The sequence below is a fragment of the Nocardia sp. NPDC003693 genome, assembly GCF_053981095.1.
On record NZ_JBSFNO010000001.1, the window covers coordinates 476251 to 531577 of the forward strand.

The following is a 55327-nucleotide window of genomic DNA, read 5'->3' on the forward strand; positions in this document are numbered from 1 at the left end:
TCGCGCCACCCCGCCGGACTCCGCGCGCTGATTCACCATTGCCTGTCCTCCGGATCGGTCGCGTCACCGGACGGCGGGGCCGATCGCACCGCGCGCTCGCAGTCCGGCCACGGCGTCGGCGTCGAAACCCAGGCCCGCCAGCACCGTATCGGTGTGCTCGCCCAGTGCCGGGATGGCGCCCATCGGCGGCTGCCAGCCGTCGATGATCGGGGGCGGCAGCAACGCGGTGACCGGACCGGCCGGGCTGTCGACCGACCGCCAGCGCTCGCGCGCGCTCAGGTGCGGGTGCGCGATCACCTCGCTGGGCCGGTTGTAGCGCGAGTTGCCGATACCCGCCGCGTCCGCGGCCGCCTGCACCCGGGAAATGTCGTGTTGCTCGGTCCAGTCCGCGATCGCGGCGTCGAGTTCGGCCCTATGTCGGACCCGGCCGGCGTTGCTCGCGTAGACGGGGTTCGCGGCCAGGTCCGGCCGGCCGATCAGGTCGCGGGCCAGGCGCTGCCATTCGCGATCGTTCGTGGTGCCCAGCACGACCGTGCACCCGTCGGCGGTGGGGTAGGCCCCGTACGGCGCGACAGCGGGGGAGCTCATCCCCAGCGGCTGCTGATCGGTTCCGGTGTAGCGGGTGTAGTTCAGCGCGTACCCCATCAGCTCGGCGGCGGTGTCGAACAGGCTGACCGCCGCCGAGCCGGAGGTGGCGACGGCGCCGGGCGTGCGCCTGCCACACAGCATCGCCATGATCGTCAGCGCCGCGTACAGGCCCGAGCACACGTCCGCGATCGGCGGTCCGGGTTTGGCGGGCGCGTCCGGCTGGCCGGTGACCGCGCATACGCCCGCCTCGGCCTGGATCAGCAGATCGTAGGCGCGTTTGTGGGACAGCGGACCCCCGGTGCCGTAGCCGTCGATCGCCATGGTGATCAACTCGGGGAACCGCGAATTCAGTTGCGCGGGAGCCAGGCCCAAGCCCTCGATCGCGCCCGGCGCGAGATTGGACACGAACACGTCGGCGTCGGCGAGCAGACGGTGCACGATCGCCAGGCCCTCGGGGTCCTTGAGGTCGACGGTGACCGACTCCTTGCCGCGATTGGCCCACACGAAATGCGCGGCGAGGCCGTTCACCACATCGTCGTAGCCGCGCGCGAAGTCGCCGCCGCGCGGGTTCTCGATCTTGATGACCCGGGCGCCGAAATCGGCGAGCGTGCGGGTGCACATCGGCGCCGACACCGCCTGCTCGAGCGTCACCACCGTGACCCCGGACAGCGGGCCGGTGCTCGGCGCGGGCGAATCGTACGCCACCATGGCGATCCCTTCGATTCCAGGAACAACCCTGGTCAGAGCTATACGGAATGCTTGACAGTAAGGCCAACTATAAATCAGTCTGGTGGCCGCACACAACGATCAGCGCGACGAACCAGGCACGCGCGCAAAGGAGTACACGTGAGCACCGCGCACCGCCCCGTGCCGTCACTGACGCCCGAGAACGAATTCTTCTGGACCTCGGGAGCGGACGGGCGGCTCCGGATCCAGGAGTGCCGGTCCTGCACGGCGCTCATCCATCCGCCGCAGCCGGTGTGCCGCTACTGCCACGGCCTGGACATGGGCGTGCGCGAGGTTTCGGGCCGGGCCACGCTCATCGGGTTCACGGAGAACCACCGCTTTTCGCTGCCCGGACTGCCCGCGCCCTACGTGGTCGCGCAGGTGGCGCTCGTGGAGGACGCGCGAGTTCGCCTGACCACCAACGTCATCGAGTGCGCGGCGGCTGATCTGGCCCTGGGCATGGCGATGGAGGTGGTCTTCGAACAGGTCGAGCAGGTGTGGCTGCCGCTGTTCCGGCCCGGCGCCGGCGAACCCGGCCCGCTCCCGGTCGACGAGATCGAACCCACCGCGATGCGGGATCACGTGCGGCCCATGGCAACCCGCGAGAAGTTCGAGGACAGGGTCGCGCTGACCGGGATCGGCATGTCACCGATCGGACGCCGCCTCATGGTGAGTCCGCTCGCGCTCACCGTGCAGGCGGCCGAGGCCGCGGTCGCCGACGCCGGACTCCGGCTCGAGGACATCGACGGCCTGTCCACCTACCCGGGTCCGGGCCTGCCCGGGCCCTTCGGCGAGGGCGGCGTCACCGCGCTGGAGACCGCCCTGGGCATCCGGCCCACCTGGTACAACGGCGGGCTGGACACCTTCGGGCCCGGCGGTTCGGTGATCGCGGCCATGCTCGCGGTGGCCTCCGGCCTCGCCCGGCACGTGCTGTGCTTCCGCACCGTCTGGGAGTCGACCTACGCGGAACTGATTCGCACCGGCCGGATGCCGGCGCCCGCCCCGCGCGCCGAGGGCTGGATCGCCCCGTTCGGAGCCACGTCGGCCGCGCACACCCTCGCCCAGAACGCCCAGCGGCACTTCCACCGCTACGGCACCGACCGCGAAACCCTGGGCTGGATCGCGCTCAACCAGCGCGCCAACGCCGCCCTGGACCCGACCGCGATCTACCGCGACCCGCTCACCATGGACGACTACCTGTCCGCCCGGCCGATCACCACGCCGTTCGGACTCTACGACTGCGACGTTCCCTGCGACGGCGCCGTCGCGGTCATCGTGTCGGCTCGCGAGACCGCGGCCGACCTGGCGCAGCCCCCGGTTCTGGTCGAGGCGGTCGGCACCCAGATCATCGAACGCCTCGCCTGGGATCAGAGCACGCTCACCCACGAGCCGCAGGTGCTGGGTCAGGCCGCGCACCTGTGGTCGCGTACCGACCTGCGCCCCGCGGATGTCGACGTGGCCGAGCTCTACGACGGGTTCACCTTCAACTGCCTGTCCTGGATCGAGGCCCTCGGCTTCTGCGGTATCGGCGAGGCGAAAGACTTTCTCGCGCAGGGTAAGAACATCGCTCGCGACGGGGTCCTGCCGCTGAACACCCACGGCGGTCAGCTCTCGCACGGCAGAACGCACGGCATGGGCCTGATCCACGAGGCCGTGGTCCAGCTGCGCGGCCAGGGCGGGCCGCGCCAGATTCCGGACGCCCGCGTCGCGGTCACCAGCAGTGGCGGCCTGACGCCGAGCGGGGTGTTGCTGCTGCGCGCCGATCGCTGATCAGCTCGCGAGCGCGCCCGCCATCGCCCCCAATTGCCCCAGGGTGCAATCCAATTGCGTGTGGCTGTGCTTCTCGACCAGCGGGGCGTCCTCACCCGTGAGGGTCGTCCCGGTCAGCACCACGCTCGCGGTGACCTCGGTGCCGTGCTCGGTCCCGGTCAGCCAGTAGGTCAGGTCGCAGTGCACGCCGGACCGCGCCGTGCCGTACAGCCGGACCTTGCGCGCCTCGTCCAGCCGCGCGACGACCCACTCGATCTCCTCGACCATCCCGTACAGCAGGATCTCGGCGGTGAAACGCGAGCCCTCGTCCAGCCGCTCGGGCGGGGTGGTGAGGAACTCCCGATGCGTCGCGACCCAGTGTTCCCACGTCGCCGGCGTGGTGATGGTGGCGAACAACGCCTCGGGCGTACCCGGGACTTCCCGCGATATGACGATGGTGCGCACAGCTGCTCCTCGGAGTAGTTCGATGCAGCGGTCGACCAGTCGCCGATGACTGTGTCCCGCAACGTATTCGGATCATCGACTGACTCCCCCGAGCCGATGCGGGTGATCTTGACACACCGGAAACGGGAGTTCAAGGCCGGGTTTTGCGTGCGCGAACAAATGAAATCTCATCGGCAAGAATGGCATTCGCAATAATGCGAAAGCCCCACGAAGAAGGGTGTTGCGGTCCCGATTCGGGGGCTCTCGGCCCCGTTTCGGAGGCCGTGAAATTCGTTCGGAGAGACGTGATTTCAGCCCCTGAAAAGCGCCGTCCGGAGGTTGCCGGCCGCCCCCGGCGCGACACCGGCGGCACCACGGGAGATTGCCGTCAAGAGCGGTTGCCGGAGGCGCCGTGCCGACGAACCGGTGCACCCGTCACCAGGGCACGGTTCCTGCGTCATCGAAGAATCCACCGCTCGGTCCGTCGCCGGGCAGGGTCGCGAGCCGAATCGCGATGGCAGCGCCCTGTTCCGGTGTCCGCACGCCGGTGAAACCGTTGAGATCGGTGGCGGTGAAGCCCGGGCAGGCGCAGTTGATCAGGATCCCGGTGTCGCCCAGTTCCCGGGCGTACTGGATCGTGAGGGCGTTGAGGAAGGTCTTCGAGGCCAGGTAGGCGACGGGAACCGGGCCCATGTCACCGCCCGGCGCGGTCTGCAGCGCGAGCGACCCGACACTGCTGGACACGTTGACGATTCGCGGCGCGGACGAGGCGCGCAGCATCGGCAGCATCGCGTTGGTGACCCGGACTACCCCGATCACGTTGGTCTCCAGGACGATTCGCACGGTCGCGGGATCGAGTGCGGCCGCGGTCTGCGGCAGCGCGCCGGTGATCGCGGCGTTGTTGACCAGAACGTCGAGTCCGCCGGCGCGCTCGGCGATCACCTCCGCCGCCGCGGCCACGCTGTCGTCGTCGGTCACGTCGAGCGGTACCCCGAACGCGTCGGCTCCGGCCGCGCGCAGTTTCTCCACCGCGACCTCCCGGCGGTGCGAATCGCGCGCGCCCACACCGATGCGCCAGCCGAGGGCTCCCAGCCCGGCGGCGATCTCGTATCCAATGCCCTTGTTCGCGCCGGTCACCAGCGCGGTCATCTGCTCACTCACGTCCCCGATCCTGCTGCGGTCCCGGCTCGTGCGTCCAAGACCGATCGGGTGACCGGCGATACCCCACGGGTATCGATCGTGTTCACGGCCGCGATAGCATCACCCGGTGGAGACGCGGGAGCTGCGCTATTTCGTCGCCGTCGCCGAAGAATTGCACTTCGGGCGGGCGGCCCGGCGGCTCGCGATCGCCCAGCCGCCCCTGTCCCGCGCCATCCAGCAGCTCGAACGACGACTCGGAGTCCCGCTGCTGCACCGCACGTCTCGCGCCATCGCCCTGACCGAGGCCGGTTCGGTACTCCTGCGCGAGGCCCGCACCGCCCTCGACGCGGTCGAAGCCGCCGAACGGCGAACCCGCCGCGCCGCCGCCGACCGCCCCGGGCTGGTGCTGGCCGTGAAGGCCGGCGCGTCCAGCGATCTGCTGTCGAACCTGTTGCACGCCTACGCATCCGAGCCCGACGCCGCTCCCGTCGAGGTGATGCTGTGCGGTCCCGGCCAGCCGGAGGGCCTGCTGCGCACCGGCCGAGCCGATGTCGCCCTGCTGCACCGCCCCTACGACACGACGGCCGGGTTCGACACCGAGGATCTGCACACCGAGTCCCAGGTGGTCGTCCTGCCCGCCCGCCACCCCCTCGCCGACCGAGAACACCTGCCACTGGCCGAGGTTCGCGCCCTGACGGACCCGCCCCTACCGCGCTGGCCCCGATCCGACGGCACCTATGCGGAGGGCCCCGGCCCCCAGGTGCGCGACCACACCCAACTCCTCCAACTGATAGCCCTCGGCCGCGCCTGCGCGGTGGTCCCCGAGTCCCTGCGCACCCAGCTCCGTGACGACCACGCCGCCGTCCCGGTCCCGGACGCCCCAACCGTCACGACGGTGATCGCGTGGCCGCCACACAGCAGGTCGAAGGCCGTCGCCGGCCTGGTCCGCATCGCGACCCGCCTCTGAACGCCGCGCTGCCCGCTCCCCACAGATCCGAGGTTCGGGTCAGCGGTCGTAGGACGTCGAGGCAACGGTATCGACGAGCGTCGCCGGCATAGCCGTCACAAGGCGACTGAGTCATCCCAGTCGACTCTCCAGTGCGGTGATGATCAGCGACAGCTCGAACTCGAACTGAGCGGCGGGTTGCGCAGCGTTGTTGCGTGCCGCCCGCGACAGCAGCGGAAGTCCCTCGGGCGAGGCGGTATTCAGCGCACGCAGGATGTCGCCGGCCTGCTGTGCGGCGGATTCTCCCGTCGCGCCCAGAGTTTCGTGCGCGGCGGACCGGGCCAGCCGGGACATCAGCGTGATCACGCGGCCGGCGTCATCGATATCGAGACCGGCCTCGACGAGCCCGTGCAGGGTCTGTTCGATGCTGCCGAGTGCGGTGGTGTCGGTCATCCCCTCGAACCGGGCGTGGGAGATCAGGACGCCCACGCTGATGAACGCCTCGCGCATCGCTTCGGCACACGAGCGAACCATGGTGCGCCAGTCCGGATCCCGGGGCGGATCCACGCGGCGGAACGCGGACTGGAACGCGTCGAGCGCGACCAGTTCCAACAGTCCGTCGCGGTCACTGACGTAGTAGTTGAGCGCCTTGCGGTCCACACCCAGCGCGGTGGCGACGGCCTGCATCGTGATGGCCTCGGGGGCCAATTGCCGTGCCGCCGCCAGAATTCGCTCACGGTCGATCTTTTTCGGGCGTCCCCGGCCGCGGGATTCGGTCACAGGCGGTCATTGTGCCCGTACGACCCCGCGCGGCACGGGCAGGGGCAGATCGACATAGGTGGCGATGCCCGGCGCGGCGCGCACGACCGCGGGGATGGCGTGGATGGGCGGCATGGCCGTCATGATGTGCCCGAGAACCATGAAGTCGGCGATGGTTTCGGCCTCGAAGTCCGCGGGCGGTGCGAATCCGACGGTCATGTTCACCGTGGGGCGGCCGTCGACGGTGATCTTCCAGCCGTCGCCGTCGAGCTTCCAGTCCGGGTCCAGGGTCTGTCCCTTGCGCCAGCGCACCGTGAGCTCGATGACGGTGGTGCCACCGACGCGCCCCTGCCAGCTGACGAACACCCCGGCGACGCAGCCCTTCTCGATGGTCCACGAGCCGAGGTCGAGATCGGCTGTGGTCTGCGCGTATTCGGCGACGCAGCGCACCTCGTCGAGCTCGGTGCCGAGTGCGGCGGCGACCAGCCGGACGGCCTCACCGAAGATCGCCGTCCCGTGCTCGGCGGCGCCGGCGAGGCTGGGATCGTCCATGCGACGGCCGAATCCGACGGGCCGCTCGGTGGCGGGGGAGTCGTAGAAGGTGGTGTCCGCCGACTCGGCGATGGTGATCTTGTCGATCCGGTCGCAGGCGGTGCCCGCGACGATAGCCAGCAGTTGGGCGAATCCGGGGCTGACCCCGGATCCGAACATCGTCGACCCGCCCTGTTCGCACGCGCGCTCGATGCGCTCGCGGTCGGCCGCGAGGTTGTGCCCGGTGATGAACGAGGCCGTCGAGACCACGTTCACGCCCGCCGACAGGATCGAGACGAGTTCCTCGGTGTCGGACCACATCGGGTTGTAGACAACGCAATCGGGCTTCAGCGCGAGCAGTGCCTCGACGTCATCGGTGACCACGACCCCGGCGGCCGGTCCGCCGACGAGCTCGCCCACGTCCCGGCCCACCTTGTCGGGGGACCACGCGAAGCAGCCGACGAGTTCGAGGTCGGGATGTGCGAGCAGCGCCCGCGCGGAACTGGTGCCGACGTTTCCGGTCGTCCACTGGACGACGCGACAGGGGGTCGATGACATGGGGAACCTCATTCGCTCGGTGGGCCTGGACGGCCCGGCCGAACTCCTGCCTACACCCGAATCAGACTCGCCCGCAGGGTTTTCAGTGATTATTTCCCTCAGGGGAAAAATGATTCGGCCCGACCGGACTACTCGCCCGCCCGGAGCGCAACCGCGGCGAGCCAACCCCGGGTGGGCAGTTCACTGATGTACGTGCGCGCGCTGCCCGTCACGGTCGAAGACCATGATCAATTCGGCCGGACCCCACGGGGCCGTGATCGCGTGCGGGACCATCGTCGCGAACTCCGCCGCCTCGCCCGCCTCGACGTCGATCTGCCGCTCGCCCAGCCACAGTCGCACCCGTCCCTCGATCACGAGGAACCAGTCGTGTCCCGGGTGCACCCGTTGGTCGGGCCGCTCGTCGGACTGCTCGAGACGCATCTTCAACGCGACCGTGCGCCCGTTCGGCCGACTCAGCGGCCACGTGGTCCGCGTGCCGCTGCTGTGCGCCACCGGACGGATGACGACGTCCTCGTCGGTAGGCACCTCGAAGAGCACATCGAGGCTCACCTGCAGGGCGTTGGCCAGCGGCACGAGCACGTCGATGCTCAGCGTGCGCTTGCCGGTCTCGACACGGCTGATGGTCGACGCGCTGAGGTTGGTGCGCTCGGCCAACTCGTCGAGGGAGTACCCCAGGGTGGTGCGAATGCTGCGCAGGCGCGATCGTGCCAGGGCCTCGATGTCGGCGACTTCGCTCATGCGCCCATCCTGGCACGTCTTGCGAATTGCGCAAGATCCTTTGCTGATAAGTACAGACGCCGTACCGTCGGATTCATGAGCGAACATCCCGAGCAGAGCGGACACACGGCCCACTCCGAGCACGGCGGGCACCCAACCATGGTGCGGCACTGCGATGTCGCCGTCATCGGCGGCTCGGCCGCCGGTCTCGCCGCCGCCCTGCAGCTCGCCCGCCAGCGGCGCAGCGTCGTCGTGGTCGACGACGGCACCCCGCGCAATGCCCCGGCCGCGCACATGCACGGTTTCCTGGGACACGACGGCATCGCCCCCGGCGAGCTGATGGCAACCGGGCGTGCGGAGGTGCGCGGCTACGGCGGCGAGGTGCTCGACGGCCGGGTCGTGGGCGTGCACCGTCGCGACGACGGCACATTCCGCCTCGACCTCACCGGCGGGCACGCGCTGGTGGCCCGGCGTGTCCTGGCCGCGACCGGCCTCTCCGACGAGCTCCCGGCGATCGACGGCCTCGCGGAACAGTGGGGACGGGGCGTGATCCACTGCCCGTTCTGCCACGGCTTCGAAGTGCGTGACCAACGCCTGGTGCAGATCGTGACCCATCCGATGGGCCTGCACCCGAGCACCCTCTTCCGGCATCTGACGGACCGGCTGACCATCGTGCTGCACGATCCGGCCGGGATCGACGAGGGAGTCCTCGACGGTCTCGCCGCCTCGGGCGTGAACATCGTGCGCGGCGCTGTCCGGCGGGTCGTCACCGCGCAGGACGGCGAGGTATCCGGGGTCGAGCTCGACGACGGCCGTGTGCTCGAGGCCGACGCCGTGGTGGTCGGATCACGGTTCCGCGCTCGCGCCGACGTGCTGGCCGGGGTCGGGCTCACCACCGCCCCGCACCCGAGCGGCGTCGGCGACGTCGTCGCGGTCGACCCGCGCGGCGAGACCTCGGTGCCCGGGCTGTACGCGGCCGGAAACCTCACCGATCCGAGCCTGCAGGTGCTGCCCTCGGCTGCGCAGGGCAGCCAGGTCGGCGCCATGATCGCCTTCAGTTTGGCCGAGGAGGACCTGCGGGCCGCTCGGCGCTCGGGCGAGGAGGCCGACTGGGACCACCGCTACACGGGTCCCGACCGAGCGTGGAGCGGCAACCCCAACGGAACACTGGTCCGCGAGGTCACCGAACTGACCCCCGGACGGGCGCTCGACGTCGGCACCGGCGAGGGCGCCGATGCCCTCTGGCTGGCCGAGCACGGCTGGAAGGTGACCGCCACGGATATCTCCGGCAACGCGCTCGCCCGGCTGCGGGCCGAGGCCGAGCGTCGTGGGCTCGACGTCGACCTGGTGCGCGGCGACGCCAACGATCCCGCGCCCTTCGGCACCGAGACATTCGATCTGGTCTCCCTGCAGTACGGCTCGTTCAAGCGCACGCCCGACCAGCGCGGTCTGCGCAGCCTGCTCGACGCCGTCGCCCCCGGTGGCACGCTCTTGGCCGTGCACCACGACCTCGGTCCCCTGCGTGAGCCGGTGGACGTGGCGACTCAGACCCGGATGTACGACCCGAAGGCGTTCGTCGGCATCGACGAGATCGCCGCCGCACTCACCGCCGATTCCGACACCTGGCACATCGAGATCAACGAGACCCGGCCGCGGCCACCCGGCGCGGTCAGCACACATCATGTCGACGACGTCGTGCTGCGCGCGACTCGACGAGCCGTCTGATCGCCCCGATACGACACCGCCCTGCCGGTGCGGCACGCGGCGAAGATCCCGATCCGGTACGCGTGCACTGAACGCGGCCGATCGGATCTCGCCCCGAACCAATCTCGCTCACGCGGAATGGGACCGCAGCGGCACCGCGGCAAGCCCACCCCAGCACAGGGTGACGACCCCGGCGACGGCGTCGGCTTTGGGCATCCCGCGACCGGTGTCGAGCCAGTAGCGGGCCGCGACCTGGCTCGCGCCGACCAGTCCCGCCGCCATCAGGTGCGCCCGGGCGGGGGAGAGGTCGGAATCCTGGGCGATCGCGGCGGTGACGGCGCCGATGCACGCGTCGGTGGCCCGTCCGATCCGCCACTGCACGGACGGTTCGTTCACCAGATCGGGGTCCAGGACCAGGCGGAACCCGGCGGGCTGCTGGTCGGCGAAGTCGAAATACGCCTGCACGGCGGCCTGTACGCGGTATCGGTTGGTCGTGTTCGAGCGCAGGGCCCGCTCGACCGACTGCGTCAGGTCGTCGATGTGCTCCTGCAGCACCGCCAGGTAGAGGTCGAGCTTCCCCGAAAACTGCCGGTACACAATCGGTTTGCTCCACCCGGCCAGCGCCGCGATCTCGGCCATGGTGGCGGCGTGATAGCCGGCCGAGTCGAAGAGGCTGCTCGCGGCGCTGATCACCTGCTGCCTGCGCTGCGCCCTACGCATTCGCGCCGCGGTGCCCCGAGAGGGCGAGGAGTCCGCGTCGTAATCCAGCAGTTCCGCTGTCATGGTCGACCTCCGTAGCGATGCCGGATTTGCGGGGGAGCGTTTCCCCGAGGCGTAAGGAGGAGCGACGTTGATCTCGATCGCCGTAACGTGCTTCTCATTGTAGAAACCGTTGCCCTTTCGGCAACGTGATCGAAATCGCTTGAACTACAACCGCGTGTGAGGTTTGGTAGCGCGAAGTGGCTGCATCACAGCGGGTTTGCCGACGACAGTCTCATCGTGCGCACGGCAGTCGTTGCGAGCGTGGTGTAGTCCATCACGAAGGACCCTCCGAGGGCGTCGATGGCCTCGCCGACCGCGTCCAGTATCTCGGCCAATTGGTCGGGACGGAGCCGGGTCAGGCTGCCCGTGGTGGGAAGCAGTTCGAGCCATTGCTCGCGCGAATAGGACTGCTGCCAGTCGAATCGCCACTGTTCGGGATCTTCGAATTGTCCGGTCTCGTGGATCTGTTCGGCGATTTGCGCGTATCCGGCTTGGTAGAGCTCGACGGGCCGCCGAGCCGGTTGGCCGCTGAACGGGGAGTCCGGGGCCACCCGGCGATAGGCCGCCGCGAGCGGTTCCGCCACCTCGGCGGGCGGCTCGTACACGTGGCCGAAGATCGCCAGCCGGCCACCCGGCCGCAGCACGTCGGCCGCCTTCGCGGGGCCGGCAACCGGGTCCACCCAGTGCCACGACTGGGCGGCGATGACCGTATCGAATACCCGGTCACCCGGGTGCCACGCCTCGAAGGTCGCCACGTCGACCTCCATGCCGCGAGCCCGTGCGAAGTCGGCCATCCGCGCATCGGGTTCGACGCCGAGCACCGTGCACCCCGCGGCTTGGAACTGGCGCCCCGCGATGCCGGTGCCACAGCCGACATCGAGCACGTCGAGCCCGGGGCTGCCGTTGACGATCCGTGCGATCAGGTCGCCGGGATAGGCGGGCCGCGCCCGGTCGTAGCGGTGCGCATCCGCACCGAACGATTCGGCCATGGGCCGGGCTCGATGGAGCTGTGCCGGAAAGGATTCGGGTTGCTCGCGCGGTAAAGTGGGCATGTGCCCACGGTAGTGGGCACATGCCCACTAGGCAATCGGTACGGGCCGGTTGACGCGTCGAGAGGATCCGTGAGTGCCGACCGGAGTACATCTGCGCGATGCGCGGCAGCAACTGTTCGATGCCGCCGAACGCGTATTGCTGCGAGATGGCCCCGGTGGTTTGTCCAGCCGGGCCGTCACCGACGAGGCGGGTTGCGCCAAAGGCGTTCTGCACCGGCACTTCACCGACTTCGATGCCTTCCTCACCGACCTGGTCCTCGATCGCGCCGCGCACCTCGAAGCTCAGGCGAGTGTGCTGCGCGCCGCCGTCGGCACCGGCACGATTGTCGCGAATCTGACCGGCGCCCTGACCATTCTGTTCGGACCGGTCCCGATATCGATCATTCCGCTCATCACCTTCCGCGACGAGCTCCGCACACGACTCCGTCAGGCCAGGCCCGGCGGCGGCATGGCGATCCTCGGCGAGGCGACGACCGTGATCTCCACCTACCTGACCGACGAGCGGGAACTGGGACGCATCGCGTCCGACGCCGATATCGACTCGCTCACCCTCTCCCTGGTCGGCGGCGGGCACTTGTTGTTCACGGACCGCGACCCCGGTCCGCCGAGTCCATCGGCAGTCGAGAAGTACGTGGCATCGGTTGTCTCCGATGCCGTACAACGCCGTCCGGCCTGAGCGTGGCCGTCTGGAACCGGGGTCGATAGGGTTGCAGCCCAGAGGGTTTCAACTGATCGGGTGTCACGATCAGCATTCGACAGGGTTTCCAGCACGTATTCCCCATGGGGAAGCCTCCGGCCTGCCCGGACTATGTACCGGCCCGGGGCAACGTCCGCCTTGTCGCCGCGAGTTGGTGCTTTATCCAGCGAGCCGGACCGGCATGAGTACGTAGGTGAGCCCGTGACCTGTCTCGGAGTCGGGGCGGGCCGCGCGGAAGTGTGCCGCCCGTGTCGGGCCGTTCAAGGCGATCTCCACCGTGCCCGCGCGCAGGGCGGTGAGCCCGTCGAGCAGGTAGCGCGGGTTGAACGCGACAGCCAGTGGCTCACCGTCGAATTCGCAGCCCAGGGTCTCCTCGGCCTCGCCCGCGTTGTCGCCGCCCGCCGCCAGCTTGGCCGCCGCCGCGGTGAGTGACAGCTGCACCTGTGCGCCGTGCGGCGAGAGCAGCGAGACGCGCTTGATCGCTTCGACCAGGGCTGCGGCGTCGAGCCGGGCGGTCGCGGTCCGCTTGTCCTCGAGGTAGCTCCGGTACGGGGCGTAGGGCAGGTCCAGGGTCCGCACCGTGTGACTGCGGCCCCCGGTTGCCAGGCCGAGAATGCTCCGTCCCGCGCCACCGGCGATGTCGATGCGCGATCCGGACAGGCTCCGGGCGGTGTCGACCAGGGCTCGGGCGGGCACGAGCAGACCGGCGTCCGCGTCGCCGTCGACGGGACCTGCGGGCTGCCAGTCGAGTTCGCGGATCGCGATCCGGAACCGGTCGGTGCTGATCAATCGAAGGACATCGGCGTGGAACTCGATCTTGATTCCGGTCAGCATCGGGAGCGTGTCGTCTTTCCCGGCGGCCACGCCCACCTGTGCGACCGCCTCCGAGAACTCCGCGTGGTCGGCGGTACCGATGACGGGCGGCGCGGCCGGCAGTTCCGGATAGTCCTCGACCGGCAACAGCGGCAGCGCGAATCGCGACTGGCCACAGACGATTTCGAGCCGCTCGTCGTTGGCGGACAGCTCGACCGGCCGCGCGGGCAGCGCCTTCGCGATCTCGGCGAGCAGTCTCCCCGAGACCAGCACGTCCCCCGGCTCCCGCACCTCCGCGCTCCCGATCCGCGCCTGAGAGGCAACTTCGTAGTCGAATCCGGCGACCGACACCGAATCCTCGTTCGCGCGGATCCGCATCCCCGCCAACACCGGGACCGCCGGTCGCCGCGGGATCGCGGGCGATACGACCGCGACGGCCTCGACCAGCCGGTCACGTTCGAGACGTAGTTTCATCGATCTTCTTCCTCGTCCGGGTTGCGATGTTCGAGCCTGCGGTGCAGCGCACTGGCGCGCGCGTGCGCGGCCTGCTTGGACCGGTGCCCGAACGCCTCGGCGATCCAGGTCCAGCTCCGCCCGTGGTCGCCGGCGGCCCGCATGAGTTCGAGCTCGAGCCGGTCCAGCTCGGTCCGCGCGGCCATCAACTGCACGACCGAGGCGTAGACGACAGCATCCTCCAGTTCTCCGGAATGGCCACTGACCAGGCGTTCCAGCACGGCCCGCACCATGGCGGCCGGATCGTCACGTGGCGGTTCGACCGGCGGTATCGGCGGCGACCGCAACCACTCTCGAAGGAGTTCGGCTTCGGGTTGCTCGGGATCGGGCATGAGGCGAGCGTAGCGCATCGTCAAAAGATTTTTGACGCAGCGGGCGGAAGGAGGCGGTTGCTCGCGGTCCGAGATGGGTGAATCGGCGGCCGCCATATCGTTTCGTTCTTTGCGTCATTTCAACACGAAACCAACGAAACGAAATAGCGAAATCGGCAAAATGATCGAGCCCGTTCTGACCGCCGATAACCAAACGTTATCGGCGGTCAGGACGCTGCCAAGTCCGGTCTCGGCGGTCCGACGAAATCCGCTCGGGCCGGAAGGTAGTCAGCAGGAGCGCGCCGCCGGGAACTGGGAACGCCAGAACCCCCAGATCAGGGCAGTGCCGTTCGCGGCGAGGTAGGTGATCACTTCTCCAGTTCCTTGCGGACGGAGTCCGTTGGGTTCCAAGGAATTTCACGGACGCTCGTGGGCTCGGCGTCGATGACGACCAGGCCCGGGGATTCGACGGTCGGGATGTCGGCTTCCCGATCTCGCAGCTGTTCCAGGTATTCGTCCGGCGGGACAGGCCACCCATCGGCACCGACCACGGACCACTCGCCGCCCGTGCTCTGGAGGTACCGGCCCTCCAAGCCGGGTTCCTTTGCGGGCCTCGGTGTTCGGGGATTCATGAGACGTACCGCCGGAACTTGGTGGACCAGGCGGCGCGCCCTCTCGGTGTGATCGACCAGCGTGATGTGCGCGGCGCCGCCATGACCAGGCCGCGCGACTCCAGTTGTCCGATCGCCCGGCGGGTGGACCATCCGGTGATCTGTGCTTGCTCGCTGATCTCTATGGCCGTGAGCATTCCGCCGGGTGCGAGCACTCCAAGCACGGCAGCCTCCGCCGTGGACCCGGTTGCCATCGGTACCCCCTTGGGTCGGGTGTTCATCAATGGCGGACGTCCATGACATCCGGTCGAAGATGGATATCCGCATTCCGACTGTGGCAGGCAAGCTCTCGCGGTCTGTCCCGCAGCGGGACACGGGCACGTAACCTGTGGTTTGTCGGGGCGCATCGGAGGGAGCGGCGCAGATGGACGACGCAGACCAGTACATAGGCCGGCAGGTCAAGGCCATCCGCAAGCGGCGCGGCATCACGCAACAGGTGCTGGCCGACCGGACCGGGTTCCTGTCCCGTGGTGCCATCGCGAAGTACGAGAACGGCGAGCGCCCGGTGGATTCGCGCCGCGTCATGGTGGCCTTGGCCCAGGCGCTGGGAGTGACCCTGGCCGACCTCACCGGACACGAGCAAGAGCGCATGGACCCATCCGCCGCCGGATTCCACACGGCTGTCCCGGATATCGAGGTGGCCATCTGGACCCGGGGCAACATGACCCACGCCGCCCCGCCCCGAACCGTGGACCAGTTGACCACCGACGCGCGCCGAGCAGCCGGGCTCCGGATCGCGTGTGACTACGCCGCGCTCGGGCCGATGCTCGCGCCGATGCTCACCGACTGCTATCGCCATATCGCGGAGGCGGAATCCGCGGAACGGGATCGGTCCTGGGACGTGCTGAGCATGGTCGCCCACACGACGGCGGCGGCGCTGAAAGCCCGAGGATATGGTGCCCTGTCCTGGTCGGCGGCGGCCGAGGCGGAGCGGGCGGCGAACAACATCGGCGGGACGGCGGCGCTCGCCGCGACCGCCTTCACCCGTAGTCAGGTGCTGCTGTCCCGGCCGGGCTCCCTGCCCGCTGCCCTGGACTATGCCGAAGGGACGGCGGCGTCCATCGCGGCCGACGTGCGAACAGTGGGAGAGGTTGAGGGACTGGGGATGCTCCACCTCCAGGCGTCCCTGGTAACCGCCGCGCTGGGCGGCGATCCCGAACCCCACCTGACCGAGGCGGCAGAAACAGCGGGCCGTCTGGCCGATGCCCCCGCCGGCACGTCGATCCTGCGCAACCCCACGTTCGGCGCGGCCAACGTCCAACTGTGGCGGATGTCGGCGGCCATGGAACGGCGGGAACCGGGCCAGGTGCTCGCGCTCGCGCCGACGCTCACCCCCGACGCTCTACCGGCCGAAGGGCGCAAGGCCCAGTACTTCGTGGAGATCGGCCGCGCGCACGCCATGAAGCGCGACTACCGGGATTCGCTGTACGCCCTGCTGCGGGCCGAACACGCTGCGCCGCAGCACGTCCGCAACATGGCCCACGTCCGCGAACTCGTGGGTCACATGATGCGCACGGCCAAACGGGACCTCACGACCGGCGACCTGGGCAAGCTCGCACAGCGCGTCGGAGTCGTGCCTGCCTGACAGCACGCACCCGAACCACCGTCCACCACAGTCACTTCGCGAATATTCACGCTCTGGACGGAGCCCTTATCGAGCAGCCTTCTCAACTGCGAAAGACCGCCCGACTGGCCAGCCAGCGACCGCCTTCGTCCTCCATGGTGAGGACCATGATCACCGGTGTCCGGCTGGCCTCCCGGCCGTCCGCATTGCCTACGCGCCCTAGGCCGTGTTTTGAAAGTCGTTCGGAGGGGCACCGCGTAGCGGTGCCCCTCCGAACGTGAGCTGGAAGGCGCTGTCCGCGTTGGCAAATGGGCGAGGTCTCCGGTAGATGGTTCAGCGACCAAGCAGAACTTCACACCGGAGACCTCGTGGCCAGCGTAGCGGTGTCGAGGCGGGCGGATCTGACCGATGCCCAGTGGGCGCGGTTGGAGCCGTTGCTGCCTCGGGGCAAGAAGGCGGGCCGCCCGCCGAAATGGAGCAGACGCCAACTCATCGACGGGATCAGATGGCGCACCCGGGCCGGGACGCCGTGGCGAGATGTGCCGGTCGAGTACGGGCCGTGGCAGACGATCTACGGCATGTTCCGGCGCTGGCAGCGGGCCGGGAACTGGGTTTTCATCCTGAAGTTGCTGCAAGCGTTGGCCGATGCCAGCGGCACGATCTGCTGGCAGGTGAGTGTGGATTCCACGATCGCCCGGACTCGGACCTGGGCAGACCCAGCCCTTGGGGGCGTGCCCAGGGTGGCAGCGGCAGACTCGACCGTGTGGCCGGCGGGGCGAACCCCAAGGAATCGGGGGCATGGAATCGCCAGTAAAACGACGTTACTTCACAAATAATGCTCGGCTATGACCACTAGTTTGACCGGCCGATTCGCGGCTGGAACGGCACTGCTGGCGGCCGCCGTCGCGCTGTCGACCGGAACCGCCGCGGCCGCACCGGGGCCCGTTGGTATTTGGGTGGGCGGTGGGCCCGACCTGCTGGCCTGCGAGGCCACCGGCCAGACCTGTCAGCTGACCGCCTATGTCCGGGATATGGCCGCCCCGGTGACGATTTCGGTCAACGGGCAGGCGCTCATTTCCGAGATGCCGGTGCCGAGCCCGGGCACCAGTTCGGCGGGCAAGCTCGTCGTGGTGTGGACGCCCAAGAAGGCGGGGAACTACGTCATCGACGCCAAACAGGGCGCAGCGAGCGAAACCGTCACCGTCCGCATCATCGACAATGCCTCGCCGGAGGCGCTCTGGCTGCGAGCCAAGAACTTCACCGGCAAAGCCCTCTGTGACGCGGGCTCCAGCGCCGTCGGCTCCGGCGTCATCTGCATGCCGGACTTCTGACAGGGATGAGAAAGACTATGCGACGCACCGCCTTCGGAACGGCCCTGCTGGCCGCCGCCATCCCACTGACCAGCGGCGCCGCCGACGCGGCGAGCTTCACCCTCAGCGTCGTGAGTTCGGGCAACTCACGCTACGGCTGCGCGTTCACCGGCGAATCCTGCAAGATCTCCGCCGGATCGCTGATCGACTACGCCACCCCGATCACCCTCACCGCCAATGGCGAAGCGCTCGGCACGGTCCTGCCCACCGGCGGCTGCTGCGACTCCTACAACCTGGTGTGGACCCCGACCCGGTCCGGCAAGTACGTCATCAAAGCCCAGCAGGGCGAGCACACGGCCTCCACCACGGTCGAGATCGTCGACACCCAATCCCTCCAGGGCATCATCAAGCGCTACATCGGCAGCTGATCCCGGTCCGCCGCGGGCCCCGACGGCGCCGAGCTCGCGGCGGCCCCGCGATGTATTCGGCCGTGAGACAACAGATCAGGCCCGGCAAGTACCTGCCGGGCCTGATCCGCGTCCTCGACCATGCGGGTCAGCCGAGCGCCGGCGACATTCCGAGCTGAGTCGCCAAGGCCGCGGCCGCGACCGGAAACCGATCCAGGAGATCGGGTATCGCCCGGTCCACCTCGGGCGCGGGCGCTTGCCAGCCGCCGTCTGCCAGCGGCACGATCTGCTGGCAGGTGAGTGTGGATTCCACGATCGCGCGGGCTCATCAGCACGCCGCCGGGGCCCGCCGCGAGGGTGCCCGGCAGGTCGAACCGCCCGGCGGGGTCTACCTCGAGCCCGACGATCACGGGTTCGGCCGTTCGCGTGGCGGGTGGGGCACCAAGCTGCATGTGGCCTACGAGCAGGGACTACGGCCGTTGGCGGTGGTGCTGACCAGTGGCCAGGCCGCCGACAGTCCGCGCATGAGCGCGGTACTGGAGGCGATCTGGGTGCCGCGCCTCGGGCCGGGCAGGGCGCGGGTTCGTCCAGATCGGGTCTTGGCCGACAAGGCGTACTCCTCTCGCGCCAACCGCGCCTATCTGGCCCGACGTGGCATCCGGGCGACCATCCCGATCCCGGTCGATCAACTCGCCAAACGCCGCAACCGCGGCTCGGGTGGCGGGCGGCCACCAGCGTTCGACCCCGAGATCTACCGCGACCGCAACGCCGTCGAGCGCGGCATCAACCAGCTCAAGCAACACCGCGCTGTGGCAACACGATTCGACAAACTCGCCGTCCGCTACCTGGCCACGATCCACATCGCCGCCATCAACCAATGGCTACGGTAAACCGACTTTCAAAACACCGCCTAGTCTTGGTCCGTGTCCAACAGCACGGGCGGATTCAGCTGAGTAATACGGCGATATGCAAGGGTGAGTGCATGTTCGAACTTCTCGGGGGCTTGTGCTTCTTCGGTTTGCTGGCGGCGGGGATCGTGCTCGCCATCAAATCCTCAACCTCATCCAAACGCCCGCCCTATCCACCCGGCACCGGCTACCCGGGCTACCCGCCGGGCCCACCCGCGCAGCCGGGACCCTATGCGCCGCAACAGCAATGGACTCCGCACCCCGGCCAGTACACTCCGCAAGGTTATCCACAGCCGGGCCCGGCGAACCAGGCCCCGTACGGCTATCAGCAGCAGCCCTCGTACCCGCAGCAGCAGCCGCCGCCATCCGGCTATCCGCCGATGCCCTGACCTGAACTCCGGCCGATGGGCGATCGGACACCGATCGACTCGATTCGGCGCGATCCCGGCGGCGTCGATGGTTGACCGCGCATCGATACCGTAGATTGGCCGAATCGCGGCGAGCCGTGGGTTGGTCGTTGCGCAGGGGGGTAGTGATGGTGAGCGGTCGCGTCCGCATGATGCACGGCGTTTCGGCGCTGCTGGTCTCGACGCTGGGGATTGCGGGTTGTTCGACCGCACCGCAGTACGGGGTGGGTTTCACCGAAGTGCCCGAGACGTGTGCTGCGGCGGTCAGGCCGGCAGAGCAGGCCATCGCCGCCTTCGTGGGCGCGTTGCCCAGCCAGCCCGGTGAAACCGACGACGACCCGCGAAGTCTCAGCCCGAGAAGCCAGCACCTGCAGTGTGACCGGCAGTTCGGGGAGTCGGTTCTCCGCCAACCATTCCCGAACCAGCGGGCGCCGATGTGGCGGAACTACTCGATCTCCTACTTCGTATCGCTGGCGCCCACCATCGCGGGCGAACCGACCCGCAGTCTAATGGAGCGCAGATCCTCCGAGCGGCGATCCCCGCGGCCGACACCCGCCGTAGGGATCGGGCAGGATGCGGTCACCTGGCTCGAGCCGGTCACTTCGATGGAAATGACACGGGCCACGGTCGAATTCGTTATCGGCAACCTGACCGTGAAGGTGCAGACTTCGGGGAGGGACTGGTCCGGAAACCCCGCCGTGCCGACCGCTGCCGGCTCGCCGGAGCTGCGCGCCGAACTGGAGATCGGTGCCCGTTCCATCGCCAAAGCCCTTGCCCTGCAGGCACCTTCCGACCTGCCGAAGGCAATGCTGACAGAGCCGTCGCACACCCGCTCGACCACCGCACCCAGCACAACGACGGCTCGCCCGGCTGCGGTATGGGATCCATGCTCGATCCCGCAGCGGAGCCTGGCCGCCGCCGGGCTCGAGGCGCGGTCGGAAATCAACACTCCGGGACCAAACGACAGCAAGCAGTGCTTCTGGAGCGGCGCCTGGTACCACATCAACGCCCACTCCCACGCGGCCCCGTTCGAATGGTCCGTGTACGACAACTACGTGAATCCGGCACCGGTCACGATCGGGAATCGGCATGCGGTCCAAGCCCACTGGCGCTCATCGGACCTCTTCTGCGTCCTTGTCTTCGAGCTGCCGGGGCCGGCCAACATCCCGCTCCAGGGAGGTCGCACCCTGAAGTTCGAGGCCTCCCTGACCGAATCCCACTCTCGAACCGAGCTCTGCGACGAGCTCACGCGTGTCGTGACCGTCCTGCAGGACAACCTGCCCCCGTCCACGTAGCGCGACTACTCCCCTCGACGGGGGCGTGTACGCCTCCGTCGCAAGGTGATGTATCTGGCGCACGACGGCTGTGAGGTGACCGATTTCGCCCGGCGGGCCGGGGCACTCAGTAACCTCGCACGCGAAGCGATCAAGGGGCGCCAAATCCGGAAGGCTCTCTCGATGGATGATTACGAACGCACCGTCTCCGCCGACCGCCTGACCGACATCACGCGTCTGGCCGCGGACGTGGCACCGCAGCTGCTGCACCGTGGCGTCCCGTTCGACGTAACGCTGCCCGAGGTTGGTCCACTGGGCTGGTACCTCCGGGCTTATCGGATGATGCGCGGTACCGAACGGGAGGGACAGACGACCTGGGAGTGGACCCGCATCTCTGTGCTCGGGCAGGACGGAGTGCTGTACACCGCCCGGCGGGAGGACGAGATGCAGACCTTCACGACCTACCAGGTCGGCCGCGACGAACTACTCGATCTCGGACGGCTGGATACCATCGGTGCGGTGTTGTCTCTGGAACGCGACCGATCGCATCATGAATCCCGCTGCGAGTGTACGGAATTCGGCCGCACGCTCCTCGACGACTTGCACCAGCTCGCCACCGTCCGCACCACCCAGCCCCGCCATTCCATGATCCCCCGGCCCAAGCCCGCACCCGATCCGGTACCGAGTCCGCGATTCGGATACGGCAGAGCTCTGCTGGTAATTCTGGGCACTCTGGTCTTGGCAGCGGCCATAGTGGTGTTCACTCCCCTGGTACCGCTCGCGCCGGTGGTCCTGGTCGCCGGTTTCTGGTACGCGATTTTCGGAGGGAAGCGAAGTCGGGGGCCGAGATAGGCCTGTGTCGAGCTGTTGTTCGACTTCGGAGGTCGAACCCCGACCGAGCCCGAATCCACTCCGGGTCTTCGATGGCAGACATGCGAAGGTGGGCACGGGCGGAGTCACGGACCGTGGGGGAACCTCGGCCGCGCCCTCACCGCGGCTCGGAGCGCTTCGCGGCTCACTCCCACGGACGCGCGGCCCGGGCAAGAAAACACGCGAGCTGGTCGGGCCCGCGCAGAACATGGATCTCGGCCGTCCCAGCATGCTCCCGCAGCGCGGCCATGATCGCGGGAAGGCTGCGGCGCCGGTAGGTGACGACCCAGCTCCAGAAGGCCAGGTTCTCCTGTGAACGGCGAGCGGCTTGCCATGCGCAGCGCCACAGCGAAAAGTCCAGGACCACAACGGTATCGGCCGGTGCGAGGCGAACCTCGAGGACGTCGTAGGGGCCGAGGTCGCCGTCGAGAATCCATGTTTTCTCGCTGACGAGTTGCTGCTGGATCTCGCGCCACCGGTGCGCGGGCAGGGGAGTGAGGTCCGGCGGCCAGAAGAGCTTGTCCAGTTCGATGACCGGCACGCCCGTGACTGCCCCCAGCCGTGCGGCGAACCGCGACTTACCCGCGCCGCCTCGCCCCAGAACCACGACCCGCTGCATGCCGCCTCCCCGTTCGGAGAATGTGTGCTCGCCGCAATTCTCCCCACCGAACCCGTCACCGGCTGAACGATGAACCGGCGACCCGCCGCGGCACCGACCGGGTCAGGAAAGATCGCGGAAGAAGGCGAGGATGTCGTCCGCGAGGAGTTCCGGCACCTCCATCGCGGGGAAATGCCCGCCTTCGGAGTACTCGCTCCAGTGGCCTATCGCCTTCCACGGGTCCATCGTCCGGCGCACGAGCGGGTGGGTGCCGAACACCGCCCACCCGGCAGGCACGCCCGACGGCATGAGCAGGTCGAGTCCGGAGTGCTCGGCCTCGTAGTAGAACTGCGCGCTCGACTCACCGCTGCGCGTGAACCAGTACAGGCTGATGTTGGCGAGGAGTTGGTCGCGGTCGACCGATTCGTCCGGCGTCCGTTTGTCGCCGGCGGCCAAGGATTTGAACTTCTCGGCGATCCACGCGAGCTGCGCGACCGGTGAGTCGGTGAGCGCCGGGCCGATCGTGTCGGGGCGGTGGTTCTGCATCTCCAGATAGCCGCGCTCTGCGACGGCTTCCATACGCAGCGCCTCGAGTTGGGCGATCTCGTTCTCGGACAGACCATCCGGGACGGAGAACTTGACGCCGACCAACCCGAGCAACCTGGGATCCGCGCCGGTATGCGTGCCGATCACGCGTTCCGGGTAGAGCGCGGCGAGGCGAGCGGTGATTCCGGAACCGAGGTCGGTGCCGTGGGCCGCGAACCTCTCGTAACCCAGACGCGTCATGATCTCGGCAAAGGCGTCCGTCGTTCGCGCCAGCTCCCAGCCGGGCGCCGACAGCGGCGTCGAGAACCCGAAGCCGGGCGGCGACACGATAACCACATGGAACTCGCCCGTCAGCAGCGGGATGAGCCGCTGGTACTCGACGAATGAGCCCGGCCAGCCGTGGTTGAGCAGCAGCGGGGTGGCGTGCGGATTCTCCGATCGCACATGGACGATATGGAATCTCTGGCCGTCGACGATCGTCGTGAACTGTTGGTACTCATTGAGTTCGGCTTCCCGGGCACGCCAGTCGAAACTGTCCCGCCAGTACTTGGCGAGCTCCTGCAGATACACGAGCGGGATGCCCCGGCTGAAGTCGGCGCGATCGTCTCGCCCCGGCACGGCGACAGGCCACCGCGTACGTGTCAGACGGTCGTGCAGATCATCGATGTCGGCCTGCGCGACGGCGATGCGGAACGGGGTGAGTGCGTTGGATTCGATCATGACGCCCACGGTCCCAGGTATTGCGGAAACATAGCTTCCGCAATAGCTGGGATGATCAAAAACATGTTGGAGACCTCGGCCCGGTTGCTCGAACTACTGTCATTGCTCCAGCTCAAACGGGATTGGACGAGCGGAGAGCTCGCGAACCGCCTGGAGGTGAGCACGCGGACCGTGCGCGCCGATATCGGTAGGTTGCGGTCGCTGGGCTATCCCGTGGACGCGCGCCCGGGCGTGACGGGCGGCTACCGGCTCGCGGCCGGGACGGCCATGCCCCCGCTGCTGCTCGATGACGACGAAGCCGTGGCCGTCGCGGTCGGACTGGGCGCGGTCGCGACCCAGGGGCTCGGGGTCGAGGAGACAGCGCTCACCGCGCTCGCGAAGCTGGAGCAGGTACTGCCGTCCCGCCTGCGGCGGCGCGTCGAGGCGGTCCGCGAGGCGACGAGCGTCGTCCCGGAGGCCGGTCCGCCACTCGATCTCTCGGTGCTCGGCACGGTCGCCGCCGCGATCCGCGGCCACGAGCGACTCCGGTTCGGGTACACCAGGTCCGGAGCCGGTCCGGTGGCCCGCCACACCGAACCACATCGGCTCGTGAGCTGGGGTCCGCTGTGGTACCTGCTCGCGTGGGATCTGGACCGCGACGACTGGCGGATCTTCCGCGTCGACCGCATGGGGCCGTCCACACCGACGGGTGCGCGGTTCCGGCCGCGCGAGATCCCGCAGGATGATGCCGTCGCCTACGTTGTCGGTCGGGTCAGCAAGGCGGCCTGGACGTATCGCGCCCGGGTTCTCGTGCATGCGCCCGCCGCCGAGGTCGCCGCGAAGATCCCGATCCCGGTCGACATCGAGGTGGTCGACGAGTCCACATGTCGCGTCGAGATGGGGGCCACCGACCCGGATCGACTCGCGCTGTTGCTGACTCAGCTCGACGCCGATCTCGAGGTGATCGACGGAGACGAGCTCGCGGCGGCGTTCGCCCGCCTGACGACGAGGTTCCACCGCGCGGCGGGTGGTGCGTGAGAACAGGACCCGGTCGGACCTCGCCGATCCCGAATCGATCTCGATAGCCGGTATGCGAAGGTGGGCTCGGGCGGGATCACGGGCCGTACGGCAATCTCGATCGCGCACATCGCATTCGAGAGGACGAAGGCATGCCGGAAGCACCGAAACCCGCGAACTTGCTCGATCATCTCGAGCAGCGCCTGGGCCCTGTACAGCGTGTCGAGTCGGGGGAGTCGGAAGCCGGGCACCGCGGCTACGACCTGACCTTCTACGACAACGCGGATCCCCCCGTCACCACGGTGGTGACCAATGGCCTGCGGTTCCAATCGATCACATCCATGCTGCCGCAGGAGCTCGTCTGCTCGCTCCGCTCGGACCAGCAGCACATCGCCCACTACTTCGTGGACTCGATGGCTTCGGCGGCCATCAAGCACCGACAAGGCTTCGAGTACGGAGGGGTGTTCAGTAACAACAAGCCGATCGTCCAGGGCACCCAGATCGTCGGCTTGATCGGCCACCCCAGCCCCATTCACGACGAGGCCTTCAACCTCTTCCCGAGCCACGCCGCCCCGGCCCTCCAGATCATCACCCTGGTACCCGTCACCGAGTACGAGATCGACTTCGTGAAGGAGGAAGGCCCGGACGAGCTCTTCGACGTCTTCAGGCTCAACCGGACGAACATCCTCGATGTTCGTCGCGAATCCGCGGTATGAGCCGACATCCGTAGCGTCGTGTGTGATCCGAATCAGCAAGGGGGCCATATGGAGCAGTTGGCGATGATCACCGTCGACAGGATCGAGGCGCAGCGAGTTCTACTGCGCAAAGCGCAGGACACCGATCGGGAAGGACTGATCGAACTGCGAACAGACCCGCGAGTCGGAGCCCACATCGGAGGTGCGCTGCCACGCGAGCGTGTCGAGCGATACCTCGACGAGCTCGGCGGCGCCGCACACGCTACCGCTGCGCCGGGATCCTTCATCGTCGCCGATCGGTTCACCGACGATCTGCTCGGAACTTTCGAGCTCAAACGTCGCCCGTCCGACTGGCCCGGCCACGTCACCGAGACCGGCGAAGAACTGGAACTGGGCTACCTGATGCTGCCCGAAGTCTGGGGAGCCGGCTTGGCACGGGAGGCCGCCGCCGCGTTGCTGCGCGCTGCGGCACAAGAACTCCCGGACCAGCCAGTCCTGATCTCGACCGAGTCCGCGAACGAACGCTCTCTCGCACTTGCGGTACGCCTCGGCTTCCGGCCGGTCCAGACGTTCGAGTGGTTCGACAACACCCAGACTCTCTGCCTGGCAAGCCTCCACTCGTTCGCGGCGTGAGCAGCATACGGGCGCAGGTGTGAAAGGGTATCGAGGCCGCGCGGTGTCGGCCGACCGCTTGTCGATAGGTCCCCCCGCACAGCGCACCGAGCACGCGGGGTAGCTCGAAAGCTGCGGGGTTATTCACTACGTACGGCTCGAGCAGTTCATTGCCGCCTGCGGTCGGCGCGTATCTGTTGTCTCGTATCGAAAGTCTCCGCCGCCGAGGGGGATTCGTCTGTCAGTCGCCCAGACCAAGAGCGCACAAATGGCGAATCCGGCGCCGAGCAGGCTCGAGCCCACCCAGCCGTGGGCAGTGAACACGGCGGTGGTGGTGGCCGCGCCGAGGGCGGAGCCGAGGGAGTAGAAGACCATGTAGCCGCCTATCACGCTACTGAGGCGTTCCGGGAACGAGGCGGTGAGTACGTGCTGGTTGCTCACGTGCACGGCCTGAACCGCGAAGTCGAGCACCACGATTCCGATGACGACGGTCCACAGGGACCATGCCAGCTGCGCGGTCGCCACCCACGAGCCGATGAGCAGGACGAGCGCGAGGCCGGAGACCAGGCGGGCCCGTCCCGCGTCCGCCCATCGTCCCGCGCGTGCGGCGCCGAGTGCGCCGGCGAGCCCGGCGAGGCCGAACAGGCCGATCTGCGTCTCGCTCAGCTGCCATCCCGCGCCCGACAGCGGCAAAGACAGTCCGCTCCACAGAGTTCCGAACGAGGCGAACAGGAAGAACGCGATGACTCCGTGTGTCAGGAAGGTGCGGCTGGTGAACAGTCCGCCGAGTGAGAAGACGGCTCTGCGGTATCCCGTGAGGCGGTGCGGGCGGTCTTCCCGCGGCAGTACGGCGGGAACCAGGGCCGCGAGTGTGAGTGAGAGCACCGCGAGCGCGATGTAGATGCTGCGCCAGCCCCACAGGTCGGCGAGCATGCCGGCGACGACCCGCGCGCCGAGGATACCGACCACGACGCCCGAGGTCACGATGCCGATGGTGCGTCCACGTTCGGCCGGCGGGGAGACCGACGCCGCGTAGGCCACGGTGGTCTGCACCACGACCGCGAACAACCCGGCCGCCGCTAACCCCGCGAACGCCACCCACCCGGTCGACGCCGAGGCCGTCAGGATCATGCCCACCGCTGTGAGCGCCAGATGCACAGCCATGAGCCGACGTCTGTCGGCCACCACATCACCGAGCGGCACCAGCAGGACCAACCCGATCAGATAACCGAACTGGGCGATCGAGACGACCCACCCGGCAAGGCCGGGCGAGAGGCCGAGATCGTGGCCCATCGATGCCAGAACCGGTTGCGCGGCATAGATACTCGCCACGGCGACACCACAGACCGTGGCGAGCAGCAACCGACGCCACATGTTCATAACAGCCCTCAATCAGTAGCGAATTGCAACTGTTTCGAAGGTAAGTCATAATGGTTGCAATCCGCAACTCATCGGGAGGTGTCATGTCGCGCAGCGCCGTTCGCGCTCCCAACCTCGATTGGACCGACCCCGAGTGCCCCGCCGCTCGCGCGCTCGACCTGGTCGGCGACCGGTGGAGCCTGCTGGTCATCCGCGATGCGATGGACGGGGTGCGGTCGTTCACCGAGTTTCAGCGACGCACCGGGATCGCCCGCAACATCCTCACCGACCGCCTGCACAAGCTGATCGCGCACGGGCTGCTGGCCCAGCGCACCGCGGCGTCGGGTCGTCGGCAGGAGTACGTGCTCACCGACGCCGGGCGCGACCTGTTCCCGGTCATTCTCACCCTGCGCCAATGGGGAGAACGCCACGCGTTCGCCCCCGGCGAGGTCCACTCCACTCTGGTCGACGAGCACGGCGCTCCGGTCCCGGACGTCGCGCCGGTCGGCGTCGACGGCACCGTTCTCGATGCCGACAACACCCACGTGCAGAAAGTTCGGTAGCTGTTCACCCCGCGCGGGTCAGCGCGGGGTGTGCCAGTTATCAGTCGATCGGCGGCGCCGCGCACACGACCGCCGCGCCGGGATCGTTCGTAGCGTGAACAACCGACATCCCCGGTAGATCGACGCCTCAAGCAGGTTGGGTCCCGTACCGCTCACTGGTGCGCGATCGTGCGCATCCCTTCACCGGTCCCGAGGTGCCACCGGCTACCGTCGGGAGCCGGCTCCAAACGGCCCTCCAGGAGCGCGATGAATCCGTCCGCGACCTCGAGGATGCGAGTGAGCACAACTCCCTCCGGATGCCGGGCAAATCCATCCGAGACAGCCGTTCCATCGAGAATCAGCCACTGCCGCAACCGATCCGGACCGATATCGCCACCGTCGACCGCGGCGCTGCGAGCAGCTCGCGCGCACGCGCGGATCAGGTCCCGCTGACGTTCGTTGTCGATGACCATGGTCACCCCATGATCATCGAGTGCGGCGGCCCGCCGCCATTGATCGTGTACCCCACCGAACCAGGGATCGTCAGCAAGTGATTCTGGTTCGATCTGCCCGACCAGGTATGCGAGCCAGACGTCGAGCGCGTCGTCGACGGCCCAGAAGCCGAGGCCGTCGATCCCTACGAACTTTGTCGAACTCATCCCAGGAGTATGCGGGAGCTGGGCTCTCGAACCGACACGAGCGTGGGTCCCGGCACGAGATCCGCTCCCGGTATTGTCGGCGCCCGAGCACGAACGAGTAGGTCCCGCTGGGACCGAGGCGTTCGGGGCGGGCGGATTCGAGCAGGGCGACGGCATGTTGTGCCGAGCGGTACAGGGTATTTGGGGGAAGGGTAGTGCGGTTCAGGCAGACCGTCCGTCTCGCCATCCTCCACTCGTTCGTAGCGTGAACGGCCGGCATCCCTGCTCCGCCGGTTGAGCCGTGGCGGGTCGCCGGACCGTCGCTGTCAATAGTCTTTCCCCGCATCGAACATGGCGTGCAGCCGTGCCTCGTCCGTGCTGACTCCGGGCTCGGCGATCACGATGTCCACCTGCCGGATCGTCCCGGTGAACGCGAAGGGCATGGGGTACTGCGGGCTCACGGGGGAACCGGTGTCGCGGCCGATGTTGAAGGTGTCGATCCCGAACCGTCCGGGGACGGTGTGCTCGATCCGGTCGCGAGCACCGACCTGGTCATTCACGAACAGTGTTGCCTCGCCACCCTTTCCGAGGCCGCCCCCGTCATAGACGAACTCGAGGCGAACGGTCGAGGGGCCGTCGGGCAAGGGCAGATCGGACTCGATGATCGTGCGCTCGGACCCGAAGTAGTTGTAGTGGTAGACAGGTCGGCCGTCGTGCACGTACAACACGTACCCCGCAGAGGATCCACCTGCGGCGACCAGAATGCCGTCGCCGGGCCCGTCGAGTATCACTTCGATTGCGTGAGAACGGTTTTTCGTATTGGGCGCGGCGGTCTCGGGCAAACGCAACGTGCCCGGGTAGTAGGTGAACCGAGTGCGGTTCGGGTCTGCTCCGCCTGGCGCGGGCTTGGGGACGCTGAGCCGCGCCGAGCCACGATCATCGAGCGGGTAGACCCCGTAGGCGACGCACTCGCGGTCGAAGATCTCTTTCAGTTCCGCGAGTTTGTCGGGGTGCTGGTCGGCAAGGTCGAGGCTCTCGCTGAAATCCTCGTCGAGGTTGTAGAGCTCCCAGCGGTCGGCCTCCCAGTTCCCCGGTGCGATGTCCATGCGCCACGGGCGGGTGTGCTGGGCGCAGGCGATCCAGCCGTCGTCATAGATCGCACGGTTGCCCAGGACCTCGAAATACTGTCGCGATCGCGTCGGGCGTGCGTCCGCTGAATCGAAGGTCGAGGCGATCGATACCCCGTCCATCGGCTTCTGGTCGATGCCGTCGACCATGTCCGGCGCGGGGATTCCCGCGATGTCGAGGATGGTCGGAACGATGTCGATCAAATGGGTGAACTGCGAGCGGATGCCGCCGGCCTCGGTGATGCGGGAGGGCCATGTGACGATCATCGGATTGCGGGTGCCGCCGAGATGGCTGGCGACCTGTTTGACCCACTGGAAGGGGGCATTGCCCGCCCAGGCCCATCCCATCGGGTAGTGAGACTCGCTGTTCGGAGTGCCGATATCGTCGATGCGCGCGAGGATCTCGCTGACGTCGGACTGAATGCCGTTGAGGTTCATGATCTCGTTCACGGTCCCGCGCGGACCACCCTCGGAGCTGGCGCCGTTATCGCCGACGATGAAACAGAGCAGCGTGTTGTCCGCATCGGGAAGCCCGTTGACGGCGTCGATCAGACGCCCGCACTCCTGGTCGACGAACGCGAGATACCCGGCATAGTTCTCCATGAAGCGGGCACACACACGCTTCTCGTCCTCCGAGAGCGAATCCCACGGGTCCACCCAGTCCGGCCGCGGGGTGTTGACCGTCCCCGGTGGGATCACTCCGAGCGCGAGTTGACGCTGGAAGGTCTCCTCACGAACGACATCCCAGCCTTTGTCGAATTGCCCGCGGAACCGGTCACGCCACTCCTGGGTTACCTGGTGGGGAGCGTGCATGGCACCCGGGGCGAAGTAGAGGAAAGCGGGCTTGCCCGGGTTCACCGATTTGCCGTAGCGCAGCCACTCGATCGCCCGATCGGTGATGTCGGTCATGAAGTGGTATCCATCCTCGGGCCCACGATCGGGCTCCACCGGGCGCGTGTTCTCGAACAGTGCCGGGTAAAAGGAGTTCGTCTCGCCCGCGTTGAAACCGAAGAAGTAGTCGAAGCCGAGTCCGGTGGGCCAGCGATCGAACGGGCCGACCACGCTGGTCAACCAATCGGGCGTGTTGTGGTTCTTGCCGAACCAGGCGGTGTTGTAGCCGTTCTCCCGAAGTGTCCGTCCGATCGTCGCGGTCGATTTCGGGATCAGACTGGTGTAGCTCGGAAAACCCGTCGCCCACTCCGCGAGGAATCCCGCGCCGCAGTTGTGGTGGTTGCGCCCGGTCAGCAGCGCGGCCCTCGAGGGCCCGCAGATTGCCGTCGTGTGAAACCGGTTGTATCGCAGACCCGCCTCGGCAAGTTTGTCGAGAGCGGGGGTCGGGACCGGACCACCGAATGTCCCGACCTGCCCGAAGCCGACGTCGTCGAGCATCATGATGACCACGTTGGGCGCGCCGGCCGGAGCTGACGGCGGATCCGGCCAATCCGGAACGGAATCCTCGTACGTCGTGCCGATCGTTCCCTGGAATGGCGGATCCGGAATCGGCAGTCGCGACCGATCCAGATTCTGTGGGTCATGACTCGCAGAATTCGTCATTCGCGGCTCCTCGACGATTCCGTTCGGCTCGGTCGACCGAGCCGACAAAGCTCAACGCACCCGACCAGCGATAACCACTTCAGCGCATTCTTCTCACCTTCATCGACAAGGGAACCATGTCGATCGGTCAGGATGAGCAATTGCCACGCCGGGACCCGGTCTCACCATTCGTAATGCCGGTGGCATCAGGTAACCGGCGACGCCGACTTCCTCTCCGACACGGTCGTGATGTTGTCGGTGCTCGCCCTGTGTCGGCTCGGCTCGAGTAGCAGCCACCCGGCGACAGCGGCGACTGCCGCAATACCTCCGGCGGTGAGAGAGGCAGTGTGAAAGCCGTCGAGGAAGGCGCCTTTGACCAGACCGCTGAGCTGGGCGCCGACAGGACCCGGGATTGATCCGGCCGCCTGAACCCCGGTCAGCATCGAGTTCGCCGCCGCATCGCGTGCCTCCTGCGGCAGCGGTATGCCGGCCAGATCGGAAGCTATCTTCCCGGAGTAGACAGAGGCGAGGACCGAGCCGAGTACAGCTACCCCCAGCGTTCCGCCGAGTTCGCGACTCGTGTCGTTGACCGCCGACCCGGCACCGACCTGACCGGTGGACAGTTCGTTGAGCACCATCAAGGTCGCCGGGCCCGCGACGAGCGCCACGCCCGCGGCCAGTGTGACCATCACGGGCGCGATCACGCCCCAATACGAGGTGAGCGCGTCGTACCGGATGGTCAGCAGGAAGGCCACGGCCATGACCAGCGACCCGAGCACCGCGGTGCGACCCGCCCCGATCTTCGATCCGAGCCACATGCTCGGCCCGGCGAAGACCGTCATCGCGATCGCGAAAGGCAGTGTGCGGGTGCCGGTCTCCAAGGGGGAGAACTCCTTGACGCCCTGGAAGTACTGGGTCATCAGGAACACGAAGCCCATGAGCGCGAACATGCCGAAGGTCAGCAGCAGTGCCGCCGCGGCGAAGTTGCGGTCGCGGAAGAGGCGAATGTCGAACAGGGGCGACGGGAACCGACTCTCCCAGACGGCATAGGCAGCGATGACCGCCGCGCCGATCGCGATCCCGCCGACGGTGCGGAGGGTCAGCCAGCCGTGGTTCGGGGCCTCGATCACGCTGTAGACGACGATCGTGATGCCGACCATCGACAGCACCATGCCACCGATGTCGAAGCGGCCGGCATCGGGGTGTCGGCTGGGCGGTATGAGCGCCGCGACCGCGACCAGCGCGAGGGCGCCGGCGGGAACGTTGATCCAGAAGATCGAGCTCCACGAGTAGCGATGGAGCAGCCAGCCGCCCACCACCGGGCCGATCGCGGCGGCGACCCCGGCGACCGCGGCCCACGTCGCGACCGCGATCGCGCGTTCGCGGAGGTCGTCGAACAGGATCACCACGAGGGCGAGGGTGGCCGGAAAGACAAGAGCGGCAAAGAGTCCCAGGCCCGCGCGTGCGGCGATCAGCTGCCCCAGGTTCTGCGAGAGAGCCGCGAGTGCGGAGACCGCCGCGAAGCCGACGATTCCGATCAGCAGCACGGTCTTGCGGCCGAAACGATCACCCAGATATCCGCCAGTCAGCAGCAGGCCGGCGAACACGAGCGTGTACATGTCCACCACCATCTGCAAACCGGATGTGCCGGCGCCCAGATCCGTCGAGATCTTCGGCAGCGCGACGTTGACGATGGTGTTGTCCAGGAACACCAGCAACTCGGCGAAGCACAGCGCGCCCAGCCCCAGCCATCGAATCACTATGGGACGCATAGGTTATGCCCCTCCTTGTCTCGGGCGGGCGATTCCGCATCGGGGAGGGGAACGACTCGAATGCGGTACGACCCCCCGTACACGGGCCGACGTCTGAACGGCCCTCTGTCAACGTACGAGCGGCCCGCGCAGGCGGGAATGACCCGATGGGACGGAACCGTGATACTTTCGGCGCGATGGAGCGCAGGTCGTGGGACTTCAGACGCGGCATCATCGGAATCCGCCACATGGTCCAGGTCGGAATCGATCACGGGATCGCGGAGCGCCGACTCCTCGCCTCGACCGGACTCGTGCTCGCGGACCTGGCTGCCGACGATCTGGAAGTCGAAGGCGTACAAGAGCTATCGGTCGCGCGCAACCTGGTCCAGACCCTCGGCGACCTCCCGGGACTCGGGACCGAGGTCGCGATGCGCTTCTCGCTGGCGAACTTCGGACTGCTCGGCTTCGCCATGCTCAGCAGTCCCACCGCCGGTGAAGCCCTGCAGGTCGCCCTCCGAACGTTGCGGATCGGCAATCGGTTCATCGACATCACGGCCGGTTTCACCGAGACGAGAGGGCGGATCACGTTCGAGCACGGGCAGCTGCCCGCCGACGTCCGAGCGTTCCTACTCGAACGCGACATCGCCATCATCTTCGGGGTGATCGTATTGCGTTGTCTCAGTCCGCAACTCGTCGATCGGCTCGGCGATACGCGGTTGGAACTGGCGCTTCCCGCCGACCGTGCGGCGACGGTGGTCGACGGCATGGGCCGCATGCTCGCCGACCTCGCACACGATCCGATCCGGCGGCTCCGGATAATCGCCGACCGCCCGACCACCGAACTGACGTTTCCACTCGATCTACTCACCGAACCGATGTCGATGCCGGATCCGGCTACCGCCGCGCTGTGCGAACAGCAGTGCCGGGACCTCTTGCAGCAGCGCAACCGCGGGCCGCTCGCCGCGAGAACGCGTGCGATGCTGCTGCAGCAGATCCACTCCGCGCCCACGGCGAGCGACATCGCGGCCGGACTGAACATGGACCGCCGTACCCTGCATAGACGACTTGCCGAGGAAGGAACCAACTTCCGGCTCCTGCAGGAGGAGACGCGGCACGCGCTGGCGATCGACATGCTCGACGTCCTCGACCTCACCGTCAAGGAGACAGCGGCCCGCCTCGGCTACACCAGCGCCGCGGCGTTCAGCCGTTCGTTCACTCGATGGACCGGCAGTCCGCCCAGTGCGTTCCGGCAGCGCACGCGGCTTGGCGTAGAAAGCGCCGAAGCTCCCACATCTGCGGTCTGAATCGGGCCTATCTCCGTACGACCTGATTCAGCCACGCTGTCATGTAGTCGAGCACCGCCGGGTCGATTGTCGTGGCAATCGATACATATTCGTCGGGCATGCCGGTCTGCGCCGACTGCATCAGGTGATTGGCGCCGTCGAAGGTGTGCACGGTCGCGGCCGGATTTCCGGACAGAAAACTGCGCATGAGGGGGTCGTTCACCGCGGCATCGACCTGAACATCCTTGGTTCCGAACAAAGCGAGGGTGGGTATCCGGAGAGCGCGCAGCGCCGGTTCGGGATCGTAGGTCGCCTGGGCGGCGTATTCCTGATTGATCGCCCCGTCGATATCCGCGTCGTCGGCCCGTTGGTTCTCGGGCAGGCGCTGATTCGCGGCTCTGGCATTCGTGCGCGCTTGGTCGAAATTGCCTTCGCGGAGTAGATCGCATTCGGTGCGTACGGCCGCATCACTGGCCGCCAGTTCATCGGTGGTGGAGGTTCCGGCCGCGCGGAGCTGTACGCGCATCTGATGCGCGAGCACCTCGCATCCCGTCTGTGCCGGTCCCGCCATCAGCATCGCGAATGCCACGCTGTCGGGCGCCTTCTGCGCTACCAGGGGTGCCAGTGTGCCGCCCTGGCTGTGGCCGAGCAGCCCGATTCGCGTGCGGTCGATATCCGGCCGTCCCCGCAGGAACGAGATCTGCGCGAGAACATCCGAGGCCAGGTCGTCGTAGGTGGCCTCGCTCTTGTCACCGGTCGTCGCGCCGACCCCGCGGTCATCCGTTCGGAGCACCGCGAATCCCGCCCTGGTGAACGCGTCGGCCAGCACCAGGAAGGGCTTGTGCTGCGCGAATTCCTCGTCCCGATTGTGTTTTCCACCGCCGGGAATCAGGACCACCGCGGGAAAAGGGCCGTCCCGGTCGGGGACGGTCAGTGTGCCACCGATTGTTGTTCCGGAATTCTGGATCGTCACGTCCACCGAATGATAGGCATCGTCGGACTCGTTCGTCGTCTGCGCGCAGCCGGCCGCGACGGCCGACATCAGCAATACAACGAGGGCGGATACACCTCGGACGGCTCTGGAATTCATGGGCGCCCCCGGCTGCTGGATTCCGTCGAATGGCGGACTCTTCCGTTCATAGGAGAAGGGTAGGTAGCCGAATTCGCTACGCACATCGGGGAATACCCGGAGGCTCCCCGGAATCGCGACGAATCCCAGCCCTGAGCCGCCATCCGGCGGAGTGCTCGAACGCCGGCGCATTCCGCTGCCAACTCGAGTCCCACCCAGTCGAACGATCCGGTCGATTTCCGATGCTTCCGCCCGCCATCGCGTAAGCCTGATCGGACATTCCATCGATGTGGAGGGAGCGGTGTGCTCGAGCCTGCGCCGACCTCGAACGTGCCCCGGCTGTCCGAACTGACCGGCGACGCGGCCGCGATGCTGCGGGTCATCGACTACTTCGACGCCTTCGACGAGTCGGCGGCCAACGCCGACACCGTCATTCGCGCGACCGCGCTGCTGGCCGAATGCCCGGTCGGCGCGAGCTGGCCCGGCGGTCCGGTGATCCGATACGACGCGGCGGGCAGATTGCTGCCCGCCCGCACCGCCGGACCCGAACCGAAGGACCTGGAACCGGCGGTTTGGCTCGAGCGGCCCGATGGACAGCCACGCGCGACCGAGCCCGACGACGTGCCGTCCTGGGCGGCGGCCCCGCATCCGCTCGATGACGTGGTGCTGGATCGGTTGCGGCACTGTCTACGGGTGGTGGCCGCGCGCCAGGCGCCGAACCCGCTGCGCATGGATGATCCCGCGCTGCTGGAAGTGGTGCTGTCGGACAAGGAGCGGCGCGAGGACCGAGTCCGCGCGATGCGGCTGCTCGGGCTCGATCCGGCTCGGTTCACCAGGGTCCTCGCTGTTGCCGGGCCCGGAGCCGCGGTCGCCGTGCGGATCATCGGCGAGCATGTACCGGTGCTGCGGCAGGCGACGATCGGATCGACCACGGCGATCCTGGTCCAGGACTTCGGAATATCCGACGGCACGGTGGATCTCGGCAACCACGGGCATGACTCAGCCGGGACGAACGGCGCCGTGCGTTCCGACCGGGGCACGGACGTCGCAGAGTCGAGCACAGCAGGACCCGGACGGCTCTCGATGGTTGATCGCGGCCTCTCGGACACCTTGAATGCAGCTGTGGTGCAAGCATTTCCGGCGTCCCGAACAGGAGCCGAGGGCCCGTGGATCGGCGTGGGGGAGCGGTTGCCCGCATACGCGGCGGCCACATCCTGGGAGCAGGCGCGGCGGGCCCTGCGCTTCGCCTCGTCGACCTGGCACGGACGCCGGGTGATCGCCTTCGAGCGCCTCGGCGCGCTGGAGTTGCTCGCGGACCTGCCGGTCCAGCGGTTGCTCGGCGTCGCCGACGTGACGCGCGTCAACGAGTTCGCCGCGACCGAGGCGGGCGCACTCGCGGTCGACACCCTCGAGGCGTTCTGCGTCTTCGGCACCCTGCGCCGCACCGCGACCGAGCTGCATCTGCATCACTCCACGGTGGCCGCGCGCATCGCGCAGGTGGAGGCCGTGATGGGCTGGGATGTCGACGACGCGCTGGACCGATTCACGGCCACGCTGGCGTTGTTCGTGCGCCGCATGGCGCTCTCGTCCACGCAGTTGTCGGCCCCGCCCGACCCGACAGGCGTCGGGTCGGGAAGGTGATACCCGCGACGGACGGCGGGTGATCCGGATCACTCCGCTCGGCGACGATCGACGGGCACGGCACAGCCGGTGCGGGAGAAGGAGATTCACACCATGCCCATCGTCGAACCCACCAAGACCTGGAAGCTGCTCGAAGAGCGGCTCGCCGTCACCGCCAACGAGCGGCACCGCCGGGTGCTCGAGATCGTCATCGCGCACATGAAGGCCGAAGCGGTGCCGGACCTGGATGGTCTGATGAAAACCCTGGTGGCCGAACCGAATTACCACTTCTGGCAGTTCGGTCAGGATGTCGGCCCGAAGGGCTGGGACGGCGTGCGCGACTACTACGCGGCATTCGTGGCGAGCAAGTCGAACATCCTGGAGTTCGAACTGGACCGCCTGCTGGTCGACGACGACTGCGTGGTCACCGAAGGCTATCTGCGCCAGATCTACCCGGGCGCGTACGCGGCCCAGATCGGCCTCCCGATCGAGGACCCCGCGGCCGACTACCTGATCTCGTTCCGGCAGCTGCTGCTGTGGCCGGTGAGCGAGGCCGGGCTGATCATCGGCGAGGACTCCTACCACTCGGGCCCGGTCGAGATCCGCAAGCTGTCGTTCGACGAACTGCCCAGCGAGTACGTCGAACTCGTGTACCCGGGCGTGTGAGAAGCGCGAGACTCTGCGAATGAAAGGCGAATCGGACATGACGGACCAAACGGTGGCACAGAACCCGGCCGGGCGGCGTGCGGACATCGCGAGCCTGCTGCTCGACCGGCTCGGTGACGAGCGGCTCGGTCTGCGCACCCGGGAGCGGGACTGGACGTGGGACGCGGTGGTGCGGGAATCGGCGGCACGCGCCGAACTGGCCCGCGACCTGCGGCGCGACGGGCCGTTCCATATCGGCGTACTGCTGGACAACGTGCCCGATTTCGTCTTCTGGCTGGGTGCGGCCGCGCTGGCGGGCGCGACCGTCGTCGGCATCAATCCCACCCGCGGCAACGCGCAACTGGCGGCCGACATCCGCTACGTCGACTGCCAGCTGATCGTCACCGACGCGGCCGGCATGGCCCGCCTGGGCGGTCTCGACCTCGGCTTGGAGCCGGATCGGTTCCTGCTGGTGGACGACCCGGCCTATACCGAGCGACTGGCGGCGTACACGGCCGAGCCGGTCGCGCACGCCGGTGCGGAGGCCCTGCTGCTGTTGCTGTTCACCTCGGGCACGACCGGCACCTCGAAGGCGGTCAAGTGCACCCAGCGCCGGCTGGCGATCCTCGGCTACGCGGCCAGCGACAAGTTCGGCCACATCCGCGAGGACGTGGACTACTGCTGCATGCCGCTGTTCCACGGCAACGCGATCATGGCCCTGTGGGCGCCGGCCCTGGTGAACGGCGCGACGGTGTGCCTGACCCCGAAATTCTCGGCGACCGGATTCCTCTCCGACGTACGGTATTTCGGCGCGACCTTCTTCACCTACGTGGGCAAGGCGCTGGGCTATCTGCTCGCCACCCCGGCGACCCCGCAGGACGCCGACACCACCCTGGTCCGCGGATTCGGCACCGAGGCGTCGGTGGCCGACCAGGCCGAGTTCCGCCGCCGTTTCGGGGCCGAGTTGTTCGAGGGATACGGTTCGAGCGAAGGCCCTGCCCTGGCCGCGCTGGATCCGGCCGCACCCGCCACCGCACTGGGCCGCCCGGCGCATCCCGGTGTGGCGGTGGTGAATCCGGAGACGCTCGAGGACTGTCCGCGCGCGGTGCTGGACAGTCACGGCCGTGTGCTGAACGCCGACGAATCGGTCGGCGAGATGGTCGACAAGGCGGGCGCGATCGTCTTCGAGGGCTACTACAAGAACGATGTCGCTGATGCCGAGCGTCTGCGCAACGGCTGGTATTGGACCGGCGACCTCGGCTACATCGATGAGGCCGGGTTCCTGTATTTCGGTGGCCGCAAAGGCGATTGGCTGCGCGTCGACGGGGAGAACACCTCGACACTGATGATCGAACAGGTGATCCGGCGACATCCCGCGGTGATTGCCGCCGCCGTCTACGGCGTCCCGGACCCGCGCTCCGGTGACCGGGTGATGGCGGCCATCGAGGTAGCGGATCCGGAATCCTTCGACACCACGGAGTTCGCCGAGTTCCTCACGGCCCAGGATGATCTCGGCTCGAAAGGCGCGCCCCGCCTGCTCCGCGTCTCCGCCCGCCTCCCGGTCACCGGCTCGAACAAGGTGCTCAAACGTGAACTCCAGGAACAACGCTGGCACACCGGAGAGCCCGTCTACCACTGGTTCGGCCGCGGCAAACCCGAGTACGAACCCCTGACGGCTTCCGCCAAGGCCGAACTCGAAGCCGAGTTCGCCTCGTTCGGCCGGGGCAACCTGTTCTGACTCCGCTGCCCAGGCAGCCGCAGCGCCGAGATCGCCACGACCGGTCACTGCGCTCGGCTGCGGGAGGCATCAACTTTCGGGTGTGGGCGGGCGGTTCTCGGTCGGCCGAGTGCCCGGGCCGGTGAATCAGCCTCTGGTCCACACGGTGTCAGCGGGGTCCTCGGGCGACACCCAGTCCTTGTCGAAGAACCACACCAGCCCGTCGCCGGCCGCGGCCAGCTCGAGCGCGACGATCTCACCGAGCACCGCCCCCATGGACCTGGAATCCGCCGCCGACATCTCGATATTTATCGCGAGGCGTACTGCGGCCAGATGATCGCGGATCCGCTCCGGCCCGGGGCCGGTGGCCTCAGCGATCACTTCGTCGAGGATCTCCGAAACCTCTTCCGCGGGTATGGTGTTGACCGAGATCAGTAGTGGATGACCGGACTCCGTCCAGTGCACCTCGAGCGGCGAACCGGGATGCACTCTGAGATTCGCGGCGACCGAATCCGCTGCCGCCGCCGCCAGTTCATCGTCGTCGTACACCGTTTCGGCCCAGGTCGCCAGGTCGGCGACCTCGATCCATCCGCGAATCCGCTCGGGCTCGAGCCGGATCGTCTCGCGGCAGTACACGCTGATCCACTCGGCCACGTGCACACCCTAGCCCCAGACGAGCTGGCCCAAGCGATCCGGCGCCACCTCGGCCTCAGCCGAGAGAAATCCCCAGCTCCTCGGCGAACACCCGAATCATGTTCTGCACGCCGATCTCGTTGCGCCCGATGATCATATGGTCGTGCTGGCCCCGGCGAACGGCCTCCCCACACTGGGGCAGCATGGCGAAATCCTCGTCGCGGACCGCGGCGTGGACCTGTGCGTAGATCTGGTCGTACAGCTCGCGCTGTTCGGCGGTGGTGGCCGGGACCCGGCCCATCCAGCTGTGCCGGACCGTGCACCGGGTGGGGGAGTCGACGGGCAGCATGTCGATGATCTCCACCCCGACGGGGCTGTTGGCCAGGATGAGGTTCGGGTAGACCCAGTAGATGACCCCCATCTGATGCGAGGGATCCCAGGACCCGGTCGGATCGGCGTCGAGGTCGGTGATCCAGGTGAAGGGAAAGCCCATGCGGTGGTGCTTGCCGAACTTGTCGAACACCATGGTGTTGGCCAGCGTGTTCTGCCCGATCACGCTCTCGCCGTGCACGAACGGAAAGTGGTAGCCCTCGGCGAAGGCTTCCAGCGCACCCTTCCAGCTGACCTCGGACTGGAATTCGCGATCGTCGTGGTACCCGTATGCCGAGTAATTCCATTGCGCGAGTTCGGCATCCAGCGGACCGAGATGAGCGTCGAGATCGATGTCCGCGCCCGCGGTCAGCACCGCCCAGATGAATCCGTGGCGTTCCTCGGTGGGTAGTTCGACCAGCCCGTAGTCGGCGCGGTCCATACCGGTGAAGCCTTCCTTGCCCGGCACACCCACCAGCTTGCCCGTCGAGTCGTAGGTCCACGCGTGATACGGGCAGGCGAACCGCTTCGCGTTGCCGGAGCCGCAGGCGGGCATCGCCCCACGATGGCGGCAATAGTTCAGGAAGACATGGCTTTTGCCGTCGCGATCCCTGGTGATCAACAGGGAATCACCCAGTACCGAGCGCACCACGAAGTCGTGGGGCGCTGCGAGTTGTGCGCCGGGCACGATCGCCAGCGGTGTGCGGCGCAGCACGTTGTCCAGCTCGAGCTGGACGAGCTTCTCGTCGCGGTAGTAGGTCAGCGGCACCCGCAGCACATCCTCGGCCAGTTGGGTGCTGCGGTTCAGGGCGAAATTCAGAGCGCGGCGAGTGAGGTTCTCGTCCAGGGGCGCGGGATTCAGGAGCGGATGAGTGGGCATGAGCTCTCCTTCTGTACAAGACGACCATACACTTTGCGTCAAGTCGTATTGTCTAACTTGTTCACGCTCCCTTTTGCCGTATTAGGGTGGCCCGATGCGCACACACGGCTGGGCCGGCACGCGGCCAACCAGCGACGCGGAAGCGGTCGATCGCATTCTCGAGGCGGCTCGCGCGGCGATCGACCGCGGCCTGGAGCCGGGAATCGCCGACGTCGCCCGCGCGCTCGGGGTGTCCCGGCAGACGGTGTATCGCTACTTCCCGGGCACCGATGCCCTCCTCGCGGCCGCCGCCGAGCGCGCGGCAGGCGATTTCGTGGACGTGCTCGCCCGGGACCTGGCCGGAATCACCGACCCCGCCACCGCGGTGGTCGAAGGCATCGCCCGAACCCTCGAACGTCTGCCCCGGGAACCACAGGTCGCCCTGCTGATGACGCCCGGCCGCCGAGTTGGCTTAGCCGCCGGCGTGACGTCGGCGATAGCCCGCGACTTCGGCCGCTCGATCCTGGATCGCTTCGACGTGGACTGGCCCGCAGCGGGATTCGACGACACCGCGCGCGATGAGTTGATCGAGATGATGCTGCGCACGCTGCAGTCGTTCATCATCGACCCCGGCGACCCACCGCGCGAGGGCGCCGACCTACGCCGCTATCTCCGTCACTGGGTCGCGCCGGCCCTGGACCCCCGGACTCGCACCACACCGTCCGAGCGGTGACGAACGGGCATCGCCCCGTCTCTCAGCCCGCTGAATAGTTCAGTGCGCCAAGGGCGTTCATTCTCCAGCCGAGTGCCGGGTTCTGGCTTGTGTGCAGGGGTGGCATTCGATTCCTAGTCGTCCTCGCCCTGCGCCCAAGCCGCCACCGGCATCGACAGATAGATCCCGAAATCGTCCAGACCCGTAGCCTTTTCGAGGTTCTCATGCAACTCGTCGACCCGTTCCTGGCGGTTCTCGGCCCGGCTCGGGAAGAACTTCGAGCGGATCTCGACCACCACGTCGAGGCCGCAGCGGTCGTACGGGCCGAGCGCGCGGAACCGGACCTCCACATCACCGGGTTGCAGGTCGCCGTCGTAGGGCTCCTCGGGGCACTCGACCGCGAGGGAAACCAGGTGCGGCAGAACATCACCCAGCTTCCGCAGGGCGGACTCGGGGACATGTGGGGCGTAGACGACCTCGACCAGGGGCACTATCGCAGCCTACTCAGGGACGGATTCGGCCGGTCGCGGCGGCGACGGGGAGCGCAGGCGCAGCGGGTCGACCGTCCGTAGCGAGAGCGCCGCGATCGCGGCGACGACGGTGGCGGCGGTGACGTGCCAGAGGTTGTACATCCCGTGGGACCCATCCGGATTGAACACCAGCATCAGCCAGGTGCACAGGCCCACCAGCGTCATCAGCGTGGTGGTGGACAGCGCGAAACTCGCCGCCAGGGCAAGGGGCCACGAGTAGTACCAGGGCAGCGCGGCGGGGGAGAGGACGACGATCGCGACGAAGGCGATCACGATGCCCAGGACCGCTTCCCGCTCGCTGTGCCGGAACCGCCACCAGGTCCAGGCCAGCACCGCCACCAGCGCCAGCATGCACAGCGCCCGGAGCGGGTCGAGCAGCGCGTCCGGGCGCAGCGGGGTCTGCGCGGCGATGATGTCGCGCAGTATCGTCGGCAGCGAGAGCCATTGAATGATCTTCTTCGATCCGGACAGCGCGGTCAGCCAGCCGATCCCGACACCGGCGAGCATCGTGGCGGCCGCGAAGACCGCGGCGAACACGCCCAGTCCCAGGCCCGCGATCCTGGCGAAGATCCGAGCGGGATGCGGCATGTCGGGGGTCGGCCGCGCCGCGTCGTGCGGCCGTTCGCTGTTCGGCACATTCTCGGGGGCGCGTCCGGCTCGCTGCGCGGCCCGCCGCTCGCGCTCGTGCAGCATCCAGATCCACACCAGGAACGGCAGTGCGACACCCGCGGTCGCCTTGATCGCCACACCGATCGAGAGCACCACGATCCCCGCCGCGTGCTGACGCTCGAGCACCAGCGCGACCGCCGCGCACATCAACCCGACCATCAGCATCTCGTTGTGCACGCCGCCGAGCAGATGGATCAGTACCAGCGGATTGAGCACCGCGAGCCACAGCGCGACCGCGGGCCTGCCGCCGAGATGCCTGGTCAGATACGGCACCGCCCACACCATCAACGCCAGGCCGGGCAGCATCACCAGCCGCAACGCGATGGTTCCCGCTATGACGTTGTCACCGGTGATGCCGGTGACCGCGCGGCCGAGCAGCAGGAAGATCGGCCCGTAGGGCGCGGTCGTGTGGGTCCAGACCTCGCTCACATTGTCCAGCAGCACACCGGGATTGAAGACCGGTCCGACCGCGTACGGGTCGAAGCCGTCGCGTAGCAGCGCGCCTTGGGCGAGGTAGGAGTAGGCGTCGCGGCTGAACAGGGGCGCCGCGAACACCAGCGGGACGCTCCACAGCGCTACGACGGCGCGCAACTCGCGCAGCGTCACCCCGGTACCACCCCGGATCACGGTGCGGCCCAGTCGAACCCACGAGGCGATCATCAGCAGCACGCCGATCCAGACCATGATCGTGGCGAGCGCGTAGCCGTGCCCGAACCGCAGCCACGACAGGTGCAGATCCTCCATCAGCGGGTCGTGGACGCGGGTCGCGCCGGCGCCGAAACCGCCGCAGGTGATCATGATCGCGCCGAGCAGACCCCACACCGCCTGATGCCCTTCGGGGCCGCGGACGAAGTCGGCGTGGGTACGCAGCCGATCACGGAACCCCGGGCCGGGCACCGTGCGGGCGACGGGCTCCACGGTGCGATTCGCGGTGGCGTGCGGTGCCGTGAGCATCGCGTCATTTCTGCTGTCTGCCATGTGTTTCGGTCCCCCGCATCCGTCAACGATCGCCGCAGCGCCGCACATCGACGGGTGGCCGCGAGTCGACGCTTTCACATTCCGCGCATCATCGGCTACTCGACAGGTTTGCTGTGTGCCCGCAGTGATCGTTCGTCGCGCCCACGTGCGTCCCACTCAGCAAACGTGCAAGCTCCGGCCCCGGCGTACTACCGGTCCCATACACACCACTGAATCCCTCTCGGTCCGTAGATTTTCCGATGCCGGCCGCTTCGAGTCCGACACGCGGTCCGTGTCGACGCACTGGAATCAGCAAACTCACAGTTACTGTCGGTATCGACGCGAATCCACACCAACCAGACAGAAGCGTCGTGCATCGAATATGCATCGATTGGGGTACCATCGTCCGCACACGCACTCGAACGGACGCTTGACGGGGTCAGCCCGCCTCAGTGCCGGTCACCTGTCTCGATCCGACCGGCGGTGCGACGGGTCGGCCCGATAGAGATCTGACCAGCGGAGGAGTTCTCGGCATGGCTCGATATCTCGTGGCGGCGAGTCCGATCCCGGGCCATGTCGCGCCCATGCTGACCGTCGCCGCGGATCTGGCCCGACGCGGTCATCAGGTGCGCTTTCTCACCGGCGAGAGCTTCCTGGAAACGGTGACGGCCCAGGGCATTTCCTGCTCGGCACTGCCCGCCGACGCCGCGGTATCGGTGAACGACGTGGCCCGCGAACCCGCACCCGGACTGCTCCGCAAGTGGCGCAACGGCAACGCCGAACTGCGCGCGGGTTTCCTGGACCCGATCGCCGGCCAGTACCGGGCACTGCGCCGCGAACTGGACGGCGCCCACGTCGACGCGGTCCTGGTCGACGTGATGTTCACCGGGGCGATCCCGCTTCTGCTCGCGCAGCGGCCGCGCCCGGCCGTGGTGGCCTGCGGCGTCGTCCCCCTGATGCTCTCGAGCTCCGATACACCTCCCTTCGGCATGGGATGGCAACCGCAAAAGGGCCGTGACTACACGGCGATGAACCGGTTCGTACGGCAGGTGCTGTTCAGCAGCACGCAGCGCAGGCTCGACGCCACCCTCGATGCGCTCGGCGTGGGACCCGCGCCCGGATATCTCCTCGACTGGCCGCTGCTGGCCGATCGGCTGCTCCAGTTCACGGTCCCCGGCTTCGAGTACCCGCGCGGCGACCTGCCCGATTCGGTCATCTTCACCGGCCCGCTCCCCGGCGTACATCCGCCCAGCCCGTGGGACCGCCCATCCGCCCGGACGATAGTCCACGTGACGCAGGGGACCTGGAACAACAGTGACCTCGGACAGCTGATCGCCCCATCGCTGACGGCACTGAGCGGGCGCGAGGACTGCGCCGTGGTGGTGAGCACCGGCGGTTCACCGATGCCCGCCGTTCCCGTCCCGGCGAACGCCCGGATCACCGACTTCGTGCCCTACGACCAACTGCTGCCGCACGTGGACGTGATGATCACCAACGGCGGCTACGGCGGTGTGCAGCAGGCACTTCGGCACGGCGTCCCGGTGATCGTCGCGGGCGAGACCGCCGACAAACCCGAGGTGGCGGCCCGGGTGGCGTACACCGGCGCGGGCATCGATCTCCGCACCGCCCACCCCACGCCCGCCGCCATCGCGGCCGCGGTCGACAGAGTCCTGAACTCGCCCGAATTCCGTTCCGCCGCCGCGAGAGTGGGGCGTGAGATGCGAGCGAGCACACCGCTCGAGCTGATGTCGAACGTACTCACCGACCTGCACGAGAACCCATCCCGGACAGGCGTTCCGGCCTCACGAAACGGTATGGCCCGATGAGCACCGTATCCTTCGATCCCGCCCGGACCCCGCTCGATGCGGGGCCACCCGATCTATCCGTGGGATTCGCGAACTGGCACACCGACACCCGGGCCCGGGTACTCGGCGAGCTCACCGACTTCCTGCGCCAGACGCGGGTGAAGGAGCTGTCCGCCGCCGGCGTGGACGAGGTCCTCGCGCAATACGCCGTCGGCGGCAAATGCCTGCGCTCGGGATTCATGTACCTGGGCTGGCTCTGCGCCGCGGCGCCCGATGCCGCCGCCGTGCGTGCCGCGGCCAGCCTGGAACTCCTGCACGCCTTCGCACTGCTGCAGGACGACGTCATGGACGACGCCGTGCTGCGCCGCGGCTCCGACGCCGCCCACGTCCGGCTCAACGCCCGATTCGGCGGCCGAGCCGGAGCGGTACCGGGCTTCGGGACCTCGGCCGCGACGCTGCTCGGGGATATGTGCCTGGTCTGGTCCGAACAGATGCTGCGCGAGAGCGGCGTCGGCGCCGAGGCACTGGCGCGACTGTGGCCCCGGTACGACGCGATGCGAATCGAGCTGGCGGTGGGCCAGTTCGCGGACCTGGCCAACGACGTCCGCGAGCGACCGAGCCTGGACACCGTGGTCGACATCGCGCGCGCCAAATCGGGCAACTACACCGTGCGCCGGCCGCTGGAGCTGGGCGCGGCACTCGCCGGTGCGAGCGAGACGATGCTGACCTGCCTCGGGCACTACGGAACCTTGATCGGCGAGGCGTTCCAACTGCGTGACGATCTGCTCGGGATCTTCGGGGCGGACTCGGTCACCGGTAAACCGCAGGACAGCGACCTCGGCCAGCACAAGGCCACCAGCGTCGTGGTCGCCGCGCTCGACATGAGCGCGAGCAGCGCCCGCCACGAGCTCGCGGACCTGGTGGATCGGCCGGAGCTCGACGCCGCCGCGATCGAGCGCTGCCGCACGCTCATCGCGGCATCGGGTGCGCCCGACCGCATCGAGGACATGATCGCCGACCGGGTCCGCGACGCCGTGCACGCACTGCGTGATTGCGCGCTCGGCCCGGATCGGCAAGCGGCACTGGAACATATGGCGCTGCTGTGCAGTGCCCGGCAGTTGTGACGAGAGGAAGTCCGATGCGCACGGTCACGGGACGCAGCGATCACATCGTGGTGGTGGGGGCCGGCCTGGCCGGCCTGTCCACCGCGATACACCTGGCCGCGCGCGGCCGCACGGTGACCGTGCTCGAACGGGAACCGGTCCCGGGCGGGCGCATGGGCAGGCTGGACTTGAACGGCTACCGCATCGACACCGGCCCGACCGTGCTGACGATGCCCGGGCTCCTCGAGGAACTCTTCGCCGCGGTGGGCGAGCGGATGACCGATCGCCTCGACCTGATGCCCGTCGATCCCGCCTACCGGGCTCGATTCGCGGACGGACGCACCCTCGACGTGCACAGCGACGAGGAGCGGATGGTCGGCTCGATCACCGACTTCGCGGGCGCCGAACAGGCCGCGGGCTACCGGCGTCTGCGGGACTGGCTGACCCGCCTGTACGCGACCGAGTTCGACCGGTTCGTGGCGGCGAATTTCGATTCGCCGCTGTCGATGTCGATCCCGGCACTGGCCGGGCTGACCGCTCTGGGCGGATTCCGGCGCTGGGACCGCAAGGTCGGCGAGTTCATCACCGACCCGACCCTGCGGCGGGTGTTCACCTTCCAATCGCTCTACGCCGGGGTCGCACCCGATCGGGCACTGGCGGCGTACGCGGTGATCGCCTACATGGACACGATGTCCGGGGTCTGGTTCCCGCGCGGCGGCATGCGCGCGGTGCCCGCCGCACTCGCCGACGCCGCCGAATCCGCGGGTGTGCGTTTCCGATACGGCGCGAGCGTGAGCGAGCTCGAGCGCACGGGCGGCCGCGTGGTCGCCGTGCACACCGATCAGGGCGAGCGGATCGCCTGCGACGCGGTCGTCTTGACGACCGAACGGCACCGCACCTACGAACTTCTCGGTCATCGCTCGCGCCGCCCGCTGGCCGTGCGGCCCGCGCCGTCGGCGGTGGTGCTGCACGTCGCGTGCGAGCAGAACACGCGAATTCCCCATCACAGCCTGCTGTTCGGCGACGCCTGGCACAGCGCGTTCGCCGAGATCATCGAGCAGGGCAGGGTCATGTCCGATCCCTCGCTGCTGGTGACGCGACCGACGGCGAGCGATCCAACCCTGGCCCCCGCGGGTCGCGATCTGCTGTACGTCTTGGCTCCCGTACCCAATCTCCAACGAGGACATATCGATTGGGAGAGCCGGCGCGAGGAGTACGCGGAGGAGGTTCTCGACCTCGCCCGTGCCAGGCTGTCCACCGATCTGCGCGACGCCGAGGTGCTCCGCGTCGTCACCCCGGCCGATTGGGCGCGCCGGGACATGCTGGCGGGCAGCCCCTTCGCCCTCGCCCACACCTTCAGCCAAACCGGTCCGTTCCGGCCGGCCAACATGATTCGCGGGTTCGAGAACGTCGTGCTCGCGGGCGGGTCGACGGTGCCCGGGGTGGGAATTCCGCCGGTGCTGATCTCCGGACGTCTCGCCGCGGACCGCGTCACCGGGCACCGCGAACGGAATCGACGCGTCGCCACCGCGGGTGACGCCACCGCCGGGACGTCGCGATGACGCGCGCCGAGCTCGACGCCGCCGGGATCACCGATCCGGGCCTGCGCGAGTCGTACCTGCGCTGCCGGGAGCTCAACGCCGCCCACGGCAAGACCTTCTTCCTCGCCACCCGGCTCCTCGCCCCGGATCAGCGGCCCGCCGTACACGCCCTCTACGGCTTCGCCCGGCGCGCCGACGACATCCTCGACGAGTTCGATCCGGCGCTGACCCCGGCCGAGCGCGGCACCAGATTGGACACCCTCGCCGGGCAATTCGGCGCGGCCGACGACGGCGGCGATCCCGTGCTCGCCGCCGTCCTGCACACCGCGCGGGCCTACCGGATTCCCCCGGACCTGTTCGAGGCGTTCCTGACCTCGATGCGCATGGATCTCTCGATCACCGACTATCCGGACCGCGCGGCCCTGGACCGCTACGTCTACGGCTCGGCCGAGGTGATCGGCATACAGCTGCTGCCGGTGCTGGGCACCGTCGAATCGGTGGCCGCGGCGACACCGTACGCGGCGGCCCTCGGAAAAGCCTTTCAGCTCACCAACTTCCTGCGCGATGTGGACGAGGATCTCGCACGCGACCGGGTGTATCTGCCCGCCGACGAACTCGCCGCCCACGGTGTGGACCGGGACCTGCTGCGCTGGTGCCGCGACCGCGGCCGCGTCGATCCACGGGTCCGGAGCGCACTGGCCGAACAGGTCGCCAACACCCGCGACATCTACGCCTACGCCCGCGCCGGGACCCAGCTGCTCGCACCGCGATCACGACCCTGCGTCGAGACCGCCGCCGTACTGTACGGGGAGATCCTCGATCGCATAGAGGCCGCCGATTTCGAGGTGTTCGGGCGGCGGGCCACGGTCGGCACCGGCCGCCGGATTCGGGTCGGCACAGCGGGTTTCGTGCGCGCGTGGCGAGCCCGCCGCGCCCATCCGGCCGAGGGGACGGGACGGCTCCCGGTTCCACCGGTCGGCGCCCCCGACCCGTCCGAGCGCGGGTGATGACGATGGAACACTGGCACTATCTGCTGATCCTGGTGGGCTGTCTCGTCGTGACCGCGCCGCTGGAGTTCCTCGGTCCCGGCGTCTACCGGCGGCCGCGACTGCTGCTCGGCGCGCTGTGGCCGGCTGCGGCGTTGTTCGTGATCTGGGATCTGATCGCGATCGCCGCCGGCGTGTGGGACTTCGATCCCCGCTTCACCCTCGGGGTGCTGCTGCCCGGGTCGATGCCGCTCGAGGAACTGCTGTTCTTCCTCGTCGTGCCGCTGTGCGGGCTGCTCACCTTCGTCGCGGTCGAGAACCTGCTCGACCTCGCGCGCCGTCGCCTCGGTCGCACGGAAAAGGCGGTGCGGCAATGAATATCACCGGCGTGGGATACACGCTGCCCGCGATCGCCGCGGTCGTGGCGGTGTGCCTGATCGAGTCGAAGCTGCTGCGCACCGGCCTGTTCCGGCGTCCGGCGTACTGGATCACGATGCTGATCGTGCTGAGCTTCCAGGTCCTGGTCGACGGCCTGCTCACCGCCGGCCCGACGCCGATCGTGGTGTACAACCCGGAACACATTCTCGGACTTCGGTTCCCGTGGGACATCCCGGTGGAGGACTACTTGTTCGGATTCGCCCTGATCACCGCGGTCCTACTGGGCTGGGAACGCGCCCGGCAACGCCAAATCGGCGGCCGGCGATGACGGCCCCGGACGGCTACGGACGCGATCGGCGGCGGGTGCGCTATCCCGCGACGCCGGGCCATCCCGATCTCACCCGGCTCGGCCCCGCACCGCGCGTGGCCGTGATCGGCGCCGGTATCGCGGGTCTGGCGGCAGCGACCGGACTGACCGAACGCGGATGCCGGGTCGAGCTCATCGAGCGCGAACGCTATCTGGGTGGCCGGGTCGGCGCGTGGAACGAGCAGTTGCCCGACGGCACCGAGGTCGGCATGAACCGCGGCTTCCACGCCTTCTTCGCGCAGTACTACAACCTGCGAAAACTGCTGGGGCGCACCGATCCCGGCCTGCAGCGGCTGCGCAGGCTCGACGACTATCCGCTGATCGACGCCCGGGGCCGCCGCGACACCTTCCGCGGCCTGCCGCGCACCCCACCCTGGAACGCCCTCGCATTCGCCCTGCGCAGCCCCACCTTCCGCGTCCGCGACCTGATCCGCATGGATCCGCGCGCAGCCGCACCGCTGGCCGCGGTGTCGGTTCCGGGGATCTACGAGTGGATCGATCACCTCGACGCCGACACCTTCCTGCGCGAGATCAACTTCCCGGAGTCCGCGCGGCACTTGGCCTTCGAGGTGTTCTCGCGCAGCTTCTTCATCGAGCCCCGGCGGATGTCCGCGGCCGAGCTGGCGGCGATGTTCCACATCTACTTCCTCGGCTCGAGCGAGGGCCTGGTCTTCGACGTGGCGCGCGACAACTTCGACGTCAGCCTGTGGACCCCGCTCGAGGACTACCTGACCGGGCCGCCCACACCGGGCCGTCCGGGCGAGGCCCGGGTGGACCGGGGCGTCTGTGTCGAGCGCATCGACCCCGATGGCGACGGGTTCCGGCTCACCGACGACACCGGCGCGACCCGACGCGTCGACGCGGTCGTGCTGGCCACCGACAACACCGGGCTGCGACGGCTGGTCGAATCGTCCCCGGATCTGGGCGACGCACCCTGGCGCGCACGGGTCGCGGCCACCGCCGTCGCACCCGCCTTCGCGGTGCAGCGGCTGTGGCTGGATCGGCCGGTGCGCCCGGACCGCACATGCTTCCTCGGCACGGGCGGGCTGGATCCCCTCGACAACATCAGCGTGGTCGACCGCTACGAACAGCAGGCCGGAAAGTGGGCCGGGGCCACCGGCGGCAGCGTCGTGGAGCTGCACGCCTACGCGGTCGCCGACGAGATCCCCGCACCGGCCGAACGCGCCGCGGTGCGCGAGCGGCTGCTGGCGCGACTGCACGCGATCTACCCCGAGACCGCGGCGGCGACCATCGTGGGGGAGTCGATGCTCTGGCGGCAGGACTGCCCGCGATTCTCCCCGGGCGATTTCGCCGACCGCCCGGGCGTGACGACCCCGCACCCGCGACTGATGCTCGCCGGTGACGGCATTCGCGCCGATCTGCCGGTCGCGCTGATGGAACGGGCCGCCACCACCGGCTGGATGGCGGCCAATGCGCTGCTGCGCGGCTGGAACGCGGCCGGACACACCCTGCACTCGGTCCCCGCGCAGGGGCGCTCGGCACTCCTGCGCCGACTCGCCACACGCGAAAGGCACACCGTCCGATGAGTATTCGCGCCGAGCTCGTCAACCTGACCGCGAAGTCCCCGCTGCAACGGTTCTCGCCGGAGAAGTGGTCGCGGCAGGAGCCCACGTTCGGGGACGCGGATCCCGGGCTGATCTCCGCGGCCCTGCGCTGGTCCCAGCAGCGACCCTCGGGCAACTGGTACGCGGTCGCCGCCAGCACGGCGATCACCGGATCGCGCCCGTACGGCGCCAAGATCGGCGGCAAGGAGGTGGTGCTCTGGCGCGACGCCGCGGGCGTCCTGCTCGCCGGGCCCGGAGCCTGCCCGCACCTGGGTGCTCCGATGGCGACGGCGGAGGTGGAGAACGACGCGCTGATCTGCCGCTGGCACGGTATGCGGGTCGGACCGGGCGGCGACGCCTCCCGATGGTGCCCCTACCCGGCCCACGACGACGGCGTATTGGCCTGGGTGCGCATGGACGCACTCGGTGGCGAATCACCCACGGACGCACCGATTCTGGGTGAGCGGCCGACCGATACGACGGTGCACGCGGTGACCAGGCTGGTCGGCGTGTGCGAGCCCCGCGACATCATCGCCAACCGCCTCGATCCCTGGCACGGCTCCTGGTTCCACCCCTACTCCTTCGCCCATCTCGAGGTGACCCGAACTCCGCCCCGGGACGGGATCACCGAGGAGAATCACCGATTCGTGCTGGCGGTGACCTTCCGGGTGACCCGCCGGCTCGGGGTTCCGGTGCAGGCCGAGTTCACCTGCCCGGACCCGCGCACCATCGTCATGCGCATCGTCGCGGGCGAGGGAGCGGGCAGCGTGGTCGAAACCCACGCCACCCCACTGGGTTCCGGGACCGACGGCCGCGCCCGCACGGCGGTGGTGGAGACGACCATCGCGAGTTCGGACCGCCCGGGCTTCCGGTACGCGCGCACGGCGCTGCCGCTGTTGCGGCCGCTGATGAACCACGCGGCCACTCGCCTGTGGCGGGACGACCTCGCCTACGCCGAACGCCGCTACGCCCTGCGAACGCATCGGACCTAGGCCCGGAGCGATAATCATCCTCGAGCGCCGCCGGGCCGATCGGGCAGCGCACAGCGGGAAGGAGATGCCGTCGTGGCCGGAGTCCGCGATCAGGAGGCGTATCCCGTCGGGGTGGTGGCCGAGCAACTCGGCATGCCCGTCGCGACCCTGCGCAGCTGGAATCAGCGCTACGGCATCGGCCCGCAGCAGTATCGCTCCGGCAGACACCGGTTGTATTCACGCGCCGACATCGAGGTCGCCGCACGCATGCTCGCCCTGGTGCGCGCGGGCGCGAGCCCGGCGAGCGCGGCCAGGGCCGTCACCCCGGCCCGCCCACCCGTGCATTCCGCCGACGGCATCGACGCACTGCTCGACGCCGCGTTCCACCTGGACTCACCGCGGGTGATGGAACTGCTCGAAGCACGGCTTCGCGAACACGGTGTCGTCAGAGCCTGGGATGACCTGTGCCGCCCGGCGTTCGCGGCGATCATCGCCCGCCAGGGTCTCGGCGAGGACTGCATCGACGTCGAACACCTGCTGTCCTGGGCGATCGTCACCGCCCTGCACCGCGTCTCGCCCGCACCCGACCGCGTGGCGCACGGGGCCGTCATCCTCGCCTGCGCCCCCGGCGAATTCCACACCCTGCCACTGGAAATACTGCGTGCCGCGCTCGCCGAGAAGGGTGTACACGCCGACATGCTCGGCGCTTCGCTCCCCGCGTCGGCCCTGGCGGCGGCACTGACGCGGCGCCGCCGCCGCAGCACGGTCGTGCTGTGGTCGCAGAGCTCGGACACCGCCGATCCGGCGCTGGTTGTCGCGACCGGTTCGGCTCGGATATGTCCCGCCGGGCCGGGATGGGCCGATACCCCGCTACCGCCCGGCACGCGGGTCCTGCGCGATCTGGCGGATGCCCTGACAGAACTGTGCGGGACGGCATCCTCGGACGAGACGTCACCTAATACCTGAACAGTCGCCGACTGCTGTCGACGGGCCCGGAACCGATTGGGCCGGAGCGCAGTTCGTAATGCCGCAGGCGAATGTCCTGGACGCCGGGCAGGGCGGCCAAGACCCGCGTTCCGACCGGCGAGCTACTCGGGAACGACCTCGAGGGTGTTGCGGCGCACGGGCTCGGTCGACATCGTCACCGCGTACTCGCTGTCGGCATACTTCGCGAGGTATGCGGCGTCCACTGCCTGGTTGGTCTGGTCGTTGTCGGCCGGGACCGGCACGAACCGCACGCTCTTGTCCACCGTTCCGGCGGAGACGCGGCCCCGGCCGGTCTCGAGCGCCGGCCCGTACCACTTGCCTTGCGTGCCGTTGTAGGAACGGATGAAGATCCGATCGCCCACGGGCACCGACCAGATGTCCACGGTCTTGGGCGTCGTGCCGTCGGGCAGCGTCGCTCCGACGGTGAGGTAGGTCTCGGCATTGATGCGATCGAGCTCGTCCTGTGTCCAGTTGGTCATCGCGGGTTCTCCATTCGGTCGGGACGTGGGTGTGTGCCGATCAGAGGCGGGCGGTGAAGAACGGGCCGAGGACGCTGACGGCCTCGGCGACCTCCTTGTCCCCGTCGTAGAGCGACATGTGGTTCGCGCCCTCGACGACGTGAAATGCCTTGTCGGTGCTCGCGGCTCGCTCGTAGAGGTCCTCGCTCATCCACTTCGATCCCGCGTCACTGCCCGCGATGATCTGCAGCGGTTGAGTGAAGAACGCTTCTGCCTTGTGGAACGCGTCGTAGGTGACGATCTGGGAGAGGCTGCGCGCGGGCATCCAGCCCGGAGCGTTCGGGTGCTCGCAGCGCGGCGTGTGGTAATACTCCCACGCCTGCCGCAGTTCCTCGTTCGGCGCGTCCTCTTCACGCAGCGGTGCCAGTGGGAACCGGTTGGTTTGCCCGGCGGCGTCGGTGGTGCGGGCCTGGGCTGCCTGGTCGAGGACCGGTGCCGCGTCGTCGTCGGAGATCGACCCGTCCCAGCCGTTGCGGAACATCTGCCCGATGTTGACCATGCTCACCGTGCCCACGGCCTTGATCCGCGGGTCGTTGATCGCCGCGTTCGCGGTGTATCCGGCTCCGGCGCAGATCCCCATCGCACCGATTCGGTCGTTGTCGACATAGGGCAGGGTCGTGAGGTAGTCGACCACGGCGCTGACGTCCTCGGTGCGGATGTGCGGGTTCTCCAGCTGGCGCGGGGTGCCGGTGCTCGCGCCCTGGAAGGAGGCGTCGTAGGCGATCGTGACGAAGCCGTCCGCGGCCAGCTTGCCGGCGTAGAGCCCGGCGGTCTGTTCCTTCACGCCACCGCCCGGATGGGAGACGACGATCGCCGGATAGCTCTTGTGTTCGTCGAACTCCGGCGGGAGATAGGTGACCGCGGCCAGCGTGGTGCCGTAACCGTTGAAGGTCTCGATGTCGGTGTTCGTGCTCATGGTTCTCCTTGGATTGTCGTCGGATCTTTGGAGCTGAGTGGAGGCTCACGGGTGGGTGTGGGAGCCTCGGAACTGCAGATCGAGTAGCTGGCCAATTGCTGATCCCTCGATCGATATCCATGCTGACCCCGGTCCGCTGAACGCGGAAGGTTCGGCTGGAACCCCCCTCTTGCCCCGCCCGCGCGCGCTCCGGGGGTTCTACCAGGGCCTGGCTGGCGACTCACGGCGCTCGTAGCCTGAGACCATGACGTCGAAGGACGAGGACGTGCGGGACTTCCTGTCCACCCGCCGCGCGAAGATCACCCCGGACATGGCAGGGCTGCCCGCCGGCAGCACCCTCCGGCGCGTACCGGGGCTGCGCCGCGAGGAGGTCGCGATGCTCGCGGGCGTATCGGTCGACTACTACACCCGGATCGAGAAAGGCGACCTCACCGGTGTTTCCGACGACGTCCTCGACGCCGTCGGACGCGCCCTGCAGCTGAACCACGACGAGCTCGGCTATCTCTACGACCTCGCCCGGAACGCGCGCCGCCCCGCCCGCGCACGCAGACGGGCCAAGCCCGTCACGGCAGTCTCCCCGCAGCTGCAA

At 68.3% G+C, this 55327-nt stretch carries 58 protein-coding genes (2 of these 58 running past the window's edge); 31 read left to right on the forward strand and 27 right to left on the reverse strand.

The genetic code is table 11. From position 1 onward, the window contains the following. Together ACWDOP_RS02510 and ACWDOP_RS02515 are read right to left on the reverse strand one after the other, a co-directional pair. Window positions 1–39: the start of a TetR/AcrR family transcriptional regulator gene (locus ACWDOP_RS02510; RefSeq protein WP_456343562.1), read on the reverse strand. Its footprint begins 579 nt before the window's first position; 39 of the gene's 618 nt are visible here — the first part of the coding sequence; its start codon is at window positions 37–39; the stop codon falls past the left edge of the window. A 24-nt stretch (window positions 40–63) separates the two neighbouring features. Then, a complete protein-coding gene (locus ACWDOP_RS02515) occupies window positions 64–1296 on the reverse strand; it encodes a CaiB/BaiF CoA transferase family protein (RefSeq protein WP_456343563.1) in 1233 nt (410 codons plus the stop codon). A 138-nt stretch (window positions 1297–1434) separates the two neighbouring features. Between ACWDOP_RS02515 and ACWDOP_RS02520 the strand changes: the two genes are divergently transcribed. After that, a complete protein-coding gene (locus tag ACWDOP_RS02520; RefSeq protein WP_456343564.1) occupies window positions 1435–3084 on the forward strand; it encodes a thiolase C-terminal domain-containing protein in 1650 nt (549 codons plus the stop codon). On the opposite strand, the gene ACWDOP_RS02525 is transcribed toward ACWDOP_RS02520, so the two are convergent. After that, the gene (locus ACWDOP_RS02525; RefSeq protein ID WP_456343565.1) at window positions 3085–3528 is read right to left on the reverse strand and encodes an SRPBCC family protein; all 444 of its coding nucleotides are present in this window, start codon (window positions 3526–3528) and stop codon (window positions 3085–3087) included. A gap of 414 nt (window positions 3529–3942) precedes the next feature. Beyond that, on the reverse strand, window positions 3943–4668 hold the full coding sequence (locus ACWDOP_RS02530; RefSeq protein WP_456343566.1) for an SDR family oxidoreductase: 726 nt from the start codon (window positions 4666–4668) through the stop codon (window positions 3943–3945). A 106-nt stretch (window positions 4669–4774) separates the two neighbouring features. Here ACWDOP_RS02530 and ACWDOP_RS02535 point away from each other — a divergent pair, with 106 nt between their 5' ends. Next, complete coding sequence (locus ACWDOP_RS02535; RefSeq protein ID WP_456343567.1) at window positions 4775–5614, forward strand: LysR family transcriptional regulator; 840 nt, start codon at window positions 4775–4777, stop codon at window positions 5612–5614. Window positions 5615–5725: 111 nt separating this feature from the next. Here the strand turns inward: ACWDOP_RS02535 and ACWDOP_RS02540 are convergent, their stop codons facing one another. From ACWDOP_RS02540 to ACWDOP_RS02550, 3 genes are all read right to left on the reverse strand, one after another. Then, window positions 5726–6373, reverse strand: a complete 648-nt coding sequence (locus tag ACWDOP_RS02540; protein ID WP_456343568.1) for a TetR/AcrR family transcriptional regulator C-terminal domain-containing protein — start codon at window positions 6371–6373, stop codon at window positions 5726–5728. Between the two features lie 6 nt (window positions 6374–6379). Next, window positions 6380–7441, reverse strand: coding sequence for an NAD(P)H-dependent amine dehydrogenase family protein (locus ACWDOP_RS02545; protein ID WP_456343569.1), 1062 nt, complete (start codon window positions 7439–7441; stop codon window positions 6380–6382). A gap of 180 nt (window positions 7442–7621) precedes the next feature. Then, complete coding sequence (locus ACWDOP_RS02550; RefSeq protein WP_454207963.1) at window positions 7622–8179, reverse strand: helix-turn-helix domain-containing protein; 558 nt, start codon at window positions 8177–8179, stop codon at window positions 7622–7624. A gap of 75 nt (window positions 8180–8254) precedes the next feature. Between ACWDOP_RS02550 and ACWDOP_RS02555 the strand changes: the two genes are divergently transcribed. Next, complete coding sequence (locus ACWDOP_RS02555; protein WP_456343570.1) at window positions 8255–9883, forward strand: FAD-dependent oxidoreductase; 1629 nt, start codon at window positions 8255–8257, stop codon at window positions 9881–9883. 108 nt (window positions 9884–9991) lie between these two features. On the opposite strand, the gene ACWDOP_RS02560 is transcribed toward ACWDOP_RS02555, so the two are convergent. Both ACWDOP_RS02560 and ACWDOP_RS02565 read right to left on the reverse strand, forming a co-directional pair. Then, entirely contained in the window at window positions 9992–10645 is a 654-nt protein-coding gene (locus ACWDOP_RS02560) for a TetR/AcrR family transcriptional regulator (protein ID WP_456343571.1), read from the reverse strand. A 185-nt stretch (window positions 10646–10830) separates the two neighbouring features. Next, window positions 10831–11676, reverse strand: coding sequence for a class I SAM-dependent methyltransferase (locus ACWDOP_RS02565; RefSeq protein ID WP_456343572.1), 846 nt, complete (start codon window positions 11674–11676; stop codon window positions 10831–10833). Between the two features lie 73 nt (window positions 11677–11749). On the opposite strand from ACWDOP_RS02565, the gene ACWDOP_RS02570 reads away from it, so the two are divergent. Next, complete coding sequence (locus ACWDOP_RS02570; RefSeq protein ID WP_456343573.1) at window positions 11750–12352, forward strand: TetR/AcrR family transcriptional regulator; 603 nt, start codon at window positions 11750–11752, stop codon at window positions 12350–12352. Between the two features lie 180 nt (window positions 12353–12532). Here ACWDOP_RS02570 and dnaN read toward each other — a convergent pair whose 3' ends face one another. The 4 genes from dnaN to ACWDOP_RS02590 form a co-directional block, all read right to left on the reverse strand. Beyond that, window positions 12533–13660 carry a DNA polymerase III subunit beta gene (gene dnaN, locus ACWDOP_RS02575; RefSeq protein ID WP_456343574.1) on the reverse strand — a complete coding sequence of 376 codons (1128 nt, stop codon included), beginning with the start codon at window positions 13658–13660 and terminating at the stop codon, window positions 12533–12535. After that, entirely contained in the window at window positions 13657–14031 is a 375-nt protein-coding gene (locus ACWDOP_RS02580; RefSeq protein WP_456343575.1) for a hypothetical protein, read from the reverse strand. The genes dnaN and ACWDOP_RS02580 overlap by 4 nt, the downstream gene beginning before the upstream one ends. A 347-nt stretch (window positions 14032–14378) precedes the next feature. Further along, window positions 14379–14603: a hypothetical protein gene (locus ACWDOP_RS02585; protein WP_456343576.1), complete on the reverse strand. Its 225-nt coding sequence runs from the start codon at window positions 14601–14603 to the stop codon at window positions 14379–14381. Between the two features lie 35 nt (window positions 14604–14638). Beyond that, window positions 14639–14875, reverse strand: a complete 237-nt coding sequence (locus ACWDOP_RS02590) for a MarR family transcriptional regulator (protein ID WP_456343577.1) — start codon at window positions 14873–14875, stop codon at window positions 14639–14641. A 170-nt stretch (window positions 14876–15045) separates the two neighbouring features. Here ACWDOP_RS02590 and ACWDOP_RS02595 point away from each other — a divergent pair, with 170 nt between their 5' ends. The 4 genes from ACWDOP_RS02595 (at window position 15046) to ACWDOP_RS02610 (ending at window position 17983) form a co-directional block, all read left to right on the forward strand. Then, the gene (locus ACWDOP_RS02595) at window positions 15046–16266 is read left to right on the forward strand and encodes a helix-turn-helix domain-containing protein (protein WP_456343578.1); all 1221 of its coding nucleotides are present in this window, start codon (window positions 15046–15048) and stop codon (window positions 16264–16266) included. A gap of 287 nt (window positions 16267–16553) precedes the next feature. Further along, the gene (locus tag ACWDOP_RS02600; protein WP_456343579.1) at window positions 16554–17081 is read left to right on the forward strand and encodes a transposase; all 528 of its coding nucleotides are present in this window, start codon (window positions 16554–16556) and stop codon (window positions 17079–17081) included. Between the two features lie 9 nt (window positions 17082–17090). Next, a complete protein-coding gene (locus tag ACWDOP_RS02605) occupies window positions 17091–17576 on the forward strand; it encodes a hypothetical protein (RefSeq protein WP_456343580.1) in 486 nt (161 codons plus the stop codon). A gap of 17 nt (window positions 17577–17593) precedes the next feature. Further along, on the forward strand, window positions 17594–17983 hold the full coding sequence (locus tag ACWDOP_RS02610) for a hypothetical protein (RefSeq protein WP_456343581.1): 390 nt from the start codon (window positions 17594–17596) through the stop codon (window positions 17981–17983). A gap of 127 nt (window positions 17984–18110) precedes the next feature. On the opposite strand, the gene ACWDOP_RS02615 is transcribed toward ACWDOP_RS02610, so the two are convergent. Next, complete coding sequence (locus ACWDOP_RS02615; RefSeq protein ID WP_456343582.1) at window positions 18111–18275, reverse strand: hypothetical protein; 165 nt, start codon at window positions 18273–18275, stop codon at window positions 18111–18113. Between ACWDOP_RS02615 and ACWDOP_RS02620 the strand changes: the two genes are divergently transcribed. From ACWDOP_RS02620 to ACWDOP_RS02635, 4 genes are all read left to right on the forward strand, one after another. Then, window positions 18259–18852, forward strand: coding sequence for an IS5 family transposase (locus tag ACWDOP_RS02620; protein WP_456343583.1), 594 nt, complete (start codon window positions 18259–18261; stop codon window positions 18850–18852). The genes ACWDOP_RS02615 and ACWDOP_RS02620 overlap by 17 nt on opposite strands. A 92-nt stretch (window positions 18853–18944) precedes the next feature. Further along, entirely contained in the window at window positions 18945–19259 is a 315-nt protein-coding gene (locus ACWDOP_RS02625) for a hypothetical protein (RefSeq protein WP_456343584.1), read from the forward strand. 146 nt (window positions 19260–19405) lie between these two features. After that, window positions 19406–20572 (forward strand): hypothetical protein, encoded by a 1167-nt coding sequence (locus tag ACWDOP_RS02630; RefSeq protein WP_456343585.1) that lies wholly within the window; start codon window positions 19406–19408, stop codon window positions 20570–20572. A gap of 45 nt (window positions 20573–20617) precedes the next feature. Then, complete coding sequence (locus ACWDOP_RS02635) at window positions 20618–21403, forward strand: hypothetical protein (RefSeq protein WP_456343586.1); 786 nt, start codon at window positions 20618–20620, stop codon at window positions 21401–21403. Between the two features lie 163 nt (window positions 21404–21566). Here the strand turns inward: ACWDOP_RS02635 and ACWDOP_RS02640 are convergent, their stop codons facing one another. Both ACWDOP_RS02640 and ACWDOP_RS02645 read right to left on the reverse strand, forming a co-directional pair. After that, window positions 21567–22040 (reverse strand): adenylate kinase, encoded by a 474-nt coding sequence (locus ACWDOP_RS02640; RefSeq protein ID WP_456343587.1) that lies wholly within the window; start codon window positions 22038–22040, stop codon window positions 21567–21569. Window positions 22041–22142: 102 nt separating this feature from the next. Further along, complete coding sequence (locus ACWDOP_RS02645) at window positions 22143–23285, reverse strand: epoxide hydrolase family protein (RefSeq protein ID WP_456343829.1); 1143 nt, start codon at window positions 23283–23285, stop codon at window positions 22143–22145. 63 nt (window positions 23286–23348) lie between these two features. On the opposite strand from ACWDOP_RS02645, the gene ACWDOP_RS02650 reads away from it, so the two are divergent. The 3 genes from ACWDOP_RS02650 to ACWDOP_RS02660 all read left to right on the forward strand — a co-directional run bounded on the left by ACWDOP_RS02650 (window position 23349) and on the right by ACWDOP_RS02660 (window position 25609). Next, entirely contained in the window at window positions 23349–24302 is a 954-nt protein-coding gene (locus tag ACWDOP_RS02650) for a helix-turn-helix transcriptional regulator (protein WP_456343588.1), read from the forward strand. Between the two features lie 131 nt (window positions 24303–24433). Next, complete coding sequence (locus ACWDOP_RS02655) at window positions 24434–24997, forward strand: suppressor of fused domain protein (RefSeq protein ID WP_456343589.1); 564 nt, start codon at window positions 24434–24436, stop codon at window positions 24995–24997. A gap of 48 nt (window positions 24998–25045) precedes the next feature. Continuing rightward, a complete protein-coding gene (locus ACWDOP_RS02660; protein ID WP_456343590.1) occupies window positions 25046–25609 on the forward strand; it encodes a GNAT family N-acetyltransferase in 564 nt (187 codons plus the stop codon). Between the two features lie 126 nt (window positions 25610–25735). Here the strand turns inward: ACWDOP_RS02660 and ACWDOP_RS02665 are convergent, their stop codons facing one another. Then, window positions 25736–26968: an MFS transporter gene (locus ACWDOP_RS02665; protein ID WP_456343591.1), complete on the reverse strand. Its 1233-nt coding sequence runs from the start codon at window positions 26966–26968 to the stop codon at window positions 25736–25738. 83 nt (window positions 26969–27051) lie between these two features. Here ACWDOP_RS02665 and ACWDOP_RS02670 point away from each other — a divergent pair, with 83 nt between their 5' ends. After that, window positions 27052–27510 (forward strand): winged helix-turn-helix transcriptional regulator, encoded by a 459-nt coding sequence (locus tag ACWDOP_RS02670; protein WP_456343592.1) that lies wholly within the window; start codon window positions 27052–27054, stop codon window positions 27508–27510. Between the two features lie 152 nt (window positions 27511–27662). On the opposite strand, the gene ACWDOP_RS02675 is transcribed toward ACWDOP_RS02670, so the two are convergent. The 3 genes from ACWDOP_RS02675 to ACWDOP_RS02685 all read right to left on the reverse strand — a co-directional run bounded on the left by ACWDOP_RS02675 (window position 27663) and on the right by ACWDOP_RS02685 (window position 32559). Beyond that, window positions 27663–28148 carry a hypothetical protein gene (locus tag ACWDOP_RS02675; protein ID WP_456343593.1) on the reverse strand — a complete coding sequence of 162 codons (486 nt, stop codon included), beginning with the start codon at window positions 28146–28148 and terminating at the stop codon, window positions 27663–27665. A 305-nt stretch (window positions 28149–28453) separates the two neighbouring features. Then, a complete protein-coding gene (locus tag ACWDOP_RS02680; RefSeq protein WP_456343594.1) occupies window positions 28454–30808 on the reverse strand; it encodes an arylsulfatase in 2355 nt (784 codons plus the stop codon). Window positions 30809–30993: 185 nt separating this feature from the next. Then, on the reverse strand, window positions 30994–32559 hold the full coding sequence (locus ACWDOP_RS02685; protein WP_456343595.1) for an MFS transporter: 1566 nt from the start codon (window positions 32557–32559) through the stop codon (window positions 30994–30996). A 176-nt stretch (window positions 32560–32735) separates the two neighbouring features. On the opposite strand from ACWDOP_RS02685, the gene ACWDOP_RS02690 reads away from it, so the two are divergent. Next, window positions 32736–33842 (forward strand): helix-turn-helix domain-containing protein, encoded by a 1107-nt coding sequence (locus tag ACWDOP_RS02690; RefSeq protein ID WP_456343596.1) that lies wholly within the window; start codon window positions 32736–32738, stop codon window positions 33840–33842. A gap of 7 nt (window positions 33843–33849) precedes the next feature. Here ACWDOP_RS02690 and ACWDOP_RS02695 read toward each other — a convergent pair whose 3' ends face one another. Next, a complete protein-coding gene (locus ACWDOP_RS02695) occupies window positions 33850–35175 on the reverse strand; it encodes an alpha/beta hydrolase family protein (RefSeq protein ID WP_456343597.1) in 1326 nt (441 codons plus the stop codon). Window positions 35176–35193: 18 nt separating this feature from the next. Here ACWDOP_RS02695 and ACWDOP_RS02700 point away from each other — a divergent pair, with 18 nt between their 5' ends. The 3 genes from ACWDOP_RS02700 to ACWDOP_RS02710 all read left to right on the forward strand — a co-directional run bounded on the left by ACWDOP_RS02700 (window position 35194) and on the right by ACWDOP_RS02710 (window position 38893). Next, window positions 35194–36531, forward strand: coding sequence for a PucR family transcriptional regulator (locus tag ACWDOP_RS02700; RefSeq protein ID WP_456343598.1), 1338 nt, complete (start codon window positions 35194–35196; stop codon window positions 36529–36531). 93 nt (window positions 36532–36624) lie between these two features. Further along, on the forward strand, window positions 36625–37176 hold the full coding sequence (locus tag ACWDOP_RS02705; protein WP_456343599.1) for a nuclear transport factor 2 family protein: 552 nt from the start codon (window positions 36625–36627) through the stop codon (window positions 37174–37176). 37 nt (window positions 37177–37213) lie between these two features. Continuing rightward, a complete protein-coding gene (locus tag ACWDOP_RS02710; protein ID WP_456343600.1) occupies window positions 37214–38893 on the forward strand; it encodes an AMP-binding protein in 1680 nt (559 codons plus the stop codon). A gap of 126 nt (window positions 38894–39019) precedes the next feature. Here the strand turns inward: ACWDOP_RS02710 and ACWDOP_RS02715 are convergent, their stop codons facing one another. Together ACWDOP_RS02715 and ACWDOP_RS02720 are read right to left on the reverse strand one after the other, a co-directional pair. Beyond that, window positions 39020–39526 carry a hypothetical protein gene (locus ACWDOP_RS02715; protein ID WP_456343601.1) on the reverse strand — a complete coding sequence of 169 codons (507 nt, stop codon included), beginning with the start codon at window positions 39524–39526 and terminating at the stop codon, window positions 39020–39022. 55 nt (window positions 39527–39581) lie between these two features. Next, window positions 39582–40754 carry an aromatic ring-hydroxylating oxygenase subunit alpha gene (locus ACWDOP_RS02720; protein ID WP_456343602.1) on the reverse strand — a complete coding sequence of 391 codons (1173 nt, stop codon included), beginning with the start codon at window positions 40752–40754 and terminating at the stop codon, window positions 39582–39584. Between the two features lie 94 nt (window positions 40755–40848). Between ACWDOP_RS02720 and ACWDOP_RS02725 the strand changes: the two genes are divergently transcribed. Then, entirely contained in the window at window positions 40849–41466 is a 618-nt protein-coding gene (locus ACWDOP_RS02725; RefSeq protein WP_456343603.1) for a TetR/AcrR family transcriptional regulator, read from the forward strand. Window positions 41467–41579: 113 nt separating this feature from the next. Here ACWDOP_RS02725 and ACWDOP_RS02730 read toward each other — a convergent pair whose 3' ends face one another. Together ACWDOP_RS02730 and ACWDOP_RS02735 are read right to left on the reverse strand one after the other, a co-directional pair. Next, window positions 41580–41936, reverse strand: a complete 357-nt coding sequence (locus ACWDOP_RS02730) for a hypothetical protein (RefSeq protein WP_456343604.1) — start codon at window positions 41934–41936, stop codon at window positions 41580–41582. A gap of 9 nt (window positions 41937–41945) precedes the next feature. After that, on the reverse strand, window positions 41946–43598 hold the full coding sequence (locus tag ACWDOP_RS02735) for an alpha-(1->6)-mannopyranosyltransferase A (RefSeq protein WP_456343605.1): 1653 nt from the start codon (window positions 43596–43598) through the stop codon (window positions 41946–41948). A gap of 536 nt (window positions 43599–44134) precedes the next feature. Here ACWDOP_RS02735 and ACWDOP_RS02740 point away from each other — a divergent pair. The 9 genes from ACWDOP_RS02740 (at window position 44135) to ACWDOP_RS02780 (ending at window position 53283) form a co-directional block, all read left to right on the forward strand. Next, window positions 44135–45427, forward strand: coding sequence for a glycosyltransferase (locus ACWDOP_RS02740; protein ID WP_456343606.1), 1293 nt, complete (start codon window positions 44135–44137; stop codon window positions 45425–45427). Further along, window positions 45424–46530: a polyprenyl synthetase family protein gene (locus tag ACWDOP_RS02745; RefSeq protein WP_456343607.1), complete on the forward strand. Its 1107-nt coding sequence runs from the start codon at window positions 45424–45426 to the stop codon at window positions 46528–46530. Before ACWDOP_RS02740 ends, ACWDOP_RS02745 begins: the two co-directional genes overlap by 4 nt. A 14-nt stretch (window positions 46531–46544) precedes the next feature. Beyond that, window positions 46545–48071, forward strand: coding sequence for a phytoene desaturase family protein (gene crtI / locus ACWDOP_RS02750; RefSeq protein ID WP_456343608.1), 1527 nt, complete (start codon window positions 46545–46547; stop codon window positions 48069–48071). Next, entirely contained in the window at window positions 48068–49057 is a 990-nt protein-coding gene (locus ACWDOP_RS02755) for a phytoene/squalene synthase family protein (protein WP_456343609.1), read from the forward strand. Before crtI ends, ACWDOP_RS02755 begins: the two co-directional genes overlap by 4 nt. 5 nt (window positions 49058–49062) lie before the next feature. After that, on the forward strand, window positions 49063–49413 hold the full coding sequence (locus ACWDOP_RS02760) for a lycopene cyclase domain-containing protein (RefSeq protein ID WP_456343610.1): 351 nt from the start codon (window positions 49063–49065) through the stop codon (window positions 49411–49413). Between the two features lie 2 nt (window positions 49414–49415). Next, window positions 49416–49742 carry a lycopene cyclase domain-containing protein gene (locus ACWDOP_RS02765; RefSeq protein ID WP_454208915.1) on the forward strand — a complete coding sequence of 109 codons (327 nt, stop codon included), beginning with the start codon at window positions 49416–49418 and terminating at the stop codon, window positions 49740–49742. Next, window positions 49739–51328 (forward strand): FAD-dependent oxidoreductase, encoded by a 1590-nt coding sequence (locus ACWDOP_RS02770; protein ID WP_456343611.1) that lies wholly within the window; start codon window positions 49739–49741, stop codon window positions 51326–51328. Before ACWDOP_RS02765 ends, ACWDOP_RS02770 begins: the two co-directional genes overlap by 4 nt. Next, window positions 51325–52338: a DUF5914 domain-containing protein gene (locus ACWDOP_RS02775; RefSeq protein ID WP_456343612.1), complete on the forward strand. Its 1014-nt coding sequence runs from the start codon at window positions 51325–51327 to the stop codon at window positions 52336–52338. Before ACWDOP_RS02770 ends, ACWDOP_RS02775 begins: the two co-directional genes overlap by 4 nt. Before the next feature lie 72 nt (window positions 52339–52410). Further along, window positions 52411–53283, forward strand: a complete 873-nt coding sequence (locus ACWDOP_RS02780) for a MerR family transcriptional regulator (RefSeq protein WP_456343613.1) — start codon at window positions 52411–52413, stop codon at window positions 53281–53283. Between the two features lie 122 nt (window positions 53284–53405). On the opposite strand, the gene ACWDOP_RS02785 is transcribed toward ACWDOP_RS02780, so the two are convergent. Together ACWDOP_RS02785 and ACWDOP_RS02790 are read right to left on the reverse strand one after the other, a co-directional pair. After that, window positions 53406–53783, reverse strand: a complete 378-nt coding sequence (locus tag ACWDOP_RS02785) for a DUF2255 family protein (protein WP_456343614.1) — start codon at window positions 53781–53783, stop codon at window positions 53406–53408. A gap of 40 nt (window positions 53784–53823) precedes the next feature. Beyond that, window positions 53824–54738: an alpha/beta hydrolase gene (locus ACWDOP_RS02790; protein ID WP_456343615.1), complete on the reverse strand. Its 915-nt coding sequence runs from the start codon at window positions 54736–54738 to the stop codon at window positions 53824–53826. Window positions 54739–54982: 244 nt separating this feature from the next. Between ACWDOP_RS02790 and ACWDOP_RS02795 the strand changes: the two genes are divergently transcribed. Continuing rightward, window positions 54983–55327: the 5' portion of a helix-turn-helix domain-containing protein gene (locus tag ACWDOP_RS02795; protein WP_456343616.1), read on the forward strand. It continues 537 nt past the right edge of the window; the window shows 345 of its 882 coding nt (coding positions 1–345); the start codon lies at window positions 54983–54985; its stop codon lies off the right edge, out of view.

What these genes read in the sequence shown, in the direction of transcription:
- ACWDOP_RS02555 (WP_456343570.1), top strand. Translation starts at nt 8,255, where the DNA reads ATGAGCGAACATCCCGAGCAGAGCGGACACACGGCCCACTCCGAGCAC.
- ACWDOP_RS02580 (WP_456343575.1), bottom strand. Translation starts at nt 14,031, where the DNA reads ATGCCCGATCCCGAGCAACCCGAAGCCGAACTCCTTCGAGAGTGGTTG.
- ACWDOP_RS02605 (WP_456343580.1), top strand. Translation starts at nt 17,091, where the DNA reads ATGACCACTAGTTTGACCGGCCGATTCGCGGCTGGAACGGCACTGCTG.
- ACWDOP_RS02775 (WP_456343612.1), top strand. Translation starts at nt 51,325, where the DNA reads ATGAGTATTCGCGCCGAGCTCGTCAACCTGACCGCGAAGTCCCCGCTG.
- ACWDOP_RS02690 (WP_456343596.1), top strand. Translation starts at nt 32,736, where the DNA reads ATGGAGCGCAGGTCGTGGGACTTCAGACGCGGCATCATCGGAATCCGC.
- ACWDOP_RS02645 (WP_456343829.1), bottom strand. Translation starts at nt 23,285, where the DNA reads ATGATCGAATCCAACGCACTCACCCCGTTCCGCATCGCCGTCGCGCAG.
- ACWDOP_RS02695 (WP_456343597.1), bottom strand. Translation starts at nt 35,175, where the DNA reads ATGGAATGTCCGATCAGGCTTACGCGATGGCGGGCGGAAGCATCGGAA.
- ACWDOP_RS02665 (WP_456343591.1), bottom strand. Translation starts at nt 26,968, where the DNA reads ATGAACATGTGGCGTCGGTTGCTGCTCGCCACGGTCTGTGGTGTCGCC.
- ACWDOP_RS02595 (WP_456343578.1), top strand. Translation starts at nt 15,046, where the DNA reads ATGGACGACGCAGACCAGTACATAGGCCGGCAGGTCAAGGCCATCCGC.
- ACWDOP_RS02705 (WP_456343599.1), top strand. Translation starts at nt 36,625, where the DNA reads ATGCCCATCGTCGAACCCACCAAGACCTGGAAGCTGCTCGAAGAGCGG.
- ACWDOP_RS02650 (WP_456343588.1), top strand. Translation starts at nt 23,349, where the DNA reads ATGTTGGAGACCTCGGCCCGGTTGCTCGAACTACTGTCATTGCTCCAG.
- ACWDOP_RS02745 (WP_456343607.1), top strand. Translation starts at nt 45,424, where the DNA reads ATGAGCACCGTATCCTTCGATCCCGCCCGGACCCCGCTCGATGCGGGG.
- ACWDOP_RS02590 (WP_456343577.1), bottom strand. Translation starts at nt 14,875, where the DNA reads ATGGCAACCGGGTCCACGGCGGAGGCTGCCGTGCTTGGAGTGCTCGCA.
- ACWDOP_RS02760 (WP_456343610.1), top strand. Translation starts at nt 49,063, where the DNA reads ATGGAACACTGGCACTATCTGCTGATCCTGGTGGGCTGTCTCGTCGTG.
- ACWDOP_RS02710 (WP_456343600.1), top strand. Translation starts at nt 37,214, where the DNA reads ATGACGGACCAAACGGTGGCACAGAACCCGGCCGGGCGGCGTGCGGAC.
- ACWDOP_RS02785 (WP_456343614.1), bottom strand. Translation starts at nt 53,783, where the DNA reads ATGACCAACTGGACACAGGACGAGCTCGATCGCATCAATGCCGAGACC.
- ACWDOP_RS02740 (WP_456343606.1), top strand. Translation starts at nt 44,135, where the DNA reads ATGGCTCGATATCTCGTGGCGGCGAGTCCGATCCCGGGCCATGTCGCG.
- ACWDOP_RS02610 (WP_456343581.1), top strand. Translation starts at nt 17,594, where the DNA reads ATGCGACGCACCGCCTTCGGAACGGCCCTGCTGGCCGCCGCCATCCCA.
- ACWDOP_RS02735 (WP_456343605.1), bottom strand. Translation starts at nt 43,598, where the DNA reads ATGCTCACGGCACCGCACGCCACCGCGAATCGCACCGTGGAGCCCGTC.
- ACWDOP_RS02725 (WP_456343603.1), top strand. Translation starts at nt 40,849, where the DNA reads ATGCGCACACACGGCTGGGCCGGCACGCGGCCAACCAGCGACGCGGAA.
- ACWDOP_RS02675 (WP_456343593.1), bottom strand. Translation starts at nt 28,148, where the DNA reads ATGAGTTCGACAAAGTTCGTAGGGATCGACGGCCTCGGCTTCTGGGCC.
- ACWDOP_RS02790 (WP_456343615.1), bottom strand. Translation starts at nt 54,738, where the DNA reads ATGAGCACGAACACCGACATCGAGACCTTCAACGGTTACGGCACCACG.
- ACWDOP_RS02560 (WP_456343571.1), bottom strand. Translation starts at nt 10,645, where the DNA reads ATGACAGCGGAACTGCTGGATTACGACGCGGACTCCTCGCCCTCTCGG.
- ACWDOP_RS02515 (WP_456343563.1), bottom strand. Translation starts at nt 1,296, where the DNA reads ATGGTGGCGTACGATTCGCCCGCGCCGAGCACCGGCCCGCTGTCCGGG.
- ACWDOP_RS02630 (WP_456343585.1), top strand. Translation starts at nt 19,406, where the DNA reads ATGGTGAGCGGTCGCGTCCGCATGATGCACGGCGTTTCGGCGCTGCTG.
- ACWDOP_RS02545 (WP_456343569.1), bottom strand. Translation starts at nt 7,441, where the DNA reads ATGTCATCGACCCCCTGTCGCGTCGTCCAGTGGACGACCGGAAACGTC.
- ACWDOP_RS02655 (WP_456343589.1), top strand. Translation starts at nt 24,434, where the DNA reads ATGCCGGAAGCACCGAAACCCGCGAACTTGCTCGATCATCTCGAGCAG.
- ACWDOP_RS02600 (WP_456343579.1), top strand. Translation starts at nt 16,554, where the DNA reads ATGGGCGAGGTCTCCGGTAGATGGTTCAGCGACCAAGCAGAACTTCAC.
- ACWDOP_RS02720 (WP_456343602.1), bottom strand. Translation starts at nt 40,754, where the DNA reads ATGCCCACTCATCCGCTCCTGAATCCCGCGCCCCTGGACGAGAACCTC.
- ACWDOP_RS02640 (WP_456343587.1), bottom strand. Translation starts at nt 22,040, where the DNA reads ATGCAGCGGGTCGTGGTTCTGGGGCGAGGCGGCGCGGGTAAGTCGCGG.
- ACWDOP_RS02625 (WP_456343584.1), top strand. Translation starts at nt 18,945, where the DNA reads ATGTTCGAACTTCTCGGGGGCTTGTGCTTCTTCGGTTTGCTGGCGGCG.
- ACWDOP_RS02685 (WP_456343595.1), bottom strand. Translation starts at nt 32,559, where the DNA reads ATGCGTCCCATAGTGATTCGATGGCTGGGGCTGGGCGCGCTGTGCTTC.
- ACWDOP_RS02755 (WP_456343609.1), top strand. Translation starts at nt 48,068, where the DNA reads ATGACGCGCGCCGAGCTCGACGCCGCCGGGATCACCGATCCGGGCCTG.
- ACWDOP_RS02550 (WP_454207963.1), bottom strand. Translation starts at nt 8,179, where the DNA reads ATGAGCGAAGTCGCCGACATCGAGGCCCTGGCACGATCGCGCCTGCGC.
- crtI (WP_456343608.1), top strand. Translation starts at nt 46,545, where the DNA reads ATGCGCACGGTCACGGGACGCAGCGATCACATCGTGGTGGTGGGGGCC.
- dnaN (WP_456343574.1), bottom strand. Translation starts at nt 13,660, where the DNA reads ATGAAACTACGTCTCGAACGTGACCGGCTGGTCGAGGCCGTCGCGGTC.
- ACWDOP_RS02660 (WP_456343590.1), top strand. Translation starts at nt 25,046, where the DNA reads ATGGAGCAGTTGGCGATGATCACCGTCGACAGGATCGAGGCGCAGCGA.
- ACWDOP_RS02565 (WP_456343572.1), bottom strand. Translation starts at nt 11,676, where the DNA reads ATGCCCACTTTACCGCGCGAGCAACCCGAATCCTTTCCGGCACAGCTC.
- ACWDOP_RS02680 (WP_456343594.1), bottom strand. Translation starts at nt 30,808, where the DNA reads ATGACGAATTCTGCGAGTCATGACCCACAGAATCTGGATCGGTCGCGA.
- ACWDOP_RS02770 (WP_456343611.1), top strand. Translation starts at nt 49,739, where the DNA reads ATGACGGCCCCGGACGGCTACGGACGCGATCGGCGGCGGGTGCGCTAT.
- ACWDOP_RS02670 (WP_456343592.1), top strand. Translation starts at nt 27,052, where the DNA reads ATGTCGCGCAGCGCCGTTCGCGCTCCCAACCTCGATTGGACCGACCCC.